This window comes from Microbulbifer hainanensis (genome assembly GCF_014904735.1).
GTDB classification, from domain to species: Bacteria; Pseudomonadota; Gammaproteobacteria; order Pseudomonadales; family Cellvibrionaceae; genus Microbulbifer; species Microbulbifer hainanensis.
In genome coordinates this window covers 1-55,998 of the sequence record NZ_JACZCR010000042.1, presented here as the reverse complement: position 1 = coordinate 55,998, position 55,998 = coordinate 1, and the positions used below count along the sequence as shown (strand labels likewise).

The window sequence follows — 55,998 nt, the reverse complement described above, 5'->3', positions numbered from 1 at the left end:
GGCCCGCTTCTAGCTTCTAAAAAACGAAGGTTGGCGCGATCAGTCTTCCTTTGCGCGTCCCAGGTATTCGCCAGTGCGGGTATCGACCTTGATTGTCTCGCCGATCTCCAGGAACAGCGGCACCTTGACCACGGCACCGGTGACCAGGGTGGCCGGCTTGGTACCGCCCTGGGCGGTGTCGCCGCGCAGGCCCGGATCGGTATCGGTGATTTCCAGAATCACGTGGTTGGGCGGGGTTACCGCCAGCGGTGCGCCGTTGTACAGGGTCACCACGCACACGTCCTGTTCCTTCAGCCACTTGGCCGCGTCGCCGACAGCATCGGCGCTGGCCTGGTGCTGCTCGAAGGTCTCCGGCTCCATAAAGTGGAAGAACTCGCCGTCGTTGTAGAGATATTCCATCTCGCGGTCCATGACGTCGGCCGACTCCAGGCTCTCGCCGGAGCGGAAGGTGCGCTCCCAGACGCGGCCGGTTTTCAGGTTGCGCAGCTTGACGCGGTTAAACGCCTGGCCTTTGCCGGGTTTGACGAACTCATTTTCCACAATGGAGCAGGGGTCGCCGTCCAGCATTACCTTGAGACCGCCCTTGAATTCGTTCGTGGAGTAACTAGCCATGGAATCCTCTGATAGACAAACTGGCGCAGCCCGATATTCTGCCGCGCCCCTTTCAATTTTTACGTAACTGCTTAAAATTTGCGCGCCCAGCGCACATCGAATAGCCGCCTATGATACAGCACGCCCCAGCCCCCAGTGAAATCGTCGCTCGAGAAACCGGCCCCGGCGCCGAAATACGCCGCTGGCAGGACGAGATGAACGACCTGGTGACCGACCCCCGCGAACTGTTCGAGCTTCTCGGTCTGGACGAGGCCCAGTTGCCGCAGGCCTTCACTGCCAGCGGCGAGTTCGCCCTGCGGGTGCCGCGGTCCTTCCTGCAGCGCATGCGCCGCGGTGATCCGCGCGACCCGCTGCTGCTGCAGGTCCTGCCCGGCGCGCCGGAGCTGGCATCGCAGCCCGGCTTCAGCGCGGATCCCCTCGAGGAGCGCGCAGCCAATCCGGTGCCCGGTGTCGTGCACAAATACCGCGGGCGCCTGCTGCTGATCGCGGCCGGCCAGTGCGCGGTCAACTGTCGCTACTGTTTCCGCCGCGCCTTTCCCTATGGCGACAACCACCTGAGCCGCGCCCAGTGGCAGGCGGCGCTGGATTATATCCGGGCGCGCAGTGAGCTGCGGGAGGTGATCCTCAGCGGCGGTGATCCGCTGGTGCTCGGGGATCGCCAGCTGCGCTGGCTGGCGGCAGGTCTGGCGGATATTCCGCACATCGACAAGCTGCGCGTACACAGCCGCCTGCCGATTGTCGCGCCCAGCCGCATTACCGATGACATGATCGACTGGTTCAGCGGATCGCGCCTGAAGCCGGTACTGGTGCTGCACTGCAACCACGCCAACGAGATCGACGACGACGTGCGTGCGGCACTGGCAAAATTGCGCAGTGCCGGCGTCACCCTGCTCAACCAGGCGGTGTTGTTGAAGGGCGTCAACGACCGTGCCGACGTGCTCGAAGCACTCAGCGAATCGCTGTTTGCGGCCGGCGTGCTGCCGTACTACCTGCACCAGCTGGATCGCGTGCAGGGCGCGGCGCATTTCGAAGTCAGCGACGCGAACGCACTGGCGCTGGTGGAAAAACTGCGCCTGCGGCTCCCCGGCTACCTGGTGCCCAAACTGGTGCGCGAGATCCCGGGCGAAGGATCAAAGTCACCGTTGTGAGGGGGGTTGGTTGTCATCATCGGGCAAAGTCGCCAAATTAGTGCTGATGTTCAAATGGGCATAGATCACAATTTTGTCGTCAAAATCAACCTGTACGGCTTGTTCGGCTGAAAACAGCTTACATATACTGCTGTGAAGTTACAGGACGTGAATCGCCATGCAGGAAGCTGTCACAGAAGCAGCCCAGACCGGGGCCGCCGCCTCAAAAAATCTTATCGCCACGCTCGAACTGCCGGCACTGGCCGTGCGGGAGCTCAGCTGTGGCTGCGCCAGCGAACGCCAGTTGTACCGATGGCTGGCCCATTACGATTTACAACCCTATCACCCGTCCGACCAGCAGCGCCTCGCCGGCCTGCTGCTGACACTGATCGATGAGGTAGCCCAGTGGCAGGCACCGGCGGAACGCCGCCTGCCGATGCTCGAGTTGCTGCGCGAATACACCCTGGCCTGCGTCGACGCAATGGCGATACAGCGCGGTGTGTTGGCCCGTGCCCAGACCCCGGAGCTGCGCGAGGCTGTGCTGTTGGCATCGCGCATGCTGCGGCAACTGGGCGCCGCCTACGCGAGTATCGCCGCACAGCTCGCCGGTGATGGCGGTGTCGCCCTGCTGGTGCGCGGTCGCCGCGCCTGCAGCCTGCATCGGGCGGTGGACAGCCAGCGTCGCCAGGTACGCATTGCCGCGCTTTTCGGTCTCGCCACTCCCAAGCATTGCTGGCGCGATATGCAGGTGCTGCTGCGCCTGGCGCAACTGCACCGCGTGGACGGCAAACGGGTGGCCGACTCCCTGCATCCGCGCGGGCGCGACTCCGCCGCACGCGCCTACCTACAGGCCGCGCTTTTCGCCAGTGCCAACCCGGTGCAGCTCAACGGCGAGGAACAGGAAAGACTCTGGGACCTCACCCACGACTGGGCGCGGGCGGCGAAAATCACCGGCAATTACACCGAGATGCGCGACGGCCTGCTCGCCTGCCTGAATCTCGACCAGCCGCCGGTGCCGGCCAATCGCCTCGGTAGCTGCAAAGTGGATCTGCGCCATTTCAGTGGCTCCCGCGGCTGGAAAGTCGACCTGACGGGGGTGCTGGCACTGCTCGACAAGCAGTTGCAGAAATACGCCGACCCGCTGTTCGAACGGGCCAGCAAGGGTTGGGCAGCCCACAGCGGCCGCACCGAGCGGCGCACGCCGCTGCAGCAGCACTGCGAGATTGCCATCGGTATCGGCGCCATCAGTTTTCATCTCGGCGGCAGTGGCGGACCGGCGTTGCCCGATGGGTTTTTCCCGCGGGGCGAAGCGGACCGCGCCCACCTGTGCCTCGACGTGGATTCGGTGGACTATGCCTCCGGCAAGACCATGAATGAGTACGATGTGTCGCTGCCCAGTGCGCCCAGCCTGCGCCGTGACGCCCGTGGCCGTGCCAGCAGTAGTGAACGCGGCGCCGAGCAGCGCTACCGGCCGGAACAGGCCAACGTGCTCAACAGCAGTGCCCATGGCCTCGGGCTGAGCCTGCCCCAGGCGGTCGGCGACAAGCTGCGCGTCGGTGAGCTGGTCGGTATCCGTCTGCAGGAGCAGTGGCAGGTGGCAGTGATCCGCTGGCAGTTCACAATGCCGGATCACAGTCGCGCCGGAATCGAGATCTTCGCCGCCGAGGCACTGCCGGTGAAGGTGCAGCGACATACGACGGCCGGCCATCTGTCGGCGCCGATTGCCGCGCTGTTGCTGAAGGCCGCGCAGGAGGAGACGCCGTCGCTGATCCTGCCGGTACCGCTGTTCAAGGTCTACGACACTGTGGAGTTGCTATCGGAGTCTCAGTCCTACCCGGTAACACTTCAAACGCAGCTAATGGGGACCGGAACCTTCGCCCGCTTTGAATATGTGTGATGCCGGTCGCCCGACTGGCCCACCTGCGCTCTTGTAAGTAACCGCTGCGGCAACCTAAACTTATGACCCTTCGCGCTACCGGGATTTTCCGGGGCGGAGCGGTCCCGCCGCAGTAGGTACCACGAGCAGAATAATGAGCAGCAACGACACAATCCGACTACTTCTGATACACGATACCCCTTCTGAAGCACAGCGCCTGGTCAGTATGCTGCACAATGCCGGGCGCTCGAACCGCGCCCAGCATGTGGCCAGCGAAGCCGCACTGACCAAGCTTCTGCAGGACAAGAGCTGGGACCTGCTGATCGCCGCCGAGAGCAGCAAGCAGGTTCCCCCCGCCGTGGCGCTGCGCACCATCAGCAAGATGCAGAAAGACATCCCGACAGTGCTCCTCAGTGAGCGCGCGGGCGCTCAACCGGTGGTTGAGGGCCTCAAGCTGGGTGCCCGCGATGTGGTCACCGTGGACGAAGACCAGCATCTGCTGCTGGTCATCCAGCGGGAAATGGTCGCCCTGGAAAACCGCCGCCGGGCGCGGCTGCACGACCGCCGTTACCACGCGACGCTACAGCGCGCCAAGGAGCTGCTGGACAGCTCCAAGGACGGCATTGCCTACGTCTCCGACGGCCTGATCGTCTATGCCAATGAGTCCTTCGCCGAGCGTTTTGGCTACCAGAGCAACGACGACATCGAATACCAGCCGCTGATCGACATGCTTACCGAGGGCGAGCAGGAAGATGCGCGGGACTTCCTCAAACAGTGTGCCATCGACAACAACGAGGTCGAGGCAAAGGAATGGAAGTTCACTGCCAAGACCGCCAGCGGCAGTCCGCTGCCGACCCGCGCGGAAGTGCTCTCCACGGTCTACGACGAGGAGCGCTGCCTGCAGGTGCGCATCGGCGCGCGCGGTGGCGATACCGAACAGCTGGAAGCCCAGCTCAGCGACATCAAGAGCCGCGATCCACTCACCGGGCTGTACAACCGCCAGCACTTCCTGCCGCTGCTCGACAAGGCGATCCAGTCCACCGCCGGATCCCAGCGCACGGGTGGCCTGATGTACATCGAGGTCGACCGCTTCGAGGAAACGGTGCAGAAAGTGGTGGGCGTCGCGGGTGCTGACGCGCTGCAAAAGAAGATGGCCCAACTGCTGCAGTCCAGTCTGCGCCGCGGCGATGTGCTGGCGCGCTACGGCGATGACAGCTTCTGCCTGCTGATGCCGGAGACGACACCGGACAGTGCCGAGCACCGGACCAAAACGCTGCTGAAAAGCATTGCCGATACCATCTTCGACGCCGCCGGCAAAACCCTGCATGTCACCGCTTCCGTGGGGATCTCGCTGCTTAGTGAGGCCTCCGGCGGCGCGCAGAAAGTACTCGACCAGGCGCTGCAGGCCCACGATCAGGCTCTGCAGAAAAGCGAAAACGGTAATGCTTTCGCGCTCTTTGAACCCGATACCGACCAGCAGGGCGATGCCGACACCTACCTGCGCGCGCGGGTGGTGCAGGCCCTGGAAGCCGGCAACATGAAGCTGCTATACCAGCCGATCCTCAGCCTGCAGGGCAGTGGCGAACAGCTCTACGAAGTGCTGGTGCGGCTGGTCGACGGCAAGGAGCAACTGGCGCCGGTGGCCTTCCTCGAGGCGCTCGGCGACGCGACACTGGCCACCAAAATGGATCGCTGGATCATCCTCAACGCGATCAAGGCCGCCGCTGCCGAACGTGCGGCCAACAAGAATGTGTCGCTGCTGCTACACATTACCGCCGGATCGCTGCTGGACAGCGGGCTGCCGGCCTGGCTGGGCGTTGCGTTCAAGGCCGCCAAGGTGCCGCCCAAGATGGTCACTTTCCAGATGCGCCAGGAAGATATCAACAGCAACCTGCACGCGGCGCGGGATTTCACCAAACAGGTGCAGGATCTCGGCTGCCGCGTTGCCGTGTGCCATTTCGGCACCGGCCTGAACCCGTTCAAGGCCCTGGAGCACGTCAAGGTGGATATCGCCAAGGTAGACCCGTCCTTCGTGCACGAAGTGCAGGACGAGGGCGAGAGTAGCGAGACCCTCGCCAACCTGGTCAAGCAGCTGGGCGAGGCCAATACCAAGGTCATCGTGCCGCATATCGAGCAGGCCAGCATGCTACCGACCCTCTGGCAGACCGGCACCGACTACATCCAGGGCTATTATGTCCAGGCCCCGGCCGAAGACATGAATTTTGATTTCAGCCTCGACTGAGATCGCCCCGCACCGGACAGGGAAGTCCGGTTCCATTCTCGCTCTGCCATCTCTCCGCCCGCCCGACATCGCGATCAATCTGCACTTATCCACAGGCCACCAGGTCCACGGCCCAGCGCCGCGCGGCTGATTTGTCCTCTGCGCTGCTGTATCCTGTGCCGCGTTGAGCAATCCCCGAAATCCTGCTTTAGCCCCGTCCGGGCCCGCAGTGATTCACTGATAAAAACAGAATATTTACTGGAGCCATCCCATGTTGCCCCGCTTACTCTGTACCAGCCTGATTGTCGGTGCGCTCGCACTGGCGGGCGGCTGTTCAAAATCCGAAGCGCCGTCGTCGGCACAAGGCACCGCGGCAAAAACTGCCAGTGCCACCGCAGACAAGTCCGGCGCCGACAAGAAGTCCGCCAAGGCAAAAACTGACAAGGGCGTTAAGCCCGGCAAGGACTACAACTCTTTCGCCAATACGGAAGATTACCGGGTCAAGCACCTGGACCTGGATCTGAACGTCGACTTTTCACGCAAAGTGCTCAGTGGCGAGGCGAAACTCCAGTTTAAACGCCTGAACGACAAGAACCGCCCGCTGGTGCTCGACACCCGCGGCCTGAAAATCGAGTCGGTGCAAGCCGGTCACGGCGAGACGATGGAGCCGGTCAAGTTCTCCATGGGCGAGACCGACCATGACATGGGCACGCCGCTGAAGATCAAGCTGCCGAAAAATGCCACCCAGGTGGCGATCCGCTACGAGACCTCGCCGGACGCTTCCGGTGTGCAGTGGCTGGAGCCGCAGCAGACCGCTGGCAAGAAGCACCCGTTCCTGTTCACCCAGGCGCAGGCGATCCACGCGCGCAGTTTTGTACCGCTGCAGGACACTCCGTCCGTACGCATCACCTATAACGCGACCATCCGCACGCCGAAAGAGCTGCGTGCGGTCATGAGTGCAAACAACGATCCGGACGCACCGAAGAACGGCGTCTACAAGTTCGAGATGCCGCAGCCGATCCCGTCTTACCTGCTGGCGCTGGCCGTTGGCGACCTGGACTTCAAGGCCATGGGCGAACGCACCGGTGTCTACGCCGAACCGTCCCTGCTGGACGCGGCCGCCAAGGAATTCGCGGACACCGAGTCCATGCTCGAGGTCAACGAGAAGGTGTACGGCCCTTACCGCTGGGACCGCTACGACTTGCTGATCCTGCCGCCCAGCTTCCCGTTCGGCGGTATGGAGAACCCGCGCCTGAGCTTCATCACCCCGACTGTCATCGCCGGTGACAAGAGCCTGGTCTCCCTGATCGCCCACGAACTGGCCCACTCCTGGTCCGGCAACCTGGTCACCAATGCCACCTGGCGTGACCTGTGGCTGAACGAGGGTTTCACCACTTACCTGACCAACCGCATCATGCAGAACGTCTACGGTGACGAGCGCTACAAGATGGAAATGGCGCTGGGCTACGCGGATCTGGAGGCGGACCTGGCAGATCGCCCGGATAAAGACGAGATCCTTGCAGTCGACATGCGCGGTCGCGACCCGGACGAAGTGTTTTCCAACATCCCCTATGAAAAGGGTTCCCTGTTCCTGTACGAGCTGGAGCAGAAAGTCGGCCGCGAGGCGTTCGACCAGTTCCTGCTGGATTACTTCAACCACTTCGCGTTCCAGAGCATCACCACGGAAGATTTCGTCAACTACCTGAACGAGACCCTGGTGAAGCAGTATCCGGACAAGCTGGATCCCAAACGTATCCACCAGTGGATCTACGAGCCGGGCCTGCCGGAGGGCGCGCCGCACCCGACTTCCGATGCCTTTACCAAGATCGACCCGATTCGCCAGCAGTGGCTCGACGGCAAGATTGCGGCCAAGGATATCGACACCAGCAAGTGGACCTTCCACGAGTGGAAGTACTTCCTCGACGGCATGCCGGAGAAACTGAGCGAAAAACAGCTGAAAGAGCTGGACGACACCTTCGGTCTGACCAAGTCGAAGAACAATGAAATCGCCTTCAGCTGGCTGATGATCGCCGTGCGCAATGACTACCAGCCGGCCTTCCCGCGCCTGGAAGAGTTCATGGTAAGCATCGGCCGCAACAAGTTCGTGCGCCCGCTGTACCGCGCTTTGGTTGAAAACGGCAAGCGCGATATGGCCGTGCGGATTTTCGAGAAAGCCAAGCCCGGCTACCACCCGCTGACCGTCAAGGTGAACAGCCAGATCGTCTACGGCGACGACGGCGAATAATCCTCCCTCTTGCATACCGGGCCCGTCGCCAGACGGGCCCGAATCCTGCATTCTTTCCTGAACTGTAAGCGTCCGGACTGCGTATACTCTGTCGCAGCCCGCGCGCGCTTTTGTGCCAGCCACTGCGCGGCAACTTCCCGATCAGCGAAAGACAATAAACACAATGAAGAAAAAAATTGGCCTGATGTGCCTGCTGCTTTTGTTGGGTGCCCGCGGCGTATGGGCGCAGGGTGGGGACAACCCCGTGGTAGTGCGCACCGCACTGGTGCAGGAAGAGGTCATCGCCGATCCGGTCGAGGCGCTGGGCACCGCGCGGGCGTGGGAATATGTCTCGGTGCGCGCCACTGAAACCGAGCGTATCGCGCGCATCGCCTTCGCCAGCGGCCAGTGGGTGAAAGCCGGTGATGTTCTGGTGGAGCTGGATCACGCAGAAGAGAGCGCCGAACTGGACGGCGCGCGCGCGAGCCTCGCCCGCTACCGACGCGACGCCGAGCGCCTGCGCGGGCTGGTCAGTAAAAAGCTCGCCACGGCGGAACAGCTGGACGCCGCCGAGACCCTGGTGGCGGAAACCCGCGCGCGCGCGGCGATGCTCGAGGCGCGTATCAACGATCGCATTATCCGCGCGCCCTTCGCCGGCCAGCTGGGGCTGCGCAATGTCAGTGTCGGCGGCTTGGTGTCCCCCAGCGAGGAAATCACCACCCTGCAGGATGTGTCGCGGCTGAAAGTGGATTTCACCGTGCCCGAGCGCCGACTGCCGCAACTGGCGCCGGGAATGGAAGTGCGCGCACACAGTCGCGCGCATCCCGGGCGGGATTTCCGCGGCGAGGTACTGCTGGTGGATCCGCGGGTGGATGCGCAGACACGCGCAGCCACCGTGCGCGCGCGCTTCGACAACCCCGAGGGCCTGCTGCGGCCGGGCATGCTGCTGGCGGTGGAAGTCGTCAGCAATCCACGCAGTGCGCTGACGATTCCCGAATCCGCCTTGCTGCCGGTGGCGGACCAGCAGTGGGTCTTCGTGCTGGAGTCCAGCGGCGATGGCTATGTAGCCCAGCGCCGCGCGGTACAGCTCGGGCGCCGCTATACGGGCAAGGTTGAAGTGCTGTCGGGTCTCAGTGCCGGGCAGCAGGTGGTGACCCGCGGCGGTCTCAAGATCCGCGACGGCCAGCCGGTGACGCCAGAAGTGGCCGAAGACGCGGCAGCGGCAGTGGGGCAGTCATGATCCTCAGCGATACCGCAGTCAGGCGACCGGTCCTCGCCCTGGTGATGTCCCTGCTGCTGGTGGTGTTCGGCCTGATCAGTTTCGAGCGCCTGCCGCTGCGGGAATACCCGGATATCGATCCGCCGATTGTGTCGGTGCGGACGGACTACCCCGGGGCCTCGGCGGACATCGTCGAAGCCCGTATCACCCGCCCGATCGAGGACCGCATCGCCGGGGTCGAGGGTATCAAGACGATTTCGTCCTCGAGCCAGGACGGGCGCTCCAACATCACCATCGAGTTCAAAATCAACCGGGATGTCGATGCCGCCGCCAACGATATCCGCGACCGCGTTTCCGGCGTGCTGGACAATCTGCCGGTGGAGGCGGATCCCCCGGAAATCGAAAAGGTCGACAGCAACGACGACGTGGTGCTGTGGCTGAACCTGACGTCGGAAAACATGACCGTCCCCGAACTGACGGACTACGCCAGGCGTTACTTGGTCGACCGTTTTTCCGTGCTCGACGGCGTCGCCCGCGTGCGGGTCGGCGGCAGCAAGGAATACGCGATGCGGATCTGGCTTGACCGCACCGCGATGGCTGCACACGGTGTGACCAGTGGCGATATCGAGCGCGCGCTGCGCGCCGAAAACCGCGAACTGCCGGCGGGCTACCTGGAATCCGGCGATCGCCAGTTCACGCTGCGCCTGCAGCGACAGTTTCGCAGTGCCGACGATTTCGCCCGGCTCGCCATTGCCACCGGTGCCAACGGCCACGTGGTGCGACTCGCCGATGTGGCGCGGGTCGAGCTGGGCTCGGTAGAGGAGCGCTCCACCTTCCGCGGCAACGGCGAATCGATGGTGGGGATCGGCATTACCCGCCAGTCCACCGGCAACATCATCGCCGTGGCGGATGCGGCCAAGACGGAGATGGTGAAGGTCAACGCGACACTGCCGCCGGGCATGACCCTGGCACAGAGTTACGATTCCTCGGTGTTCGTCAGCGAGGCCATTTCCGAGGTGTACAGCACGCTGATCATTGCCGTGATCCTGGTGGTGCTGGTGATCTACCTGTTCCTCGGCAACTGGCGCGCGACGCTGGTGCCGGCGATCACGGTGCCGGTCTCCCTCGTCGCCACGTCCATCCTGCTCTACGCCTTCGGATTCAGTATCAACCTGCTCACGCTGCTGGCGCTGGTGCTGGCGATCGGGCTGGTGGTGGACGATGCCATCGTGGTGCTGGAAAACATCTTCCGGCGCATGGACGAGTACGGCGAGCCGCCGCTGCTGGCCGCTTACCGCGGCGCCCGCGAGGTGGGTTTCGCCGTGGTCGCCACCACACTGGTGCTGGTGGCGGTATTCGTGCCGATCACGTTTCTCGAGGGGGATATCGGCCGGCTGTTCTCGGAATTTGCACTGACCATGTCGGCGGCGGTGATCTTTTCCTCGTTCACTGCGCTGACCCTGTCGCCGATGCTGGCGGCCCGGCTGATACGCCCGAATGACCAGGGCAATCGCCTGACGCGTCTGATGGACGCGCAGTTGGCGCGCCTGCAGCGGGGTTACCGCAGCGCGCTGGAGAGCCTGTTGCGCCGGCGCTGGCTCGCCGGGTTCGGTTTCGCCGCGGTGCTCGCGTTTGCGCTGCTGGCAGTGAAACTGATCCCCGGTGAGTATGCGCCGCGGGAGGATCGCGGGGCCTTCTTCCTGCTGGTGAACGGCCCGGAGGGCGCCAGCTACCAGTACATGCAGGAGTATATGGACGAGATCGAAAAGCGCCTGATGCCGCTGGTCGAGGCGGGCTATGTGCGCCGGCTGCTGGTGCGCTCGCCGCGTTCCTTTGGCAATTCCGCCACCTTCAATACCGGTATGGTGATCTTTACCCTAGCGCCCTTTGGCGAGCGGCCGTCGGGTTTTGAACTGATGAACACAGTGCGCGAGAAAGTCAGCGACCTCAGCGGTGTGCGGGCCTTTCCGGTGATGCGCCAGGGATTCGGCGGTGGCCTCGGCAAGCCGGTGCAGTTCGTGCTCGGCGGTGCCAGTTACGAGCAGCTGACCGCGTGGCGCGACAAGCTCAATGCGGCCATCGCCAGATCCAATCCGGGCCTGCTGGGGGTGGACTGGGACTACAAGGAGACCCAGCCGCAGATGCGCATCGATGTGGACTACGAGCGCGCCGCCGACCTGGGGGTGCAGGTCAGCGATGTCGGCTCCAGCCTGCAGACGATGTTCGGTTCACTGCGCGCCACCACCTTCATCAACGACGGCGAGGAGTACGATGTGATCCTCGAGGGTGAGCGCGCGCTACAGCGCACCCCGGCCAGCCTCGACAATATCTACGCGCGCTCCACCACCACCGGCAAGCTGATTCCGCTGCAGAGCCTGGTCAATGTGCGCGACTACGCCGACTCGCCCAACCTGCAGCGCTACAACCGCATCCGCTCGATCACGCTGGAGGCCAACCTGGCCGACGGCCTGGTGCTCGGCGATGCGATCGACTACCTGAATGGCCTCGCCGCCGCGGAGCTGGATGGCACCCCGGTGATCGACTACAAGGGGCAGTCGAAGAACTTCCAGGATTCCGGCAACACCATCCTGTTCGCGATCCTGCTCGGGGCGCTGGTGGTGTTCCTGGTGCTGGCGGCGCAGTTCGAGAGTTTCATTCACCCGCTGGTGATCATGGTCACGGTGCCGCTGGCGATGGCCGGTGCGCTGGCCGGCCTGCTGTTCAGCGGCCAGTCGCTGAACATCTACAGCCAGGTGGGGCTGATCATGCTGGTGGGGCTGGCGGCCAAGAACGGCATCCTGATCGTCGAGTTCGCCAACCAACTGCGCGACCGCGGCCTGGGCTTTGCCGAGGCCCTACGCCAGGCATCGGTCACCCGCCTGCGGCCGATTCTGATGACCGGCGTGACCACCGCCGCTGGATCCGTGCCGCTGCTGCTGTCGTCCGGGGCCGGTTCCGAGACGCGGGCGGTGATCGGCGTGGTGGTGTTGTACGGGGTGCTGGCGGCGACGGTGTTTACCGTGTCCATCGTGCCGGTGGCCTACGACCTGTTCGCGCGCCGCACCGGCTCGCCCGGCGACGTGGCGCGCGCCGTGGCCGAACTGGAAACACAGCACGCGGGCAAGGGCTAGCGGCGGGCCGCAGCTAGAAGCCCCAGGGATAGGTATCCGGCGGTGATACATCGCCGGCGGCCTCCACATGCAGCGGGTGCAGGGCGCGGGTTTCCTCGAGGTGCATGAAGGCGTTGTAGCGCTGTGCCAGTTCCGTGGGCACGTAATTGCCCTGTTCCCGCTCCGGGTTGTAGACCACGCCGATCGCGCGGTGGCCGCGCGGCTGGTGAAAGGTCGGGTAGGCCGCGCCGTCGTCGAGCAGTAGCAGGCTGTCGCCGCCCAGTGCGAGGTGCATCAGACCCTCCCAGCTGTGCGCCGGTGCTTCCGGCACCGCCATCTTCTGCCGCGCGCCGCCCCAGCTGCGGCCGGCAATGACGCTGCCGCGATGGCTGCCGAAACCTACCAGGCGGACCCGATCCGCGCCCCATTCCTCCCTGGCCAGCTGGCCGATATTGAACATACCCTGGTGGCGCATGTCGGTGGCGCGGGCGTCGCCGACATGGGTGTTGTGCGCCCAGACGATGCCGCGGCTGTCGGGGCCGTGGTACTGCATCAGGCGGTTGAGGGTTTCCATCATATGGGTGTCGCGCAGGTTCCAGGAGCCGGCGCCGGCGGTCATCATAGTGCGGTAATAGCGCTCCGCGTTGACCATCACGTGGGCATTCTGCTCGGCGTCGAATTCTCCCTCCGGATCCGAGTCGAAACGCGGGCGGCGGTGCACCAGCCGCAGCAGCAGTTCGATGACCTCGTCGGCACAATCCCGGTCCGTGCTCACCGCGTGGCGGGCGTACTGCTGTTCATCGCGACCGTAGGGCTGGAAGCAGTGAAAGACCCGTTCCGCCAGCGCCAGGGAGCGGGGATCGTCGCGCTGTACATGGCCGATAATGGCATCGAGGGATTCCCACAGGCTGTACATGTCCAGGCCGTAGAAGCCGGACTGGCGTGCCGGGCGCACATCGTTGTGCCGGCGCAGCCACTCGGCGAAGGCCACTGTCTCCCAGTTGGCCCACATCCACGTGGGCCAGCGGTCGAAGCCGTGCAGCACGCGCTCGGCGCGCTCGCCGGACTCGGGGTAGGCTTTTACGTAGCGGTTGATCCGGTAGCAGTCCGGCCAGTCCCCCTCCACCGCGACAAAATCGAAACCGTGCTCCTCGATCAGACGCCGGCTGATGGCAGCGCGCCAGATATAGAATTCAGAGGTGCCGTGAGAGGCCTCGCCGAGCATAACGAGGCGCGCGCCGGCGAGGCGCTCGAGCAGTGGATCCAGGTCGCCACCACTGCGCAGTGGTCGCCCGAGTGCGCGCAGGCTCTCGAGTAGCGGTGACTGTCCATCGCCGGATATCGCCATGTGTGCTCCCGGTTCGTCTCTTGGAATCAGGATAGTGTGAACAGGCCCTAGGCACTGGAATCGGCTTTGAGTAATCTTCGCCGACTGCAAAACAAAGGAACTGGCGGGGAAGAACTTATGTGGAAACGAACGGGATTGCTGTTGTTTGTGGCCGTGCTGGTCGCCAGCTGCAGTGGCGGGGTCTGTACAGAGCGCAACGGCAAGCCGCCGTCACTGCCGTTCGCCCACGCCAGAGCCTGATTTTTTCTGCCGCTGCCGCCCGGCCAAGGAAGGCCGGGCTGAAAAAACCAGGGAAGGGTTTTTCCGTAGACTATTAGAGCAGCGCGGCAATCTGACGGTCGTTCAGGCCAAACAGGTACAGGGCCGCATCCAGCCCGAAATGGGTGATCGCCTGGGGTGCTTCGAGGCGCACCTTGGGTTTGGGGTGAATCGCGATACCCAGCGCCCCCAGGTTCAGCATCGGGATATCGTTGGCGCCGTCGCCCACCGCGATGACCTGCTCCAGCCCCAGCGCCATTTCATCCGCCATCTCCTGCAGCAGCGCCTTCTTGCGCGCGCCGTCCACGATGGGTTCGATCACTTCGCCGGTCAGGGCGCCGCCGGCAAATTCCAGCTGGTTGGCGTGCACGAAATCCACCGGCAGGCGCTCCGCCTGCAGGTAGTTGGCAAAATAGGTGAAGCCACCGGAGAGAATGGCGGTCTTGCAACCGAGTGCGCGCAGCGCGCGCAGCAGCTCCGCGGCCCCTTCCTTGATCGGCAGCTGCGGTGCGATTTCCGCGAGTCGCGCCTCGGAGAAGCCTTTCAGCAGGGCCATGCGCTTCTTGAAGCTCTGGCGGAAATCGAGCTCACCGCGCATGGCCGCCGCAGTGATATCGGCCACCTGTTCGCCGATACCGGTAATTTTCGCCAGCTCATCGATCACTTCCGCCTCGATCAGGGTCGAGTCCATATCGAACCCGGCCAGCTTCGGCGGCCGCTGGGTGTCGCCGCGCTGCAGCACCAGATCCGCCCCCAGCTGTTCCGCCAGATGCAGGCAGGCGTGCCGCGCCGGGGTGAAGTCGAGGTCGCCGTCCAGCTGGAAGCGCAGCACGGTGCACTCGCGGCGGGAGGCCAGGGTGTCGACGGCGACGACCGTCCAGCCGTGCTCGGCAAAAAACGCCAGCAGCTGGCGCAACTGCCCCAGGCTCGCGTCCGGAGAGAGCAGGGTGGCGCACCAGGGGGCGGTAATCGCGGATGGGCTGTCGGCGGCCGCAAGCGTCGCGGCGGGCGCACCGATATGGCTCGGGGCGTCGCCACCGTGGTGTTCCAGGCCCAGTCGCGCGTCGCCGCCGCGGTATTCCAGCGAGCGCAGTGCGCAGTCGCTGCCGGTTTGCGGGATCTCCGCCAGAGGCAGGAGGTATTCGTGGTATTGCGGCGCTTCACCCATGGTGTTCTTCCCTGGTGGTGTCAGATTGCGGCCGCGCATTATATCCCCCGCGGCAATATTCGCTAAAATCCACCCCTTACGCCCCAGAACCAAAATCGATAACAACGATGCGCGGTCGCCCTATGTTCGCCGAACTGTTTTCCAAAACCCTGCCCGACCTGCTGGAACGGCTGACACAGCGCCAGCGCCAGCAGCTGCTGGCCGGTGGTATCTGGCTGGTGATCGCGGTGTTCTGCGCAAGCGCCCTGGGCCATTACTACGGCCAGCGCAAAGCCGCCGCGGTTGTCCGCGATCGCGCCGAGGCGCGCGCCGCGGCGACCTTCCTGGCCGCGCAGAGCCTGGAGCGGATCGTCGCCGGCGACCGCATCAGCCTGCAGCTGCTGACCCAGCAGGTGCTGGACCTGCCGGCAATCAGCGGGGTCACCGTGCAGGATGTGGAGTCCAATCCGCTGGCGCAGGTGGGCGATGCGGACCGGGGGGAGGCGGTTACGGCGCCGGTGGTGCTGCACGACAGCCTCGCCGGCAGCGTTACCATCAACCTGCTGCCGGGGCGCGATGTGCGCTATCCCTGGGGCAGCCTGCTGCTCAGTCTCGTATTTGCGCTGCCGTTCAGCGCCGCCGCGGCCCTGGCGTTCGGCAACCGCCGACCGGCGCGGCGCGCGATGCCGGTCATGCGCGCCCAGGCCGCTCCGCCCCAGCCGAAACCGGAGCCCGAGGTGCGGGTGGGGCTGTATGTCCGCCCGCTCAACTGGACACAGCTGGGCAACCAGCTCAGCCGCAGCGCGCTGGAAAACCTGCAGGCGGAACTGGAAGAGCGCCTGCAGCTGCTTCGCCGTATCTACGACGGGCAGCCGCTGAAACATGCCGGCCCGCAACAGGGGCTGGGGTTCTGCGGCGAGGACGCGGCCTTCCGCGCCGTCTGCTGCGGATTGCTGCTGCGCGAACTGCAGGCCGCCAGCCGCGCCACCGGCCTGCAGCTGGGGGTGGCCGTGGTGCCGGCACAGCCGCAGGCGTTCGACTTCAGCGGGGAGCAGCTGCTGGCACAGGCGCGTGGCCTGTCGCTCCACGGTGAGTTGCTGGATGATACTTCCCTGAACGGGCGCATCGAGAGTTACGGTGCGAGCTGGGGTGCCGAGGTGAGCGGCCTGACCCCGCCCTACCAGAAACTGCTCGACAACCAGCTGCGCCAGCTGCTGAACACTCAACCGGCGTAAGCCACCCAGCCCGCGTAAGCCGCCCAGCCGCGCCTCGGGTGCGGCATTCCCGCCCGTTTGCCCCAGACCAAATGACTGAAGTCCTCCCTGGGGTCGGTCGTGGCACGTTAGTTTACGTTTACGTTAACGTAAACCTTTGCTAGGCTTTCGCGCGTCCTGAGGAAGTCTTATGAAACCCGATCGTATTGCCGCCGAACCCGCCAGCTACAGCATTTCAGAGCTGGCGCGTGAATTCGATATCACCACCCGCACCATCCGCTTTTACGAGGACAAGGGCCTGCTGAGCCCGGCGCGCCGCGGTCAGACGCGCGTCTACAGTCCGGAGGACCGGGTGCGCCTGAAGTTGATTCTGCGCGGCAAGCGGCTGGGTTTCTCCCTCGACGAGAGCCGCGAAATCATCGACATGTACGATCCGGCCCACGGCAACGTGGAGCAGCTGCAGAGGCTGCTCGAACGCATTGAACAACAGCGCGCGCAACTGCAGCAGCAGTTGCGCGACATCCAGAGCCTGATGGGCGAACTGGACGATGCCGAGGCGCGCGCCCGCGCTTCCCTCGCGCGCAACACAGATTCCTGAACAAGAACACTGTATTTACGGAGTTACTATGAACACCGCTTACCGCACCCTCAACTTCGGTCTCGGCGAAGAGATCGATATGCTGCGCGACATGGTCTACAAGTTCTGCCAGGCGGAGCTGGCCCCGCGCGCGGCGCAGATCGATGAGGACAACCTGTTCCCGGCGGATATGTGGAAAAAATTTGGCGAGCTGGGCCTCCTCGGCATGACCGTGGAGGAGGAGTTCGGCGGTTCCAATATGGGTTACCTGGCCCACGCCGTGGCGATGGAGGAAATCTCCCGCGCGTCCGCATCCGTGGGCCTGTCCTACGGTGCCCACTCCAACCTGTGCGTCAACCAGATCCGCAAGAACGGTACCCAGGCGCAGAAGGAAAAATACCTGCCGAAACTGTGTTCCGGCGAGCACATCGGCGCGCTGGCAATGAGCGAACCCAACTCCGGCTCCGACGTGGTCAGCCTGCAGCTGCGCGCCGAGAAAAAGGGCGACCGCTTTATTCTGAACGGCAACAAGATGTGGATCACCAACGGCCCCGATGCCAACACTTACGTGATCTACGCGCGTACCGAGCCGGGCATCAGCTCCGGCGGCATCACCGCGTTTATCGTCGAGCGCGACTTCCCGGGCTTTTCCCAGGCGCAGAAGCTCGACAAGCTGGGCATGCGCGGTTCCAACACCTGCGAACTGGTGTTCCAGGACTGCGAAGTGCCGGAAGAAAATATCCTCGGTGAACTGAACGGCGGTGTGCGGGTACTGATGAGTGGCCTCGACTACGAGCGCACGATTCTCTCCGGCGGCCCGGTCGGTATCATGCAGGCGTGCATGGATGTGGTCGTACCCTACGTCCACGAGCGCAAGCAGTTCGGCAAAGCCATCGGCGAGTTCCAGCTGATGCAGGGCAAGCTGGCCGATATGTACGCGGACCTGAGTGCAAGCCGCTCGTTCCTCTACGCGGTGGCACAGGCGTGTGATCGCGGCGAGGATTCGCGCAAGGACGCCGCTGCGGTGATCCTGTTCACCGCTGAGCGCGCCACCCAGATGGCGCTGCAGGCAATCCAGACCCTCGGCGGTAACGGCTACATCAACGAGTACTCCACCGGCCGCCTGCTGCGCGACGCCAAGCTGTACGAAATCGGCGCGGGTACTTCCGAAGTGCGCCGCATGCTGATCGGTCGCGAGCTGTTCAACGAAACCCGCTGATCAATCCGGAATCGATAAATTCCTGCCGGAGTGGTTTCCCTCCGGCAGGCAGGCTCCTCTGAAAAAGTGAATCAGAGTTTATGAATCAACTGCAGAGCAAAATTAATACCCGCGATGCCGCCTTTGCGGAAAACCGCGAACAGATGGAAAAGCTGGTCGCCGATCTGCGGGAAAAAGTCCAGAAAATTTCCCTCGGCGGCAGCGAGCGTGCGCGGGAGAAGCATGTCGCCCGGGGCAAGCTACTGCCGCGGGACCGCATCGATACATTGCTGGATCCGGGCAGTCCCTTCCTGGAATTCTCCCAGCTGGCCGCCTACGACATGTACGGCGAGGACGTGCCGGCCGCCGGTATCATCACCGGTATCGGCACCGTCTCCGGCCAGCCCTGTGTGATCGTGGCCAACGACGCGACGGTGAAGGGCGGTACCTATTACCCGCTGACGGTGAAAAAACACCTGCGCGCCCAGGCGATAGCCGCGGAGAACAACCTGCCGTGTATCTACCTGGTGGACTCCGGTGGCGCCAACCTGCCGCGCCAGGACGATGTCTTCCCGGACCGGGAACACTTCGGCCGTATCTTCTTCAATCAGGCCAATCTGTCCGCGCAGAATATCCCGCAGATTGCCGTGGTCATGGGCAGCTGCACCGCCGGCGGCGCCTATGTGCCGGCGATGGCCGATGAATCCATCATGGTGAAAGAGCAGGCGACCATTTTCCTGGCCGGCCCGCCGCTGGTGAAAGCCGCTACCGGTGAAGAGGTGTCCGCCGAGGAACTCGGCGGTGCCGAAGTGCACTGTCGCACGTCCGGTGTCTCGGACCACTATGCGAACAACGATGTGCACGCACTGGAGCTGGCGCGCCGCTCGGTGAACCGCCTGAACCGGGTGAAGAACCCGGGGCTGGATATCGCCAAACCGATCGAGCCCATCTATCCGCCGGAAGAGATTTACGGCGTGGTGCCCAGCGATGCGCGCCAGCCCTACGACGTGCGCGAGATCATCGCGCGTACTGTCGACGGTTCTGAGTTCGATGAATTCAAAGCGCTCTACGGCACCACCCTGGTAACCGGCTTTGCGCGTATTCACGGCTACCCGGTAGGTATCGTGGCCAACAACGGCATCCTGTTCGCCGAGAGCGCACAGAAAGGCGCGCACTTTATCGAGCTGTGTGCACAGCGCAATATTCCGCTGGTATTCCTGCAGAACATCACCGGTTTCATGGTGGGCAAGCAGTACGAGGCCGGCGGTATCGCCAAGCACGGCGCCAAGATGGTGACCGCGGTGGCGACGGCCAAGGTGCCGAAGATCACCATCCTGATCGGCGGCTCCTTCGGCGCCGGCAACTATGGCATGTGCGGCCGCGCCTACGATCCGAATTTCCTGTTTATGTGGCCGAATGCACGCATTTCCGTGATGGGCGGCGAGCAGGCCGCAGGCGTGCTGGCGCAGGTCAAGCGCGACCAGATGGAAGCGCGCGGCGAGAGCTGGAGTGGAGAAGACGAGCAGGCGTTCAGAAAGCCGATCGTCGACGACTACGAGCACCAGGGGCACCCGTATTACGCCTCGGCGCGCCTGTGGGATGACGGCGTTATCGATCCGGCGGATACCCGCCGCGTACTCGGCCTGTGCCTGGCTGCGGCGACCCACAAAGAACCGGAAGAAACCAAGTTCGGTGTGTTCCGGATGTAATCCGGACAAAAATCGCTGTAGGGTGAGCCTGCCCGTCAGGCTTGCCAAACAACACCGAACCAGGAAACAAGGAACAGATTTATGAGCGACAAACTGCTGTGCGAAATCGACAGTGAAGGCGTGGCCACGGTTACCCTGAACCGCCCGGAAATACACAACGCCTTTGACGACGAGTTGATTCGCGAACTCGGCGAGACCTTCGATCGCCTGTCGCAGAACCCGGATGTGCGTGTGCTCGTGTTGTCCTCCAACGGCAAGAGTTTTTCTGCCGGCGCCGACCTGAACTGGATGAAGCGCATGGCGAATTACTCGGAAGAGGACAACCGCCGCGATGCCGCCGCACTGGCGGCGATGCTGCACAAGCTCGACACCTTTCCCACACCGACCATCGCGCGGGTGCAGGGTGCCGCCTTTGGCGGTGCCGTCGGCCTGGTCAGCTGTTGCGACATGGCGGTAGCAACCGAGCGCGCCAGCTTCTGCCTGTCCGAAGTGAAGATTGGCCTACTGCCGGCGACTATCAGCCCCTATGTGATCAACGCCATCGGCGCGCGTCACGCGCGGCGCTACTTTGTCACCGCGGAGCGTTTTTCCGCGGAGCGCGCGCGGGAGATCGGACTGGTTTCGGAAGTCTGCCCGGAGGCCGACCTGAACCTGCAGGTGCAGCAGCTGGTCAACGCGATCACCGACAACGGGCCGCGCGCTGTCGCCATGGCCAAGCAGCTGGCCATGTCTATGTCCAACCGGGTGATCAATGAAGAACTCCAGGGCCAGACCAGTGCACTGATCGCCGCCGTGCGCGTGTCGCCGGAAGGTCAGGAAGGACTGGGCGCATTTCTGGAAAAGCGCGCACCCAACTGGATGAGCAGCGGTAACGAATAATCTGTGCGAGGCACCGTAAAAGGTGTCCGCGATGATTGAGAAGAGTTAAACATGATTCGCAAACTGTTAATTGCCAACCGCGGTGAAATCGCCTGCCGCATTATCAAGACCGCTCGCCGCCTCGGCGTGGCGACTGTGGCTGTCTATTCCGATGCCGATGCCGATGCGCTACATGTGCAGCTCGCCGATGAGGCAGTACGCCTGGGGCCGGCACCGGCGAAGGAATCTTACCTGGTGATCGACAAGGTAATCGCCGCTGCGCAGCAGACCGGTGCCGATGCCATTCACCCGGGCTACGGTTTCCTGTCGGAAAATGCGGCGTTCTGCCGCGCCTGCGACAGCGCCGGCATTATTTTTGTCGGTCCGCCCGCCGGAGCCATTGAAGCGATGGGATCCAAATCCGCCGCCAAGCGGATCATGGAGGATGCCGGCGTGCCGCTGGTGCCCGGATACCACGGCAACAACCAGAATGCGGATATTCTCGAGGGCCACGCCCAGCGCATCGGTTACCCGATACTGCTGAAGGCCGCCGCCGGTGGCGGCGGCAAGGGCATGCGCCGCGTCGACAAAGCCGGTGAATTTCACGAGGCCCTGGAAGCGGCCAAGCGCGAGGCGATGAACGCCTTCGGCGACGACCTGATGTTGCTGGAGCGCTATGTGGTCAACCCGCGCCACGTGGAAATCCAGGTGTTCTGCGACAATCACGGCGGCGGCGTCTATCTGTTCGAGCGGGACTGTTCGGTACAGCGCCGCCACCAGAAAGTGGTCGAGGAAGCACCGGCGCCGGGGATGAGCGAAGAGCTGCGCGCGCGCATGGGCGAGGCGGCCCTGCGCGCGGCCCACGCGATCGGTTATGTCGGCGCGGGCACGGTGGAATTCCTGCTCGATGCCAGCGGTGCCTTCTATTTCATGGAAATGAACACCCGCCTGCAGGTGGAGCACCCGGTAACGGAAATGATCACCGGACAGGATCTGGTGTCCTGGCAGCTGGCGGTTGCCGCCGGCGATCCGCTGCCGCTACAGCAGGATGACCTGAGTATTCTCGGCCACGCCTTCGAAGTACGTATCTATGCCGAGGATCCGGATAACGATTTCCTGCCGGCCACCGGCACCCTGGTTCGCCACCAGCCGCCTCAGGAGACCGAGTCGGTGCGTGTCGACACCGGCGTGCAGAGCGGCGACGAAATCAGCGTGCACTACGATCCGATGATCGCCAAGCTGATCTGTCACGGCCGCACCCGCAAGGAAGCACTGGTAAAACTCGACCGCGCGCTGCAGCAATACCAGATTGCCGGCGTGCGCCACAATATCGAATTCCTGCGCCGCGTTATCAATCACAAGGCGTTTGTCAGCGGCCGTGTCTCGACCCACTTTATCGAGGACTACGAAGCGGATGTGCTGCGACCGGATCGGGAGCTGACACCGCTGAAGTGTGCCGCGATCGCCGGCTACCTGAGCGAGCGCGAAGCGCGCGACCTGCGCGGTGCCGCGCCGGCCGCGGATCCGCATTCCCCGTGGCACAGCGGCGGCAACTGGCGTTCCGGCCTGGCCGCCACGCGTCGCCACACCATCGAATACCACGGTCGCCACGCGGAGATCACATTTACCGCCGAGGGCGCGGCAGTGCGCTGGCAGTGCAACGACATGTCCGGTGAGATCCGCGTGCTGCCCGGGCATGAACTGGCACTGGTCGACGGCCGTAGGGTTGGTTTTATCGGTGTGGACACCGCCGAGGGCGGCACCGTGTTTATCGACGGCACCCAGGTAGAATTCAAGGTACTGCCGCCGGATATCGGCGAGAGCGGCGACCAGGCCCACGGCCTCGACGCACCGATGAACGGCACCATCGTGGCGCTGCTGGTGGAACCCGGCACCCAGGTGGAAAAAGACCAGCCGCTGCTGGTGATGGAGGCCATGAAAATGGAGCACACGCTGCGTGCCCCGGCGGCCGGTACCGTGGAGCAGTTTTTCTGCGCGGCGGGCGAACTGGTGGACGGCGGCAGCCTGCTGATTGACTTTGCTGTCAGCGACGGGGAGGCGTAATCGTGAGCAAATTACCCCAGCACGTAAAAATGGTTGAAGTGGGTCCGCGCGATGGCCTGCAGAACGAAAAGCAGGAGATCTCCGTGGCCACACGCGTGGCCCTGATCGACAAGCTCAGCGATGCCGGCTTGCCGGTGATCGAGGCCGGCAGCTTCGTGAGCCCCAAATGGGTACCGCAGATGGCGGCGAGTGAGGACGTGCTCGCCGGCATCGCGCGCAAGGCCGGAATCACCTACAGCGCGTTGACGCCCAACCTCAAAGGCTACGAGCGCGCGGTCGCGGCCAAAGCCGATGAAGTGGCGGTTTTCGGCGCGGCCTCCGAGGCGTTCACGCAGAAAAACATCAACTGCACCATCGCCGAGAGCCTCGAGCGGTTCCGCCCGCTGGTGGAGCAGGCACAAAGCGATGGCATCCCCGTGCGCGGCTATGTGTCCTGTGTGCTCGGCTGTCCCTATGAGGGCGACATCGATCCGGTCAAGGTGGCCGACGTCAGCGCGGCCCTGCTGGAAATGGGCTGCTACGAGATTTCTCTTGGCGATACCATCGGCGTGGGCACGCCGGAGGCGGCCAAGCGCATGATCGAGCAGGTCGCCGCCAGGGTGCCGCTGGAGAAACTCGCGGTGCACTTCCACGATACCTACGGCCAGGCGCTGGCCAATATCTATGCGGCACTGCAGATGGGTGTGGCCGTGGTGGATTCGGCGGTGGCCGGCCTCGGTGGCTGCCCCTATGCCAAGGGGGCCTCGGGCAATGTGGCCAGCGAGGACGTACTCTATCTGCTGAATGGCCTCGGAATCGAAACGGGGGTAGACCTGCAACTGCTGGCGGATGCCGGCAACTTCATCTCCCACGAGCTGGGCCGCGACAGTAACTCCCGCGTTGCCCGCGCACTGGCTGGCTGAGTCTGCTGTGCCGGCGGCGCGGCTTGAAAGCGCCGCCGCCGGTCCCCATCGTTAGTCGGGTCATCGTTTGTCGGACACAGGTTCCGCCCACTGAGCGGCGGAACCGCCGGCACAACATTCTCCCCCGTTGTTCGCCGGAGCCTACCGGCCGCAGCATCAGTACAGGAGTCGCCCCATGTCTCGTCATTTTTGAGCAGGCCCCCGGCCTGTCGGAAAGCGCAGATCCCGCCACTGAAGGCTATGTCTTCAATCAGACAATGCTGCGCATCAAGGACCCGGCGCGCAGCCTGGATTTCTATACCCGGGTAATGGGCATGCGCCTGGTGCGGAAACTGGATTTCCCGGAGATGCAATTCACGCTCTACTTCCTCGCTTACCTGGACGATCGCCAGGCGCAGGAAGTGCCGGCGGATGATGGCGGCTGCACCACCTATACCTTCGGCCGTGAGGCGATGCTGGAGTTGACCCACAATTGGGGCACCGAGAAAGACCCGGAGTTTTCCTATCACAACGGCAACGACGAGCCACAGGGGTTCGGGCATATCGGCATCGCCGTACCCGACGTCTACAAAGCGGCGGAGCGTTTCGAATCCCTGGGCGTGCCGTTCCAGAAGCGTCCGGACGACGGCAAGATGAAGGGACTCGCATTTATCCGCGATCCGGATGGCTACTGGATCGAGATACTGCAGCCGAACATGATGGAGCAGCAGCAAAAGGACAGTTCTGAGTGATCTGAGGTCACTAAGTTGGACGGCTGGTTACTAAAAAAATGGTCCGGGTATTTCAAAATATCCGGACCATTTTTTTAGACTGACAACCGGGTGCAGGTTTTCACTGGCCCTGCACCGGTTGCTCAATTTCCTTCTGCACAGTCTGTCAAAAAGCAAAACACGAACACCCAAAGGTTCCCCAGAATTCCCGGTAGTCGGAATCCGTGATCGGCAGTTGTGAACCGCGGGCGAACCGGTGGTTGTGACCGTGCACCGCGCAGGGGCCGCAGCAGCGGTGCAGGCTGTTGCGTGCGGCCATTGGCGGGTGCCAGTAGCCGGGCACCCGTGCCACCGGCGACCATTCCGGCAATACCGGAATCGGCGGCGGTGCCAGTTTGTCGAAGTCGCCGCGGCCGTAGACCACCTCGCCACCCACCACAGTGAGCACCGATTCCAGCCCACGGATTTCCTCTTCCGGTATCGAGAAGTAGTCTGCGCTGAGCGCTGTCAGGTCGGCCAGTTGGCCCACCTTGATCTGTCCTTTGTCACCCTGGTCGGAGGAGAACCAGGCGCTGCCGTGGGTGTAGAGTTCCAGCGCAGTCTCGCGAGATAGCCCCTCCGGGTAGAGCTGCAGGCCGCCGACGGTGCGGCCGCTCACCAGCCAGTACAGGGAGGTCCAGGGGTTGTAGCTGGATACGCGGGTGGCGTCGGTGCCGGCGCCCACCGGGATACCTTCGGACAGCATGCGCTGGATCGGCGGCGTCTGTTCTGCAGCGGCGCTGCCGTAGCGGTCGACGAAATACTCACCCTGGAAGGCCATACGATCCTGGATGGCGATACCGCCGCCCAGCGCCCGCACCCGCTCGATATTACGCGGGCAGATGGTCTCTGCGTGGTCGAAGAACCAGGGCAGGCCGTCGAAGGGGATCTCACGATTCACTTTCTCGAACACGTCGAGCATGCGCGAGATGGATTCGTCATAAGTGGCGTGCAGGCGGAAGGGCCAGCGATTTTCCGCCAATAGCCGGACGATGGGCTCCAGTTCGGACTCCATGGACTCGGGCAGGTCGGGGCGCGGTTGGAGGAAGTCCTCGAAATCCGCGGCGGAGAAGACCAGCATCTCGCCGGCGCCGTTGTGGCGGAAGAATTCATCCCCCTGGCGGTAGGTGACGCTGCCGGTCCAGTTTTTAAAGTCTGCCAGTTCCTCCTTGGGCCTCTGCGTAAACAGGTTGTAGGCGATGCGCACGGTCAATTGGTTATCGTCCGCCAGCTGCTGGATTACCCGGTAGTCCTCCGGGTAATTCTGGTATCCGCCGCCGGCATCGATGGCGCTGGTCACACCCAGGCTGTTGAGCTCGCGCATGAATTGGCGGGTCGAATTGACCTGGTATTCCAGCGGCAGCATCGGCCCTTTGGCTAGGGTGGCGTAGAGAATGATCGCATTGGGCTGCGCGATCAGCATGCCGGTGGGCTCGCCGTTTTTGTCCCGCTGGATCTCTCCCCCCGGAGGGTCGGGGGTGTCCTTGGTGTAGCCGACCGCACGCAGCGCGGCGCGGTTGAGCAGGGCGCGATCGTACAGGTGCAGCACGAACACCGGTGTGTCCGGTGCTATCCGGTTGAGGTCGTCGAGGGTGGGCATACGCCGTTCCGCAAACTGGAATTCGGTCCAGCCGCCGACCACGCGCACCCACTGTGGTGTCGGTGTACGCGCGACCTGTTCCTCCAACATGCGCAACGCATCCGCTAAGGAGGGCACGCCGTCCCAGCGCAACTCGAGGTTGTAGTTCAGGCCGCCGCGGATCAGGTGCAGGTGGGAGTCGTTGAGGCCGGGAATCACGGTTCTCCCGCGCAGATCGATCACCCGCGTGTGCGGGCCGCGCATTTGCATCACCTCGCTGTCATCGCCCACGGCGACAAAGCGACCGTCGCTTACGGCCACGGCACTGACTTCCGGAAGTTCCGGGTCTACGGTGTGAATACGTCCGTTGTGGAGTATGAGTTCAGTGTTCATGGTCTCTCCTCAAGCGCTTACGCGGCTACCGGGTTAGCCAGGCATCGAATCGCCTGGTGGCCCATGGCATCAGCAGGTAGACGACCAGCGTCACGATGCAAATAGTGATCAGCAGATTGCTCAGCACGAATCCGCCCAGCAGCGGCCAGTGGATAAAAGCCGGTCGCCACAGTAGGGGCAGAATCAGTGTCAGTGGATAAATGATGCAGAAGGTCAGCAGGGCCTGTTTCCAGCGCGGTGGCTGGTCGAGTCCCGGGGCGCCGGGGGTAAACCAGAATTCGGCCCCCGGCGCCACCTCGATCTGGTCGCCACTCCTGAGCAGAGGTGCTATTTCTTCAATCAGTTGTCGCCGCTCGGCGGAGTTGATCCAGTTGCTAAGAGATTCCTCGGTGGCAAAGTGCAGCACCGAGGTAAAGGTCAGGTCCCCGGCGTTCTGCTCGGGGCGAATGACACTGACGCCCCGGTGGCCGGGGAAGGTGCGGGCCTGGGAGACGATGCGCTGCAGCCACGCCTCGTAGCGGGGAGCATCGCCGGCCTGTACCCGGTGGTGCACGACAAAGGTCACGGCCTCGCCGGGCTGGCCAGTCGCCATGGAAGCATCCTCCCGAACCATATAGTTCTTATGATAGTGAGCCGGTGGTCATCTCCCACGGCCGCCGGCTGCGGGACTGGGTCATGGCGGATCTGCTAATATCCGGCAAACTGCATAACCAGCGCTATATCCATGAAGAAACTGTCCCTTTTCCTGTTGTCTGTCTCCGCCCTGGCACTGGCGGCCGCGTTAATCGCTCCGGGATTTGTCGGCCCCAAAGTCGAGGAAACCTGGAAACAGCAGCTGGGGCAGATTCAGGGCGGTCGCGTCCTCGACTACCAGCGCGGCTGGTTTGGTGCCGAGGCCAGTACCGAAGTGCTGTCGAGCGAGGGCAATACCGAGCTGCGCAGTAATATCCAGCACGGCCCGGTGCTGTTTACGGCCGGCGGGCCCCGCCTCGGGGCTGTCTACAGCGAGACGCGCCTGACAGTCGGGCAACTGGCGCCGTCGCTGCGGGTGCAGCTGGAGAAGTTCTACGGGCGCCTCGACCACAGCCCGCTGGTGTTGGAGACACTGGTGGGCACGGACAACCGTGTGCTCAATACGCTGCGCCTGGAGCCGTTCACTCGCAGCGATAGCGGCGGCGAGCTGAAGTTTGATGGCGCGCGGCTGCTGTTCGAAACCGACTATCGCGGTACCGCACTGGACGGCACCTTCGAGGTTGGTGCGGCGCAGCTGACCAAGGGCGGTGTGGAGAAGTTTCACTCGGAGCCGGCACAGGGCCGGTTCCACTACGCGGTGGCCGAGCGCCGCGGCGAGGCAAATCTCGCCCTGTCGATGCTGCGCGGTGAGTCCGAATCGGGTCCGCTGGAACTGCACGATGCCAGTCTGCAGCTCGACCTGGAGCAACTGGATTCCGGCCGGTTGAAGCTGGTCAGCGACCTGGTCCTGCCGCAAATCCAGTCGGCCACGCCCATCTCCTCGGTGAAGCAGCATTTGATATTGCCGCAGATCAGTGTCGCGGACCTGGCGCACTACCTGGGTGCGTTGATGTTGCCCGCCACCCAGCGCAATTGGCAGCGGGTGATGCAGCGGCCGTTGCAGCTGCAGCAGCAACTGGCGATTGAATCTGCCAATGGCCCGGTAATGATGGATGCAGATGTGGACTGGCGCGGTTTGCCGGTTTCTGCGCGCCCGGTCAAGCTGGCGCCGGGACAGTGGCTTGAGCCGATGACCGGCACTGCGACCTTTTCCGCGGCCGAGCAGGCACTGATGCAGTCGCCGCTGGTGGCCCAGGCAATGATGCTGCGCCAGTACGGACTGTTGCTGGAAAATGACGGGGAGCTGCAGATGCACCTGGAGGTAAACCGGGGGGATCTGCAGGTCAACGGACAGCAGCTGCCGCCGGACCTGTTTATGCTGGCGCTAACCGGCCAGTTCTAGGGCTCGATCGGCAGTGGCGGCCTGCCGCCGCTACTGCCGATGGGCGACGTTTTGCTATTCAGTAAGCGGGGCGGTTATCCGCCAATACCAGCCAGCCGCGAATCACGCGGTATACCACCCAGATCCAGCTGATTCCGAGAATCAGGAATCCCAGCCCGAAAATCCACACGGTGGCCCAGCCCACCACGATCCACAGGATGCTGAACCAGAAGGTGCGGATCTGCCAGCGGAAGTGGGATTCCGCCAGGGTGCCGCGCACATCACCGCGCTTGGCGTAGTTGATGATCACCCCAATAAAAAACGGTACCGCAGTGAACAGGCTGATGGCCTGAATCAGGTAGACCAGCGTGGCCAGGTCGCGCCCGCCCTGTTCGCGGGCCTCGGCGGATTTGGTGGGGAACTGCTCCGTCATGATGTTATCTCGCGAGAAAGTGACTTCAATATTGTGCGGGCGTGCGCCCACACTTCAAGTCCGCGCGACCACATTTGACCAAACATTCACTTCAGCGCCCACTCGGTGTGCACATTCTGTTCACGCCAGTTCTTCAGCTGCTCGATGGATGTGCGCATCAGGTTTAGCAGTTCGGTGCGCTGGTGGCGGCAGTACTCCCGCTCGCTGTCGATGGAGAGCCGCGCGGACAGCGCGCGCAGGCGTGCGGCGACAGCTTCGAGGCCGATCTCCTCGGCACTCGCTGCCAGTGTCTGCGCCATTTTCTCCGCATCCAGCCAGTGGCGGCCGGTCAGGGCGCTGGTCAGCGCAGTGGTTTTCTTGGGTAGCGTGGCCGAGCGATCGCTCAGCAGTTCCGCGAACGGCAGGTGCCCCAGCGTGTCGCGCTGCCGGCACAGGGTGTTGGTGTTGAGCAGGCGGGTGGGGCGCGGCTGCTTGCGGTCACCGGTGGCTTTGCGCGCGCGCCGTACACCCCAGTTCAGCAGCTGTTCCAGCTGGAATTCGGCGACCGGGTGGGCCAGTACGCCGGTGAGGCCGCGCGCCTGGTAGCGCTCCTTGTCGCCGCGCTGCAGTCCGGCAACCATGGCGAAGATGGGCAGCTCCTGCCCGGCGCCGCGGCGGATCCTCTGCGTCGCCTCGACGCCGTCCAGTAGTGGCAGGCGGGCATCGATCAATACCAGGTCGAACTTCTTCTGCAGAGCGGCATCGGCGCCGTCAACGCCGTTGCTCTCCCGTTGCACGCGGTGGCCGCGGATTTCCAGTGATGTATACAGGGAGTCGTGCTCGCCATTTTCCACCAGAAGTATCGCCAGGCTCGGATTCTGGCCGGGAGGGAGCTTGGCGGTTTCGGTCAATTCGACCGTTTCCAGGTCGCCGAGGCGCAAAATTTCCTCCAGCGATTGCAGGGCGCCGCGAAGCTGGCGTTGGGCAATGCCTGCCAGTTCACCGGCTTGCCCGTCGCCACTGCGGCTGAGCAGGTTGAGCGTGCTCTGCATCGCCTCCAGGGGCTGGCGCAGATGGTGGCCAAACACCGCGCGCATATCGGTCCTTTCCTGCTTTTGTTGTTCGATGGCTTCGCGGGACTCGGCCAGTTCCCGCTGGCGTGCGGCCAGCTCGCTACCGTAGGACTGCAGTTGCCGGTAGACCTTGTCGTTCTCCTCTTTCAGTGACGCGGCCCGCTGTTCGCCATCGTCGATGGCACGGCGCAGGCGCGCCTTGAGGGTGATGGTAAAGATGGTGAGGAGTATCAGTCCGGCCCCGAGAGCAGTGGGCCAATAAAGTGGCACCCGGGTCTCGATCAGGGAGATCTGCGACGGTGCCGCCAGTGCGGCCGCGGGAAAACAGGCGGCAAAAATGGGGGTTGCGAAACGTTTCAGGAGCGGCAGCGGGCCGAAGGCGGCGCGCAGGCCGCTGCGGGCTGCGCGCTGCACCCGCGGGCAAATGGTCTTGTTCATCCGTGTTACCACTTAGTTGTCGCAGGCCAATTCCAGCGGCCCGCGTGAATTTGAGAGTAAAAGAAAACCTCTTATGTTTTACGGCCAGTGTGATACTGCAAACCGTCGCCATACTCAAGCGAAATTTACCGGTTTGCGACAGTTGTGAGGTACGTGAGTACTAACTGCTGCGAAGCAGCTGCGGGATTACGCCGCCTGGGGCTGGCGCTGGCAGATCAGCTGAAGCATGCGCTCGGAAGGCAGGAACAGGCGAATGCCATCGCAGTATTCGAGTAGTTCCCGATAAAAATAGTCGAAATGCGTGCAGCCGAGGATCAAAATCTGCACGCCGCTCTTCACCAGTGCCGAGGCGAGTTCGTCCAGTGCGTGCTGCTGCACAATCAGGGCTGGCGCCACGCCGTCTTCGATGTCCTCGACGATCTGCAGGTTGCCGATACCGATCACCTTGGCGGTGCTGTTGCGCGCGAGAATCTCGCGCTCGATATTGGCACAACTCTGGCAGTTGGCGGCGAGCAGGCCGAAATTGCGGTAGCGATTGGTCAGCTCCGCGTAGACCTCCAGCGGAGAAATGACGTCGATCGGCGCGGCCGCCTTCACGGCTGCCATATCCACGGCCCCGGAGAGGGAGTTGCAGTAGATCATCGCCGCCTGCGCGCCGGCCGCGTGCAATTCGGCGATTGCGCCGATCAGCTGCGCGGTAAGGGCGTCGCGGCCGAGGGCCTGGAGTTGGGTCTGGGCCTGGGGGGAGGCGGACAGGGACTGGCCGATACCGCGGATGTCGCGTGCGGCGAGAAAGTCCAGGCCGAAACGGGTATCCGTTGCGGTGCCGGCGACCACGCCAATGGTCATAGCGCTGCTTTCGATGGCGTTGGTCAACACGGCAAAGTCCTCTGTGGTCGCGAATTCTCAGGCCGCCGGGCAGGAATCCCCCAGCGGGCGCCTATTTATCCATATTTGGCGCAGCCAGTCGAGGTAAATCCCATAGGGGCGGCCGAGGGCACCGGCAATCATCATGAAAGTGATGCTGGCGGTGACGATCTCATTCCAGCTGGCGCCGCCGAGCAGCATGTTGCCCAGGTACAGCGGGAACTGGAAGCTCAGGAATACAAAGGTGTCCACCAGGTAGGCACTCAGGCGGCTGCGCCCGCCGAAACGCCCAATCACCCAGTTGCGGTAAGCGCTGAAGGGGCGCGCGATCAGGGTGTTGAACAGGACCGCCATCAGGCGGACCTGCAGGTGCTCGCGCCAGCCCATACCGGCCAGCCCCAGCTCGATGGGAATGGCAATGGCCCAGGAAAAGCTGTTCATCGCGAAGATATCCAGCAACAGCTCACGGCGGCGCGACAGGGCGCCGCTCGTCGGTGGCAATGTGGCATCTGGTATCAGGGCGGGAGAGGACATGGACATCGGGACCTCGATAAAACAACAAACCGCCAGGCGGGCCGGCGGCAGAATAGGCTGGCGATTATATCTACAATTTCGGCTGCGTCTAGATTTACATATTAACCTTTGTGCATTAATGAAAATGTACATCCTATATATGTCACATTTATTACGATGTGTATCTCGATCTATCCGGTGGTCGCTGATAGCCAGACCGGCGGGTGGGCGGTTAACATGCTTATCTATGAAACTAGTTGCATAAGCTGATCGGAGTCCCCATGTCCCTGCGTTACGCCGTACTCACGTTGCTGGATATTGAACCGGGCAGCGGTTATGACCTGAAGCGGCGCTTTGAGCGCAGCGTGTCGCACTTCTGGAGTGCCAGTCACCAGCAGATGTATCGCGAACTGCACCGGTTGCACGCCGAGGGGCTGCTGGATTGCAGCGAGCAGCCCCAGGCGGGCAAGCCGGACAAGAAGGTTTACAGCCTGACCGATGCCGGCCGCGCCGCGCTGGCAGACTGGGTGCAGCAGCCGGCACCGGCGCAAAAAATCCGCGAGCCTTTCCTGATCCAGTTGTTTGCCGGCCACCACCTCAGCCGGCAGCAGGCGCACGATACGGTATCTCGGCAGCTGGAACAGCACCGGGCGCTGCTGCAGAGCTACCTCGAACAGAGCGAGCGGGTGGAGCAGAGCGACCCGGCCTTGCAGGAGCGCTATTGGCTGGCGGGGGAGACACTGGCGCTCGGAATCGAGGCGGAACGCACCTGGATCGCGTGGGCGGAGGGCATCCTGCGGAAACTGGAACAGGATTAAAAAGCCGGGCAGCGCCCGGCTTTTTCATTAGGGCGCGATCTTCTCCAGCACCAGGCTACCAATCGAGTAGCCGGCACCGAAGGAGCAGATCACTCCGCGGTCACCCGGTTGCAGGTCGTCACTGTGCAGGTTGAACGCGATAACCGAGCCGGCACAGCCGGTGTTGGCATAGCGATCCAGCACGATCGGTGCGCGCTCGGCGCTGGCGTCGTCCCCCATCAGCTTCTTTGCGATCAGGTTGTTCATGTTGATGTTGGCCTGGTGCAGCCAGTAGCGGTTCACTTCTTCAGGCTCGCTGCCTGTGGCGCGCACGTGTTCTTCGATATGCGCGGCGGCCATCGGGCAGACTTCCTTGAACACCTTGCGGCCGTTCTGGCGGAACAGCTTGCCGTCGCCGAACGGGTCCACATCCGCGGCGCGGGAGGTATAGCTGAAGTTGGAGCGGATATTGTTCGAGAACACGGTCTTCGCCTTGGTGCCGAGGATTTCCCAGGCGCTGTCGGCGCTACAGGTCTCGCGGCGCTCCACGACACTGGCCACGGCCACATCGCCGAAAATAAAGTGGCTGTCGCGGTCGGTGAAGTCGACCTGCGGCGACGCCAGTTCCGGGTTAATCACCAGCACCGCGCGGGCGGAGCCGGACGCCACGGCGTCCACGGCGCGCTGCAGCGAGAAGGTCGCCGACGAGCAGGCCACTTCCATATCGAAGGCGAAGCCGTCGATACCGAGCGCACCCTGGATTTCGATCGCAATAGCCGGATAGGAGCGCTGCAGGTAGGAGGCGCCGACGATGACCGCGTCGATGTCCTCTGGCTTCTTGTTCGCTTTTTCGAGTGCCAGCTTTGCAGCCTTAAGGCCCATCTCGGCCTGCAGGCACAGTTCGTCGTCGGCCCGCTCGGGGATATACGGGCGCATCCGCTGCGGGTCGAGGATGCCTTCGCGGGAAACCACATAGCGGCTCTTGATACCGGACGCCTTCTCGATAAATTCTGCCGACGAGAACGGCTTGGCGGTCAGTTCGCCGGCTTCGATCTCGGCCGCGTGTTCGCTGTTATAGCGCTCCGCATGGGCGTTGTAAGCCTCCACCAGCTCTTCGTTGCTGATGGCCTCCGGCGGCGTCCACAGACCGGTACCGCTGATCACGATACCGCGCGGTAACTTGTATTCACTCATCGCTGAATCCTCGGCTCGCGGTAAATCGTGGAACGGCGAGCGGCTGTTCTCTCATTAAACGTTAGCAGCGCTGCGCCCGCTCGAAACAGGCGCGCCAGGCCGCAAGGGGGCGCAATTGTGACGTTAATACCAATTTCGGTCTATCGGGGAGCGGGACGAATGGGACGAGTAATCAGGGGGTTCTGGCCAAGGTGGGTGGCCACCACTGGCGGGCCTACACCAATTTATGTCTGAACGATTGGTCAGCGACCCGGACCTGTGGCCTAAGGAAGGATTCCATGTCTGTTGGCACCGGCAGGTTGTCGCCACTGTGCCCAATTGGCTGGCCGTCTATGCCTAATGCTCGGATAAGGGGGCGGCAGGGAAACGAGACCGGGCTCAGCTCACCCTGCAAAGTGCAAAGGCACTGACTTCCACCGCTCCACTGTTCAGTAGTTCCTGGGCAGCCGCCTCCAGTGTGGCACCGGTGGTGATGACGTCGTCGATCAGGCCGATACGCAGACCGCGCACTTTTTTAGAGGCTATAAAGCTCTCGCGAAGGTTGCCCAGCCGTCGCCCGCGATTCAGTTGCTGCTGCGTGTTGGTGGCAGTGCGCTTTCTGAGCAGTCGTGGCATCACGGGTATCTGCCACTGATGACCGAAGACGGCGGCGATCAACTGGGCCTGGTTGAAGCCGCGGTGCCAGTAGCGCCGCCAGTGCAGCGGTATCGGCACCAGCAGGTCCGGGGGCTCCGCCACTGGCATCAGGCGCTCGGCGGCGAGTCGGGCCAGCGCGCGGCCGGCAACGCGATCGCCGCGGTATTTGAAGTTGTGGATCAGCTGGCCGACCGGAAAGGAGTAGTGCCAGGCCGCCCGCGCACGGGTAAACGCCGGCGGCCGCCGCAGGCAGTGCGGACAGCGGCTGGCGCCATCGGGGAGCGGCAGGGCGCAGAGGTCGCAGGCGTGGTGCAGTGCCGGCAGGTCCGCCTGGCAGGGGCCACAGATGCCGCTGGGGTGCGGGCATGCGGCACTGCACAGCAGACAGCGGGTCAAGTGGCGTGACAGAAAGCGCGAAAAGTGTCTGTAAACCATTCCCTGGTCTTCCGGTTGACAGCGGTTCGGCCGCCGCTACACTGGCGATTCTCGGGTCTATTGCACCCGCACCGAATCCGAAAAAGAGAGAGTAAGCGCCGTGACCGCTGCCCAGCAAATGCCCACCGCCAATGTTCGCCACGACTGGACCCGCCAGCAGGTCCTGGACCTGTTCGCGCTGCCGTTCAACGATCTGCTGTTCACTGCGCAGCAGGTACACCGCATGCACTTTGACGCCAACCGTGTACAGGTCAGCACCCTGTGTTCGATCAAGACCGGCGCCTGCCCCGAGGACTGTGCCTACTGCCCGCAGAGTGCGCGCTACGACACCGGCCTGGAGCGGGAAAAGCTGATGAAGGTGGAGAAGGTATTGGAAGAGGCCCGCGCGGCCAAGGCCGGCGGCGCCACCCGCTTCTGCATGGGCGCCGCCTGGCGCTCACCAAAGAAGAAAGACATGCCCTACGTTACGCAGATGGTGCGCGAGGTGAAGGCGCTGGGGCTGGAGACCTGCATGACCCTCGGCATGCTCGATGACGGTCAGGCGCAGGAGCTGGCCGATGCCGGTCTCGATTACTACAACCACAACCTGGACACCTCGCCGGAATACTACGGTGACATCATTACCACCCGTACCTACGAAGACCGGCTGCAGACCCTCGGTCGCGTGCGCGCGGCGGGTATGAAAGTCTGCGCCGGCGGCATCATCGGCATGGGCGAGGGTGAGAAAGACCGCGCCGGCCTGCTGATGCAGCTGGCCAACCTGCCGGAGCACCCGGAATCCGTGCCGATTAACATGCTGGTGAAAGTGGCGGGCACGCCACTGGAAAGCGAGAAAGACCTGGATCCGTTCGAGTTCATCCGCTGTATCGCGGTGGCGCGCATCATGATGCCGAAATCCCACGTGCGCCTGTCCGCTGGCCGCGAGGCCATGAGCGACGAAATGCAGTCGCTGGCATTCCTGGCCGGCGCCAACTCCATTTTTTACGGCGAGAAGCTGCTGACCACCGCCAACCCGGAAGCCAACAAGGACATGCAGCTGTTCGGCCGCCTCGGTATCCAGCCGGAGGAGTACCAGCAGTACGCCGACGAAACCGCGGTGGAGGCAGACCTGAACGCGCAGATCGCCGAACAGCACAACGATCCCTACTTCTACGACGCGGCAAAATGACCCTGTCTGACACCCTGCGCCAGCGCCTCGCGGACCGCCGCGAGCGCAACCTGTACCGGGAACTCAAGACCCTGGCCGCTGCGCCGGGGCCGGTGGCGCGGGTGGATGGGCGCGACCTGATCGCCTTCAGCAGTAACGATTACCTCGGCTTGGCCACACACCCGGACGTGATTGCCGCGCAACAGCGCGGCGCCGAGCTGGGTGCCGGTGCCACCGCCTCGCACCTGGTCAACGGCCACCTGCAGGCGCACGCACAGTTGCAGGACAAGATCGCCGAAGTCACCGGCCGCGAGGCCGCGCTGGTGTTTTCCAGTGGCTATATGGCCAATGTCGGCACCATCTGCGCGCTGGTCGCGCGCGGTGACAACATCATTTCCGACAAGCTCAACCACGCCTCACTGATCGACGGTGCGCGCCTGTGCGGCGCCGACAGCCGCCGTTTTGGTCACAGTGACCTGGGTGCGCTGGAGCAGCAGCTGCAGCGCGCGGCGCAAGCCGGCGGCAATATTCTGGTGGCCGTCGACGGCGTCTACAGCATGGATGGCGATTGTGCGCCATTGGCAGAAATCGCCGCACTGTGCCGTGCCCACGGCGCCTGGCTGATGGTGGACGAGGCCCACGGCTTCGGCGTGATGGGCAGTGATGCGCTGCCGTTGGCCGGCAGCGCTGCTGCCGCCGGGCTGGGCCAGGACGAGGCGCCGGTGGTCATGGGTACCCTCGGCAAAGCCGCCGGTAACGCCGGCGCCTTCGTGGCCGGTTCGCGGGAACTCATCGACTACCTGGTGCAGTTCGCCCGCCCGTATATCTACACCACCGGCATGCCGCCGGCGGTGGCGGCAGGTTGCCTGGCTGCGATCGAAACCATGCAGCGGGAGCCGCAGCTGCAGCATCGGCTCGAGCGCAATATCGCCCATTTCCGCACCCGCGCCGTCGAGCTGGGGCTGCCCCTGAGCGAATCCGCCAGTGCGATCCAGCCGCTGCTGCTCGGCAATGAAGTTGCGGTGATGCGCGTCGCCGACCAGTTGCGCCAGGGCGGGTTCCTCGTCGGCGCGATTCGCCCGCCGACTGTGCCAGCCGGCACCGCGCGCCTGCGTATCACACTGAGCGCGGCGCACAGTGAACAACAGATAGACGACCTGATCGCGGCCCTGGCGGCCGCGCTGCAGCGGGACGACAGCACAGCGGTGGCTTCGTGAAGCCGATAGATCACCTGGTATTGCTGCACGGCTGGGGCTGCGATCGCCGGCACTGGCAGCTACTGCTAGACGCGCTCGACGGTTGCCCGCCGATCACAGTGCTGGAACTCCCCGGCTTTGGCGACCGCACAGCCGAGTCCTGGCCGGACGATGAGGCACTGCTGCAACAGCTCTATGCACAGTTGCCGCGCAACTGCATGCTGGTGGGCCACTCGCTGGGTGGCATGCTCGCCGCGCGCCTGGCCGCACAGCCGGGGCAGAACAAAATCGCCGCCTTGCTGACCATCGCCGCCAACGCCAGTTTCGTGCAGCGGGATGATTGGCCAGGCATGGCCCCGCCGGTATTTGCCGATTTCTGCGCGTCGCTCACTCATGCGCCCGAGCCCACCTGGGAAAAATTCTGCGGCCTGCAGGCGCGCGGTGACAGCGCCCTGCACACACTGCTGAAACAATTGAAAAGCTGGCGCCCGCAGGCGATCGGCAACGCTTGGGCGCGCGCGCTGGAAACGCTGGGGCAGCTGGATAACCGCGGGGTAATGGCGGAAATAGCGGTGCCGGCGTTGCACCTGTTCGGCCAGCGCGACGCGCTGGTGCCAGCGGCTGCCGCAGAGAAACTGGCGGCGCAAAAACTGCCGGTGGAAGTGCTGGATGACTGTGGCCATGCGCTGCAGGTTTCCCACCCCGCGCTGGTCGCAGAAAAAATCCGTGAGTTGCTGTCCCGCGCCGATCCGGCGCACGGCGACTCCTCTCCTTTTGCCAAGCGCGACGTGGCCCGCTCCTTCGGCCGCGCCGCCGCCAGTTACGACGCGGCGGCACACCTGCAGCGCGCCGTGTGCCGCCAGCTGTTGAGCGGCGCCGGCGACAGCTGGGCGCCGAAGCGGATTGTCGACCTGGGCAGCGGTACCGGTTATGGCAGCGATCTGCTGCGCCGGCGCTTTCCCCAGGCGGAAATCATTGCCGTGGACCTGGCCGAGGGCATGCTGCGCTATGCGCGCGCCGAGCGTCCGGTCGCGGATGCCTATATCGCCGCGGACGCCGAGAGCCTGCCGCTGGCGGACGGCAGCGTGGATCTGGTGTTCTCCAGTCTCGCGCTGCAGTGGTGCTATCGACTGCCGCAGCTGTTCGGCGAATTGCAGCGCGTACTCGCCCCCGGCGGTCGCAGTCTGATCGCGACTCTGGGACCGGGGACGTTACGGGAATTGAGGCAGAGCTGGGCGCAGGTGGACGACGGCGTCCATGTAAACCGCTTTCTGCCGCGCACAGCGTGGCAGGATGCGGCCGGTGGCGCCGGCCTGGATGGCTCCGTGCGTGAAGAGATGCGTGTTCTGCACTTCGATCGCGTGCAGGAGCTGATGCGGGAACTGAAAAGTGTCGGCGCACACAACGTCAACCGCGCGGCCGGCCGAGGGCTGACGACCCGCGCAGTGTTGCGGCGCCTGGCTGAAGCCTATGAATCCACACGCAGCGAAGCCGGCCTGCCGGCCAGCTACGAAGTGTTCTATCTGGATTTACAGCGCCCGGAGGTAGGGAAGGCCGGGCGGGGCGCCGGCGTGGCCGGCGCGGGCAGGTTTCTGGATCAGGGGTAGATGTCGATCGGGGTCGGCGTCTTCACCAGGGCCCAGATCTCGTCCATCTCGCGGTTGTTCACCGCAATACAGCCGTCGGTCCAGTTCATGCGCGACAGGTATTTCTCCATCCCTTTCCACTCCGGCTTGATGCCGTGAATCATGATGTCGCCACCGGGATTCACACCGAGCCGGGCCGCACGGGCGCGGTCGCGCTTGTTCGGGTAGGACACGTGGATAGAGCGGTAGAAGCGGCTCTTGGGGTTCTTCCAGTCGAGGGTGTAGCGGCCCTCGGGGGTGCGCTCGTCGCCCTGGCGGACCTTGTGGCCCTTGGGGTTATCGCCGAACACGACCTTGTAACTTTTGACTACCCGGCCATCGCGCTTGAGTTGCATCAGGCCTTTGGATTTGTACACGACTACGTGGTCGACGGGTTTCACTGAGGCAAAGGAAAGTGCGGGCACCAGCATCAGCAGGGCAAGTGTCAGGTATCGCATGGTCTTGGCAAAAGCTCTCGTTGTCGGTTTTCCGGTATTTCGGTAGCTTCCGTGCTCTCGCAGTACCGCCCAGAGGAATATCGTGGCGCAATGCGTGACAGCGCTGTCCCTCGCTGACATCCCCGGACAGACCGGGAAATTTGTTAGGCAATTATCCTAATCCCGGGCAGCTCAATGCTTGAGGGTGATTAAAAATTGCACTAAGTGGGTAACTTATCATCAAGTAGACGACGTTTAAAGAGGCGTCAACTAAAAAACCCGGAGATTTTCGTGACCAGGACTTTTTTCGTCGCCGGCACCGACACCGAGGTCGGTAAGACTTATGTGACCGCGGGATTGCTGGCGAGTGCCGCTGCGCGCGGCTTGAAAACTGCCGCGGTCAAGCCGGTGGCTTCCGGCTGTACCGAAACCGAGGACGGGCTGCGCAATGAGGATGCCCTGCAGCTGCAGGAAGCCATGACCATGGATTTGCCCTACCAGCAGGTCAATCCCATCGCGCTGGAGCCGGCGATAGCGCCGCATATCGCCGCGCGCGAAGCGGGCAGGGTGCTCGATGTCGGCCGCATGGCCGGCGTCTGTCGCGGTGTCATGTCCGCCGGTGCCGATCTGGTCTTGATCGAGGGCGCCGGCGGCTGGCGCACGCCCCTCGGCCCGCGCAGTTTCCTGTCACAGCTGCCGCGGGAGCTGGATATACCGGTGATCCTGGTGGTGGGCATGCAGCTCGGTTGCATCAACCACGCGCTGTTGACCGCCGAGGCGGTCCGCCGCGATGGCCTGGCGCTGGCCGGCTGGGTCGCGAATTTTGTGCGCGACGACATGGCGCGCCCGCAGGAAAATCTCGCCACCCTGCAGTCACTGCTGCCGGCGCCGCTGCTCGGCATCGTGCCCCACGACCCCGGGGCGGATTTCCGCCGGGCCGCCGAACATCTCGATATCTCGCCGCTGCTTTCCCCATAACGCCTAGGGCGGGTTTGTGGACGCGATGTCCACAGCCCCGCCGGGGCCCCCTATAGCCGGATTCCTCTCCCCGTCATGCCGCATTGCAGTTGACAATCCTTCCCTGCGCGCCTAGATTCAAACAACTGTTTGAAACACTTGAATGAGGATCGGGAGCATGGCCGAGTACAAGGCACCATTGCGGGAGATGAACTTCCTGCTGCATGAAGTATTTGCTGCGGATCAACTCTGGGCGCGTCTGCCCGGGTTGGAAGGTGCTGTAGATCGCGAAACCGCAGACGCGATTCTGGAAGAGATGGCCAAGCTCGCCGCCAATACCCTGGATCCGATCAATCGCTCCGGTGACGAAGAGGGCTGCCAGTGGAACGACGGCGTCGTGACCACGCCCAAGGGATTCCCGGAAGCCTATGCGACCTTCTGCGAAGGTGGCTGGGGTTCGCTGCTGGGCAACCCGGAGTACGGCGGCATGGGGATGCCGAAGATGCTCGGCGCCCAGGTCGAGGAGATGATCAACGCAGCGAATATTTCCTTTGCGCTCTACCCGGTGCTCACCGCCGGCGCCTGCCTGGCTATCGATGCCCACGCCAGCGAGGAACTGAAACAGCAGTACCTGCCGAACATGTATGCCGGCACCTGGTCCGGCGCCATGGACCTGACCGAGCCCCACGCGGGCACCGATCTCGGCATTATCCGCACCAAGGCCGAGCCGCAGGACGACGGCAGCTACAGCATCACCGGCAGCAAGATCTTTATCACCGGCGGTGACCAGGATCTGTCCGAGAACATCATCCACCTGGTGCTGGCCAAGCTGCCTGACGCGCCCAAGGGCCCGAAGGGGATTTCCCTGTTCCTGGTTCCGAAATTCCTGGTCAATGAAGACGGCAGCATCGGCGAGCGCAACCACGTCAACTGCGGTTCCATCGAGCACAAGATGGGGATCAAGGCCTCCGCAACCTGCGCGATGAATTTCGACGGCGCCAAGGGCTGGCTGGTCGGCGAGTTGAACAAAGGCCTTGCGGCCATGTTCACCATGATGAATTACGAGCGCCTGGGTGTGGGTATCCAGGGGCTGGGAGCCTCCGAGCGCTCCTACCAGAATGCGCTGGAATACGCCCGCGATCGCGTGCAGAGCCGCTCGCCGGCGGGCCCACAGCAGCCGGAAAAAACGGCTGACCCGATCATCGTGCACCCGGACGTGCGCCGCATGCTGCTGACCCAGAAGGCACTGATCGGCGGCGGTCGTGCCCTGTCCACCTACGTGGCGCAGTGGCTGGATATCGCCAAGTTCGGCGAGGGCGAAGAGAAGAAGCGCGCGGAAGCAATGGTCGCGCTGCTCACACCGGTGGCCAAGGCCTTCTTCACCGACAAGGGCCTGGATTGCACCATCATCGGCCAGCAGGTATTCGGCGGACACGGCTATATCCGCGAGTGGGGCCAGGAGCAGCTGGTGCGCGATGTGCGCATTACCCAGATTTACGAGGGCACCAACGGCATCCAGGCGCTCGACCTGGCCGGCCGCAAGACTGTCGCCAATGGCGGCGCCTTCTTCGAGTTGTTTGCCTCGGATGTACAGCAGTTTATCGACGAGCAGGCGGACCGCGAGGAAATGGCGGAATTCGTCCAGCCGCTGGCAGCGGAACTGCAGCGCCTGAAAGACGCTACCGCCAAGATGCTGGCGGCGGCCAAAGACGACCCGCACGCGCCGGGCGCCGCGTCAGTGGAATACCTGCACCTGTTCGGCTTCGTGGCCTACGCCTTTATGTGGGCCAAAGTGGTCGCGGTGGCACTGCCGAAAAGCGGTGAGGACGACTTCTACAAGGGGCAGGTGAAGACTGCGCGTTTCTACTTCGCGCGCCTGCTGCCGCAGGCCCAGGCCCTGGCCGCCAGCATCAATGCCGGCAGCCACACGCTGATGGATCTCGAGGAAGACCTGTTTTAATCGGCCTTAGCAGTCGGTGCGTCCCGTGCCGGCTGCACTCCATCCCTGTTATTGATCTGCCGATCGCGCCCCGCAATAGCGGGGCTTTTTTGTACCGGCTGTTTCTTCTAGACTCGAACGACAACAATAAATCGAGCGCTAGAGCCAATGTCTGAACCCTCCGAGTCTGAAATCTCCGGCAACGCCCGCAAGAAGCTCTCCGCGGAAGACCAGGCCAAGGTCGACAAGTATCTGCGCAGTGGCGTCAATCGCGTCGAGCGCAGACCATTTCGCCCACTGCTGCTGCTGTTTGTGATCGTTGCAGTGCTGACCCTGCTGTCCCTGCTGAGCCTGTTTATCGCGCGTACCAAGGGCGTAGTTTAAGGAGTTGCCGTGAGCGAAGCCGAAACTTTCCTGCCACTGCAATTCGAGCGCCTCGACGACGATACAATGTGCCGTCGCGCGCTGGCCTTCTATACGCAGATGCGCAGCCGCCGCACGGTGCGGGATTTTTGCAGTGCGCCGGTGCCGCGCCAGGTGATCGAGGATGCGTTGCGCACTGCGGGCAGTGCACCCAGCGGCGCCAATATGCAGCCGTGGCATTTTGTGGTGGTGGAGAGTGCCAGGATCAAGCGCCAGATACGCGAGGCCGCGGAAGCCGAGGAGCGCGAATTCTACCAGCGCCGCGCATCGGCGGAATGGCTGAACGCCCTGGCGCCACTGGGTACCGATGCCGATAAGCCCTTCCTGGAAACCGCGCCCTACCTGATCGTGATTTTCCTGAAGAAGTTCAGTGGTGGCGACGGCGGTGAGCGGCTGAAGAACTACTACACATCCGAGAGCGTGGGTATTGCCACCGGCATGCTGATCGCGGCGCTGCACAATGCCGGTGTCGCCACCCTGACCCATACGCCCAGCCCGATGAAGTTCCTAAATGAAGTCCTCGGTCGCCCGGCGACGGAGAAACCCTACATGATTCTGGTGGCGGGGCTGCCGGCGGAGGGAGCCAGGGTCCCGGCGATCGACAAGAAGCCGCTGGACGAAATCGCGGATTTCATGTGAGCGGCGACCTCACATTTCGCCCAGCTCGACCAGGGTCTTCCACTCGCGCGCCGTGACCGGCTGAATCGACAGGCGCCCCTGCTTGACCAGCACCATTTCGGCCAGTGCCGGGTTCTGCTTGATCTCCGCCAGCGGTACCGGCCGCGCGAAGCGGCTGGCGAAGCGGATATCCACACAGTACCAGCGCGGCTTGTCGCCGCTGGCCTTGGGGTCGAAGTACTTGCATTCGGGATCGAACTGCGCGGGATCCGCATAGGCGGCGCGCACCACCTCGGCAGTCCCCACCACCGCCGGCACCTTGCAGGCGCTGTGGTAGTAGAGGACCGCGTCGCCCTCCTCGACCGCATCCCTGAGAAAGTTACGCGCCTGGTAGTTGCGGATACCGTCCCAGCGGCCCACCTGACCGCGCTCCGCTGCCAGGTCGTCAATGCTGTATTCGTCCGGTTCCGACTTGAAAAGCCAGTATTTCACGGGGGCTCCTGCGGCAGTCTGTCTGGATGTTGCGCCGGTTGGTATTTCGCCGGCGAATAACGCCATTTAGTATGAACCTCAACATTAGTGTCAAATCGGCGCGAGTATTGGGCGCCGCGGCAACAGGAATTTATGGGTCATAACGCATTTGAGTGGCTGTCGGATAAGCTGTCCTCGCACCACTGGCAGTACTGGGCGCTGCAGCTGGCGGGGTGGGGCGGCTATACGCTGCTGACATTCGTCGGCAGCTTCTTCTGGGTCGAGAATCACTGGCTGCACTCCGGCTATATTACCGTCGCCACCGCGTCCGGCGTGGCGCTGTCGGAAGTGATGCGCCGCGGTTTCCGGCGGCTGTGGGACAAACCGCCGGCGGTGCGCCTGTTCGGATCCCTGGCCGTGGTGATACTGGCGGCGGTGCTGTGGGCCGCGATCAAGTTCGGCGGCTCCCTGTGGCTGTACGGCAAGCAGGGTGACGACGAGCACCCGCTGGTGCTGGCGGTCTACTGGTTCTCCTACTCGTTCATGCTGCTGATGACCTGGACCGCCCTCTACTACGGCATCAAGTATTACCAGGCATCGCTGACCCAGCAGGAAAAGGCCCTGCGCGCGGAATCCATGGCGCACCAGGCCAAGCTGAAGATGCTGCGCTACCAGCTCAATCCGCATTTCCTGTTCAATACGCTGAACGCGATCTCGACCCTGATTCTCGACAATGAGGCCCGCACCGCCAACGATATGGTGACGCGGCTGTCGCAGTTCCTGCGCCACTCGCTGGACAACGACCCGATGCAGAAGGTCACGCTGGCCAAAGAGGTCGAGGCGCTGATGCTGTATCTGGATATCGAGAAGGTTCGCTTCGCCGACCGCCTGGGGGTGAATCTGGATCTCGAGGGGGATTCGCCGCGCGCGCTGGTACCCAGCCTGCTGTTACAGCCCCTGGTGGAAAATGCGATCAAATACGGTATCTCCCAGCGGGAGTGGGGCGGCGAGATCACGATCAAGGCGCGGGTCTTTGCCGGAGAGCTGCTGCTGGAAGTGAGCGATAACGGTCCGGGCATGCCGGAGGAGGCACTGGCCTCACTGGCCACACTGAATTCGGGTTACGGTGTGGGCATTCGCAATACCTGCGAGCGCCTGCGTTCCCTTTACGGCGATGAGCAGAAGGTGCGCTTCTGCAACCGGCCGGAGGGCGGCCTGGCCGTCCATATAAGAATTCCCTACGAACAGGAATAAGCGCATGACTGGTGTACAGGAAAAACTGCGGTCCATTGTCGTCGATGACGAACCACTGGCGCGGCGCGGACTGCGCCTGCGGCTGGATGCGATACCGGATATCGAGGTCATTGCCGAGTGCGGCAACGGCCGCGAAGCGCTCGGGCGGATCCAGGAACTGAAGCCCGACGTGGTGTTTGTTGATATCCAGATGCCGGGTATCAACGGACTGCAATTAGTGCAGCAACTGCCGGTGGAAGAGCTGCCGCAGATTGTCTTCGTCACCGCCTACGATCAGTACGCCGTGGAGGCCTTTGAAGTCAGCGCGGTGGACTATGTGCTCAAACCCATCGAGGAGCAGCGCCTGGCGCTCGCCATCGAGCGGGTGCGGGATAAGCTCGCCCGGGCCGATATCGCCAGCCAGCGCGAACAGCTGCTGGAGGCCGTTGCGGACCTGACCCACGAATCCCCCGAGGCGCTGGAGCAGAAGCTGGCGGCCGGCGACTTCCAGAGCGAGCTGGGCGGCAGCCAGTACCCGGAAAAAATTGCCATCAAGGACTCCGGCAAGATCACCCTGGTGCCCGCGCAGGAGATCGATTGGATCGACGCCGCCGGCGATTACATGTGCGTGCACGCCAATGGGGAAACCCATGTAATGCGCATCACCATGAAAGAGCTGGAGCAGCAGCTGGACCCGAAAGTCTTCCAGCGCATCCACCGCTCCACCATCGTCAACCTGAGCCGTGTGCGCGAGATCTGCGCGCATATCAATGGCGAATACCACCTGGTGCTGAACAACGGTGAACGCCTGAAAATGAGCCGCAGCTACAAGACCAAAGTACAGCACTTCCTCTGAGTACAGGACACTGTCCCCGCCCGGGTTGGAGGTGTCGACCGCGGGCGAGTACACTGGTCGGCGCTTCCTTTTACCGTGTGAGGGCGCCCACACATGCGCATGCTCGTTGCCATCTCTACGGTCTGCCTGACGCTTGTTGCCGGAAGCGTCTGGGCCGACGACACCGTGAAAAACCTGCCCTATGGCACCGAGGAAGTTCAGGTGCAGGGGCGGACCTATTATTACGCCGGCGGCTATTTCTACCGCGCAGTGGATGACGGCTACCTGCGCGTCGAGGCCCCCCTCGGCGCCACGGTCGCGCTGTTGCCGTCTGGCAGCAGCGGCTTCACGATCGGCGCAGAACGCTATTTCGTCGCCGGCAATGGTATTTTCTTCCGCTACAGCGTTGGGAACAGCCAGTTCACCGTGGTGACGCCGCCTTACAACTGGCGCAATTATTACCGCAATCCCAACAGCTTCCGGGTGCAAGGCGTTCCGCGCGCCCATCCACACAACCGCGACGACTACGGCGAAGGGCGCCAGGATTCTTACCCGGTTTACTACGCCCCCTATCCTACCTACGGCACCGCACCCTCTGTCGACGGGGGCCAAGACGCGCGCGCTCTGCGCGAGGCTACCTGTCGCCAGATTGCCTCGGATCTGTCCCGCCGCAACAGCGCCACCGGCCGGGTGGATAGCCGCAAGCTGCGCATCTATCGCGACGAGTACCAGAACTGCCTGAAGCGCGGCTCTCACCACTGAGTCGGCGGGGCCGGCGACCTAATCATCTACACTGATACGGAGATCCCTGCCGGGATCTCATGGTTTTTCGCGCCGGTGGTACTACGGATAGATGTGGGCTATGGGAAATTGTGATCCCTCATTGGTCGCTTCACAGCAGTGCAGCCGGCGCCCCGCATTTCCCTCGGCTCTTCTTTGCCTGTTGCTGTCCCTGTCCTTATCCCTGTTGCTGTGCGCTGCTGCAGCGCCGGCCAGTGCCCAGCTGCCCGGCCAGCCGAAACCCGAGGAGGAATTTGAACCCGTCATTCCCAACTTCAGCGCGCCCAGTGCCGACTGGTGGACCGGCTGGCCCGATGCCTCGCCGGAGCAGCGGCAGCAGTGGTTGGAGGCCCTGCAAAAGGCATGGGCAGATTGGCAGGCCAAACTCCCGGACAATAAAGATCTGCAGGCGCGCGCAAAGGCGGTGACGGAATCCCTCAAGGGAATCGAAAACACCAGAAAGAAGTTTGGTGAATACCGGAAAATGCCGGTACTGCCGGAGGTGAAATTCCCCGAACAGCCGAATGTGCTGAATTGGGCCGACGCGGACGCGGCGATAGCGCGGGGATTGCAGCGACAGCTGAGCCTGCAACTGGAGCTGCGGCAGCTGAGCGACACCATGAACCAGTCCATTAACCGGCTGCGCCAGCAGGTGGTGGTGCTGCGTGAGGCGGGTGATGACCAGCTCAAGCGCGAGGCGGCGGCCCTGGCACTGCTGCAGGCCCAGCTCAGGCACCTGATTATCGTCGAGCGGCGCGATGCGCTGGAAAAGCAGCAGAGCGCCTGGAAGGAGCAGATTGGCCTGGCGCAGAGCCAGCTCGCCCGGATGTTGAAGAATCTGCAATACAGCGACGAGGTTGGTAAAAAGCTCGACGCGGTTATCAAGGCGCGCGCCAATGTCATCGATAAACTCACGGTCCAGCGTTCGGATTTGCAGGCCGACCAGCTGACTTCCGCCAATCCGGAAGTCGATATGGCGCGTGAACTGAAACTGATGCAGCTTGAAACCGAAATACTCGAAGCCCACCTGAAGAAGCGCAAGGCGGAGCTCCTGCAGTCCATCAATGACGTATTGAAGGAGGACGGCGGTGAACACGAACTGATCGTGAGCCGCGAGCTGTTGGACACGGCGCACACCATGAGCGACAGCATCTCCCGTGACCTGGCGGTACGCCAGCGTCAGTTGGTGGCCTGGACCGGCGAGGAACGGGCGGGCATGCAGAAATGGTGGTTGCTGTTCGAGAAAATCAACAGTGGTCTCGGCAGCGTCGATGACCTGATCAACGACGTGCAGCGCTATGAGGCGGTGCAGCTGCAATTATTCAAAAAGCACCAGGGCTGGTGGCCGACAGTCCGTGAGCGCACCGGCCATTTTCTCAGTGTTGCCTACAGACATTGGCGTGAACTGGCTGACTACAAGCTGTTCACCATCAGCGAAAACCCGATCACCCTGCGCGACATCGCCAAAATCATCTTTGTACTGGTGGTCGCCTGGCTGATTTCCAGTTTTACCCGCCGTTTCCTGCAGCGGCTGGTGCGCAAGAACCACGCCAGCGAATCGTCCATGTACAACCTGGGGCGGGTACTGCACTACAGCATCATCGCCATCGCCCTGATCGTGGTGCTGAGCATGCTGGGGCTGGATACCTCCAAGCTCGCGCTGGTAGCCGGTGCCCTGTCGGTGGGTATCGGTTTCGGCATGCAGGCGATTTTTTCCAACTTCATTTCCGGCCTGATCCTGTTGTTCGAGCAGCCGCTGCGGGTCGGCGACCTGGTGGAACTGGAATCCGGAGTCTTCGGGCGCATCCGCGATATCAATGTGCGCTCCACACGCATTACCACCCGCGACAATGTGGATATCCTCGTTCCCAATACCGAATTCGTCGCCGGCCGGGTGATCAACCATACGCTGGACGATCCGGTGCGCCGCATCCACGTGCCCTTTGGCGTGGCCTACGGTTCCGACCCGGACAACGTGCGCGAGGCGGCGATGGCGGCGGCGGAGCGGGTCGCCATTACCCACACCGACTGGCAGCGCAAAACCGAAGTCTGGCTGATGGAGTTCGGCGACAGCTCGCTCAATTTCAAACTGGTGGTGTGGATCAACAGCAACATGGTGTCGCCGCTCGGCGACCCCTATGCCCTGTTCAACCTGGAGCTGTTGCGCGAACTGAATGAGCGGGAAATCGAGGTGCCTTTCCCCCAGCGTGACCTGCACGTGCGCAGCTGGGAGCCCCCGCTACCGGTTGCGCGGTACCAGCGCAGGTCGGCGGACTAGACCATGGCGATACCGCGTCCCATTCCCAACGTACTTCTGCAGCAGGTTGCCAGCGATGCCCGCAGCCATGTCGACTGTGACCACCTGGACGGCGATATTCCCGCTTTCGCTGGTCGGTCAAAAAACGGGCAAAGTGTTTGTTCTCCGCCCGTGCTGGCGGTATTCTGGGAGGCTATTTGCCCCACAGAGACAGGCCCGCGCCGGTGTTGATCATCCCCATCCAGAACAAGCCCGACTGGCGCCGCCCGCCGCTGATGTGCTTTGCACTGATCGCACTCAATGTGCTCGTGTTCCTGTTCTACCAGGGCGGCGATGAGGAACGCTGGCAGAAGGCCGAGGACTACTACTTCTCCCACGACCTGTCCGAACACGAAGAGGCGCGCTTCCTGATCTATATCGATGAAGTGCATCCGGAGTGGCGCGTGCAGGTGGACGCCCAGGGCGAGGATTTCGTCTACCGGGAACTGCTGTGGAACAAGGAGTTCCACCAGTGGCTGCTGCCGCAGCTGCGGCAGGAAGGGAAAACCGAGTGGCTGGCGGAGCGCGAGCACTTTGCCGAGTTGCGCGACCGCCTGAGCACCATCGCCTACGGACTCACCCCGGCAGAACCGAGCATTGCCGGCCTGTTTGGCCATATGTTCCTGCACGGCAGCTGGGATCACCTGATCGGTAATATGATCTTCCTGCTGCTGTTCGGCCTGTCGGTGGAGCTGGCTCTCGGCGGGCTCTGGTTTGCCGGGCTGTACATCATCAGCGGTCTCGCTGCCGCGGGCCTGCACATCGCCATGGAGGCCGGCAGCCCGATGCCGATGGTCGGCGCATCCGGCGCCGTATCGGCGGTCATGGGCATGTTTGTGGCCATCTACGGCGTGCGCCGGATGCGCTTTTTCTACACCTTGGGTTTCCTGTTTGGCGAGTTCACCGCGCCGGCGTTGCTGGTCCTGCCACTGTGGCTGGGCAAGGAGCTGTTCGGCTATTTCTATGGCGATGCCGGCATCGCCTACTGGGCGCACTTCGGCGGCCTGCTCGCCGGGTTTGTCTGTGCCCTGGTGTTGCTCAGCCGCCGCCCGCCACTGGAGACCATGCCGGTGGAAGACACCGGGCCGACACCGCAGCAGCGGGCACTCCAGCGCATCGAGCGCTTCCAGCACGAGGGCAAGCTGCTGGAGGCGGCCGAGGCCGCCACTGCCGCCGTGCGCCAGTATCCCCAGTCGATGGCACTGATCGAGCGCAATATCGAACTGACCGCTGCCGCGCCGGACAGCGACGCTTACCACCGCGCCAACCTGGCCCTGTTCGCGCTGGCCAGCGACGGCAACAGTGACGAGCAGGAAATTGCCGCCGGCTACCGCCGCTACCTGAATACCGCCACGCAACCGCGCGCCCTGACCGCAAAGGTCTGCCTGCTGCTGGCGCGCCGCGCCGCACAGGCGAAGGACTGGGGCTGGCTGGAAGAACTACTGCGGCGCCTGCACCGGCAGGAAGCCAGCCACCCGCTGCTGCAGACACTCGGCACCGCACTGGTCAATCACTATCGCCGCGTTGGCGAAGAGCAGCGGGCGCTGGAAGCGCAGCTGATGCTGCAAGACGGCGAAGTGTCCACGCCCCAGTAATCGAAAAAAACCACTCCCCTCTGCGCCTTCGGGCGAGCTCCCGCCTTGCAGCGCCCGACATCTCGCCCCATCAGGCATTCGGCCTGGCTTGGGTCGCTGGCGCCAAATCGAACCCGTCGGTAATATCCTGTCAGCCCCGCGGCTGCATCAAAAAAAATAAAAAGCCCGCAATCGAAATTTCTATAAGGATAAATCGATGTATAGAAACCGAATTTCTATCGTCCTGTGCCTGTTGGCCGCCACGCTGCTGAGCGGATTTGCGCAGGCGGCGGAAGACGCCGAAAAGAAAAAAGCGGACGAGCGGGCTGCGTATATTCGCTCCCACTACGCCAAGTACGAATACCAGATACCGATGCGCGACGGCGCCAAGCTGTTTACCTCCGTCTACATCCCCTACGACCGCAAGGATAAATATCCGATCCTGATGCAGCGCACTCCCTACCGGGTGGCACCTTATGGTGTGGGGCAGTACAAAACCAAGCTTGGGCCAAGCGAGATCTTCGAGAAAGAAGGCTATATTTTTGTCTTCCAGGATGTGCGCGGCAAATTCATGTCCGAGGGCAAGTTTGTCAACATGCGTCCGCAGGATGCGTTTGACAAGGGCGGCAAGGCCGTCGACGACGCTACCGATGCCTACGACACCATCGACTGGCTGGTAAAAAACGTACCAAATAATAACGGTCGCGTGGGGATGTGGGGAACATCCTATCCCGGCTATTACACTGCAGTGTCCGCAATTCACAGCCACCCCGCGCTGAAAGCGATTTCGCCGCAGGCGCCTATCGCCGACTGGTTCTTTGACGATTTCCACCGCAACGGTGCTTTCGTGGCGCCGATGGCGTTTCTGTTTTTCGACACTTTTGACAAGCAGCGCGACGGACTGATGGCGGCCTGGCCTGAGGGCATGAAGGCGAGAACGCCGGATGGCTACCAGTTTTTCCGCGAGCTGGGCCCACTCAGCAACGTCAACAAAAAATACTTCAAGGGTACCCGGCCTTTCTGGAACGAGTTGACCGAGCACCCGAATTACGATGACTACTGGAAAGCGCGTAATGTCCTGCAACACTTTGACAACGTCAAACCGCAGGTGCTGATCGTCGGTGGCTGGTACGATACTGAAGACCTCTACGGCCCGCTGGCCACTTATCGGACCATGTCCGAGAACAACGACAAGGACAATGTCCACCTGGTGATGGGGCCCTGGTACCACGGCCAGTGGAATCGCGGCGAAGGCGACCATATGGGTGAGGCCCAGTTCGGCTTCGATACCAGCGCATGGTTTCAGCAGCAGGTGCTGCTGCCTTTCTTCAACAAAAACCTGAAGGGCGCCGATGCGCCGGATCCAGAACGTGTGACGGTCTTTGAGACAGGCGCCAATCGCTGGCGCAGCTTCGCAAACTGGCCGCCGAAAAAGGGTGACGCCGTGACCCTGTATCTGGGTGCTGATGCGAATCTGCTGAAGCAGCGCGAGGCCAAGGGTGGCTATAGCGACTATGTCAGTGATCCGAACAAGCCGGTGCCGCACTCCGCCCACATCAGCCGCGGCTGGGACCGGCCCTATATGGCAGAGGATCAGCGCTTCAGCGCCCGTCGTCCCGACGTGCTGGTATTCGATACCCCGCCGGCGGAGCAGGACCAGACCATTGCCGGTCCGGTCGATGTGGACCTGTGGGTGTCCACCAGCCAGAGCGCGGCGGATTTTGTCGTCAAATTGGTGGATGTATTCCCCGGCAAGGATGTGAATACCGACGAAGTGGATGCCGAGACCGGCAATCGCCATGAGCTGGTCCGCTGGGGTGTCATGCGCGGCCGTTTCCGCAACAGCATGAGCAATCCGGAACCCTTTGAACCGAATAAGCCCACGCGGGTGAAGTTCCAGCTGCTCGACGTGCTGCACACCATCAAGCGCGGTCACCGCCTGGAAATCCAGGTGCAGAGCAGCATGTTCCCGTTCCTGGATCTGAACCCGCAGAAGTATGTGGACAATATCTTCCAGGCCAAGCCGGAAGATTTCGTCAGGGCGGAACACCGGGTATACCACAGCGAGCAGTATCCCAGTGCCATTCACTATCAGGTCGTGGGGAACTGATATTCAACAAACCCCGCCCTTGTGGCGGGGCCCTTCTCACTCCTGGCTGTCAGTCTAATTATCATCGCAGTGTCGGCGACGAACGCCATGAAACAGCTCTAGGGCGGTTTGCTGTAGGCTGCCTGGTATCAATAAGCTCGTGCTGGAGTGGATTGTAAAAGCTATTTTATATCGGTGCTGAATCCGACCAGTTTCCAGCCAAGCCCCTCGTAGATGTATTTTTGTTCAAAATAAACTTTATTGGGTTTTGTGGGGTAGCTGCCCGCAAGAATTAGTATGCCGTCTTCAGTTATCTGTGAATCTTTGGAAAATTGTGGTTCATAAGATTTCAGTACGGTTAGGTCTACGGCTCCAAAAAATGGCTCGAAAGCTTTGTCCAGGGACTCCACTGATACCTGCTTTTGCCAGAATTCAGAAATGAAATCATGAAAAGAAGCCATGCTTTTGTTGTTAACGGAATTTGCAAACTCCTGCATGGCGCGATCAACTAAGACAACCTGTTCTTTTTGTGTTGGAAGCTCGCCGTTTTCCGATTCTATTTGAATGCCTGAAGATGGCTTCTGAATGGAGTAGACCTTCCAGGATCCGTTTCCTTTGACGAGATTCAGCGTTAAGGGAATAACACCCCCTGACACTGTAGTAATAGAACCCTTTAACGTTCCCCGATTTCCGTTCCTTGATCTGGACTCCCAGCTTGAGCTTTCATACTTGTCCAAAGCGCTGGTCTTAATAAACGATGAGAACTCTTCAAAAGAAGTTCCGGCCCTGAAATCCTCCGACAAATAGGCGTACGCCGCTTTGCTGTCATTCCTGGCAAGTGCAAGGAATTCATCAGCGGTCTTGGTCATGTCGGAAGTGAAAAAGAAAACCGCCGCTATAGCTAATACAATGACCCCGAAAATCCCTATGACTATTTTTATTAATGTTTTCATTCTTACTCTCTTATTTAGGTTTGACGTTATTGGCCGAGGTGCGCTTCAGTGTTTTCGCGAGCGGGATGCCCAGAACCGCTTACTGAACTCCTTTAGGGGCAGTCATCGAATGCTGCCGGAGGAATACCGATAGATCGGTAGTTGGTGGGGCGACATTGAGACTATAAAGAATGTCGGCCGCATGACCACGATGGTAGGTGGTGTGATTCACGACATGCACAAGGATATCGCGACGAGACATGCACCCCTCACCGCCGCCTATGAATTCAAACTCCACGGTTCCTTCCAGTTTGTCCTCTGTGATTGAGTTGGCGTAGTCAACATACCACTGGTCCACGTTGCGTTGGCTTGCTGCCAGCGCTTCGATTGTGGGCCAATCCTCTGGGTTGCGCGTCGTCATGCCATGAGGTTCGCCAAGCAGGTGACACTGCCAGACATAATCCATCGTATAGCAGTGATTTAGCGTGCGAATTAGGCTGCCAAAGACAATTGGCCGTGGCGCTGTGAGCTCCTCTATGGGAATTGAAGAAACCGCAGACAAAAACAGGTCGTCGGCCCAAGCCTTGTAGCGTGTAAGAGTTTGAGTGTACGTCACTGCGTTTCCATTGTTTTCCCGGTGCACTCGGAGGTTCGTCTGGCTGTGACAAATTGCCAGGGTTTTCTACTTCATCTCCGCTGACCTAATTATTTTCAAGCGGCCAGACAATAAATAAAATGATGAAGATGGCGATCGGGAAGAAAATAATTCCGTAAACCATACGTCTTTGATTGCTTCGCGTGCGCACGGGCTTGCGGCGCAAAGCGTTGCAGGACCTGTGTGGCGCACCTTGTTATACCCTTAGAAATTATTTTTTACTGTCATTGTTTATATCATTTACTATCTTTTTGGTGTTTTTGCCTATTGCTTTTGCTGTGTCGCGAGAAGCATGGCCAATTGCTTTGGCAACATCTCTTGTGCCATGGCCAATTGATTTTCCAGTATCTTTAAACTCAGCACATCCTGATATAACACTAAGGCCTAATATGCATATTGCTGTGTTAAAAACTTTATTCTTCATAATGTACCTATACAATTTTCGAAATGTTCAATGATTTTAGGATGTGACGCCCGCAGCATGGGGCGGCTGAAGCGTAGCGCAAGCCGTTCCACCCAGGTCCCCAAAGGGGTTGGGTTGTCTGCCTGCAGTTGTTAACCATTATCGCGTGGCGACCTCTGTCCCTGGGTCGTATTTAGAGTGATCGACCAGAACGACCATAATATCATCAAATACGGCTGTACCATTTGAATCGATATTCATACTTACTCCATTCACCGTTACATTCTGGTAGGAGACAGTGCTTGATGACTGGGAATCTACTTTCTTTATAGATAGGTCTATAGGTTTTCCCTTTTCTGTATCCAAAGAAGTCCTGAAATTAGAGTTGGTAGTGATCGTTTTAGGCTCCATCAGTTCTTCAGCTACACGATACACCACCACTGTCATATCCGCTGGCGCGTCTTCCTTTCCGCCAAACTGTGGCATGACCGTGAAAGAAACGGTCACTACAATCCCGACACTTAGAGCAAGGAAGTGTGTAATAATTTTTTTAATCACTGAGCGTTCTCCTTGTAATGGTTAGCGGCCGCAGCGTTGGGCGTCCCACGGAGGCCCCGGCAGGGGCCAGAATAAACTGCCTGCGTTTGTTAGCATAGCTTCGACCACGCACTATTTTTCCCTCCTCTCAGGAGTAAGAAAAACAGAATGGCGACTCCTATTAGCCCGCTAATAGCAGCCTTTAAACCCATAGAGTGGAAATTAATTACGAACGCGATAATTACTACTACGCATACACCCCAAACACCCCACCTTTTATTTTTAAGTAGTGCCCACAAAGAAATGGCGCTCAAAACGGAGGCTGACATTAATATGTAAACGATTTTCATCGTTATTTTTGGTGATTATTTAATAATTGCATCAGACATGAAATATGAAATAGGGATATTGATGACTGTTGTAATCAACATAAACCATAGCCACCCCGTTAACCATTTAGAACGTTTCCAAGGTTCCTCTGTTCTCATAAGATCACTATTCGGTGCACTATATGGATTGCTCATTTACGTCCTCTTAATGCTAACGCCTTGCTCATCTGAGCGCACTGTGGAGAGCGGTTTTTGTGATAATGGAGCGCAACGACACACGCAAAAGGAGCCTAGCAGTGTGTGTCAGGTGCAGAAATTTGTTAGACGTGGTTTCACTTTCTTGGATCAGCGGGCGTTGATCTTGTTGTACTTTGCCAATCAACTAAAGGCTTCCCATTGCTAGAGAGTATGCGGAATTCCGGTATACCCTTACTTTCCAACCTAAAACATATATTTATAGGAACACCTTCCTGCCCGCCTTCAAGTTGACTTGAGGCGTAAGCTATACCGACGATTAAAGCTACTTCCTCTTTTGTAATTGGCAAACCTAATTCTTTCGTATAATCAGAAACCAGTTCGATTTTTTTTTAAGTGGTCGTTTCCAAACTGATTACCTGATCCAACAAGCACACAAGAGGTTCGATCCTCACAGCCCATTAGTAATCCACCTAAAATAATTAAAATATATATATTGCGCACAGATTAAATTTCCACCTCGAACACCCGTTGGTCTTACCCACAAAAAGTAGACGCTCTAACTATGCGCATTTGCGCTCATACTCATCTGGGCTTATGTAACCCAGTGTAGAGTGCCTACG

47 protein-coding genes are annotated in these 55,998 nt (G+C 61.9%); 30 read left to right on the top strand and 17 right to left on the bottom strand.

The genetic code is table 11. The features are described from left to right. Positions 1-39 precede the first annotated feature (39 nt). A complete protein-coding gene (efp, locus tag IG168_RS16520) occupies positions 40-612 on the bottom strand; it encodes an elongation factor P (protein WP_193165643.1) in 573 nt (190 codons plus the stop codon). A gap of 110 nt (positions 613-722) precedes the next feature. Here efp and epmB point away from each other — a divergent pair, with 110 nt between their 5' ends. The 6 genes from epmB to IG168_RS16490 all read left to right on the top strand — a co-directional run bounded on the left by epmB (position 723) and on the right by IG168_RS16490 (position 12,410). After that, entirely contained in the window at positions 723-1,760 is a 1,038-nt protein-coding gene (gene epmB, locus IG168_RS16515; protein ID WP_193165642.1) for an EF-P beta-lysylation protein EpmB, read from the top strand. 157 nt (positions 1,761-1,917) lie between these two features. Next, the gene (locus IG168_RS16510; protein ID WP_193165641.1) at positions 1,918-3,636 is read left to right on the top strand and encodes a hypothetical protein; all 1,719 of its coding nucleotides are present in this window, start codon (positions 1,918-1,920) and stop codon (positions 3,634-3,636) included. A 133-nt stretch (positions 3,637-3,769) separates the two neighbouring features. Continuing rightward, complete coding sequence (locus tag IG168_RS16505; RefSeq protein WP_193165639.1) at positions 3,770-5,857, top strand: GGDEF/EAL domain-containing response regulator; 2,088 nt, start codon at positions 3,770-3,772, stop codon at positions 5,855-5,857. Between the two features lie 250 nt (positions 5,858-6,107). Continuing rightward, on the top strand, positions 6,108-8,081 hold the full coding sequence (locus IG168_RS16500; protein WP_193165637.1) for a M1 family metallopeptidase: 1,974 nt from the start codon (positions 6,108-6,110) through the stop codon (positions 8,079-8,081). A gap of 163 nt (positions 8,082-8,244) precedes the next feature. Then, complete coding sequence (locus IG168_RS16495; protein WP_193165634.1) at positions 8,245-9,300, top strand: efflux RND transporter periplasmic adaptor subunit; 1,056 nt, start codon at positions 8,245-8,247, stop codon at positions 9,298-9,300. Beyond that, complete coding sequence (locus IG168_RS16490; protein ID WP_193165632.1) at positions 9,297-12,410, top strand: efflux RND transporter permease subunit; 3,114 nt, start codon at positions 9,297-9,299, stop codon at positions 12,408-12,410. Before IG168_RS16495 ends, IG168_RS16490 begins: the two co-directional genes overlap by 4 nt. A 13-nt stretch (positions 12,411-12,423) precedes the next feature. Here IG168_RS16490 and IG168_RS16485 read toward each other — a convergent pair whose 3' ends face one another. Next, complete coding sequence (locus IG168_RS16485; protein ID WP_193165630.1) at positions 12,424-13,737, bottom strand: erythromycin esterase family protein; 1,314 nt, start codon at positions 13,735-13,737, stop codon at positions 12,424-12,426. Positions 13,738-13,854: 117 nt separating this feature from the next. On the opposite strand from IG168_RS16485, the gene IG168_RS20860 reads away from it, so the two are divergent. Then, positions 13,855-13,977 (top strand): hypothetical protein, encoded by a 123-nt coding sequence (locus tag IG168_RS20860; protein ID WP_264300124.1) that lies wholly within the window; start codon positions 13,855-13,857, stop codon positions 13,975-13,977. Between the two features lie 73 nt (positions 13,978-14,050). Here the strand turns inward: IG168_RS20860 and serB are convergent, their stop codons facing one another. Further along, entirely contained in the window at positions 14,051-15,202 is a 1,152-nt protein-coding gene (gene serB / locus IG168_RS16480) for a phosphoserine phosphatase SerB (RefSeq protein WP_226877068.1), read from the bottom strand. Between the two features lie 83 nt (positions 15,203-15,285). Between serB and IG168_RS16475 the strand changes: the two genes are divergently transcribed. The 8 genes from IG168_RS16475 (at position 15,286) to gloA (ending at position 24,395) form a co-directional block, all read left to right on the top strand. Then, positions 15,286-16,377 (top strand): hypothetical protein, encoded by a 1,092-nt coding sequence (locus IG168_RS16475; RefSeq protein WP_226877067.1) that lies wholly within the window; start codon positions 15,286-15,288, stop codon positions 16,375-16,377. A gap of 169 nt (positions 16,378-16,546) precedes the next feature. Continuing rightward, entirely contained in the window at positions 16,547-16,954 is a 408-nt protein-coding gene (locus IG168_RS16470) for a MerR family transcriptional regulator (RefSeq protein WP_193165626.1), read from the top strand. Positions 16,955-16,982: 28 nt separating this feature from the next. After that, the gene (locus tag IG168_RS16465; protein WP_193165624.1) at positions 16,983-18,152 is read left to right on the top strand and encodes an isovaleryl-CoA dehydrogenase; all 1,170 of its coding nucleotides are present in this window, start codon (positions 16,983-16,985) and stop codon (positions 18,150-18,152) included. An 80-nt stretch (positions 18,153-18,232) separates the two neighbouring features. Next, on the top strand, positions 18,233-19,840 hold the full coding sequence (locus tag IG168_RS16460) for a carboxyl transferase domain-containing protein (RefSeq protein WP_193165622.1): 1,608 nt from the start codon (positions 18,233-18,235) through the stop codon (positions 19,838-19,840). An 81-nt stretch (positions 19,841-19,921) separates the two neighbouring features. After that, complete coding sequence (locus IG168_RS16455; protein WP_193165620.1) at positions 19,922-20,719, top strand: enoyl-CoA hydratase/isomerase family protein; 798 nt, start codon at positions 19,922-19,924, stop codon at positions 20,717-20,719. 51 nt (positions 20,720-20,770) lie between these two features. Continuing rightward, a complete protein-coding gene (locus IG168_RS16450; protein ID WP_193165618.1) occupies positions 20,771-22,762 on the top strand; it encodes an acetyl/propionyl/methylcrotonyl-CoA carboxylase subunit alpha in 1,992 nt (663 codons plus the stop codon). Beyond that, complete coding sequence (locus tag IG168_RS16445; RefSeq protein WP_193165653.1) at positions 22,762-23,664, top strand: hydroxymethylglutaryl-CoA lyase; 903 nt, start codon at positions 22,762-22,764, stop codon at positions 23,662-23,664. The genes IG168_RS16450 and IG168_RS16445 overlap by 1 nt, the downstream gene beginning before the upstream one ends. A gap of 257 nt (positions 23,665-23,921) precedes the next feature. Beyond that, entirely contained in the window at positions 23,922-24,395 is a 474-nt protein-coding gene (gloA, locus tag IG168_RS16440) for a lactoylglutathione lyase (RefSeq protein ID WP_226877066.1), read from the top strand. A 145-nt stretch (positions 24,396-24,540) separates the two neighbouring features. On the opposite strand, the gene IG168_RS16435 is transcribed toward gloA, so the two are convergent. Then, on the bottom strand, positions 24,541-26,385 hold the full coding sequence (locus tag IG168_RS16435) for an amidohydrolase (protein ID WP_193165616.1): 1,845 nt from the start codon (positions 26,383-26,385) through the stop codon (positions 24,541-24,543). A 25-nt stretch (positions 26,386-26,410) separates the two neighbouring features. Beyond that, positions 26,411-26,977, bottom strand: coding sequence for an antibiotic biosynthesis monooxygenase (locus tag IG168_RS16430; protein ID WP_226877065.1), 567 nt, complete (start codon positions 26,975-26,977; stop codon positions 26,411-26,413). Positions 26,978-27,109: 132 nt separating this feature from the next. Here IG168_RS16430 and IG168_RS16425 point away from each other — a divergent pair, with 132 nt between their 5' ends. After that, entirely contained in the window at positions 27,110-28,360 is a 1,251-nt protein-coding gene (locus IG168_RS16425; protein ID WP_193165612.1) for a DUF945 family protein, read from the top strand. A gap of 58 nt (positions 28,361-28,418) precedes the next feature. On the opposite strand, the gene IG168_RS16420 is transcribed toward IG168_RS16425, so the two are convergent. From IG168_RS16420 to alaE, 4 genes are all read right to left on the bottom strand, one after another. Then, positions 28,419-28,772: a DUF4870 family protein gene (locus IG168_RS16420; protein ID WP_193165610.1), complete on the bottom strand. Its 354-nt coding sequence runs from the start codon at positions 28,770-28,772 to the stop codon at positions 28,419-28,421. Positions 28,773-28,858: 86 nt separating this feature from the next. Continuing rightward, positions 28,859-30,262, bottom strand: coding sequence for a response regulator (locus IG168_RS16415; protein WP_193165608.1), 1,404 nt, complete (start codon positions 30,260-30,262; stop codon positions 28,859-28,861). A gap of 186 nt (positions 30,263-30,448) precedes the next feature. Beyond that, positions 30,449-31,141 (bottom strand): aspartate/glutamate racemase family protein, encoded by a 693-nt coding sequence (locus IG168_RS16410; RefSeq protein WP_193165606.1) that lies wholly within the window; start codon positions 31,139-31,141, stop codon positions 30,449-30,451. A gap of 27 nt (positions 31,142-31,168) precedes the next feature. After that, positions 31,169-31,669, bottom strand: a complete 501-nt coding sequence (alaE, locus tag IG168_RS16405; protein ID WP_193165604.1) for an L-alanine exporter AlaE — start codon at positions 31,667-31,669, stop codon at positions 31,169-31,171. A gap of 254 nt (positions 31,670-31,923) precedes the next feature. On the opposite strand from alaE, the gene IG168_RS16400 reads away from it, so the two are divergent. After that, positions 31,924-32,460 carry a PadR family transcriptional regulator gene (locus tag IG168_RS16400; RefSeq protein ID WP_193165602.1) on the top strand — a complete coding sequence of 179 codons (537 nt, stop codon included), beginning with the start codon at positions 31,924-31,926 and terminating at the stop codon, positions 32,458-32,460. Between the two features lie 27 nt (positions 32,461-32,487). Here IG168_RS16400 and IG168_RS16395 read toward each other — a convergent pair whose 3' ends face one another. Further along, positions 32,488-33,633 carry a beta-ketoacyl-ACP synthase III gene (locus IG168_RS16395; protein ID WP_193165600.1) on the bottom strand — a complete coding sequence of 382 codons (1,146 nt, stop codon included), beginning with the start codon at positions 33,631-33,633 and terminating at the stop codon, positions 32,488-32,490. Positions 33,634-34,011: 378 nt separating this feature from the next. Continuing rightward, on the bottom strand, positions 34,012-34,704 hold the full coding sequence (locus tag IG168_RS16390; RefSeq protein ID WP_193165597.1) for a ComF family protein: 693 nt from the start codon (positions 34,702-34,704) through the stop codon (positions 34,012-34,014). Positions 34,705-34,822: 118 nt separating this feature from the next. On the opposite strand from IG168_RS16390, the gene bioB reads away from it, so the two are divergent. The 3 genes from bioB to bioC are packed head-to-tail and all read left to right on the top strand — an operon-like array spanning position 34,823 to position 38,654. Then, entirely contained in the window at positions 34,823-35,872 is a 1,050-nt protein-coding gene (gene bioB, locus IG168_RS16385) for a biotin synthase BioB (RefSeq protein ID WP_193165649.1), read from the top strand. Next, a complete protein-coding gene (gene bioF / locus IG168_RS16380; RefSeq protein WP_193165595.1) occupies positions 35,869-37,068 on the top strand; it encodes an 8-amino-7-oxononanoate synthase in 1,200 nt (399 codons plus the stop codon). Before bioB ends, bioF begins: the two co-directional genes overlap by 4 nt. Then, positions 37,065-38,654 (top strand): malonyl-ACP O-methyltransferase BioC, encoded by a 1,590-nt coding sequence (gene bioC / locus IG168_RS16375; protein WP_193165593.1) that lies wholly within the window; start codon positions 37,065-37,067, stop codon positions 38,652-38,654. Before bioF ends, bioC begins: the two co-directional genes overlap by 4 nt. Here bioC and IG168_RS16370 read toward each other — a convergent pair. Next, positions 38,645-39,130 carry a L,D-transpeptidase family protein gene (locus tag IG168_RS16370; RefSeq protein ID WP_193165592.1) on the bottom strand — a complete coding sequence of 162 codons (486 nt, stop codon included), beginning with the start codon at positions 39,128-39,130 and terminating at the stop codon, positions 38,645-38,647. The two genes, bioC and IG168_RS16370, sit on opposite strands and share 10 nt — an antisense overlap. Positions 39,131-39,400: 270 nt before the next feature. Between IG168_RS16370 and bioD the strand changes: the two genes are divergently transcribed. The 4 genes from bioD to IG168_RS16350 all read left to right on the top strand — a co-directional run bounded on the left by bioD (position 39,401) and on the right by IG168_RS16350 (position 43,067). Further along, positions 39,401-40,087: a dethiobiotin synthase gene (gene bioD, locus IG168_RS16365; RefSeq protein ID WP_193165590.1), complete on the top strand. Its 687-nt coding sequence runs from the start codon at positions 39,401-39,403 to the stop codon at positions 40,085-40,087. A gap of 157 nt (positions 40,088-40,244) precedes the next feature. Further along, positions 40,245-42,026, top strand: a complete 1,782-nt coding sequence (locus IG168_RS16360; RefSeq protein ID WP_193165588.1) for an acyl-CoA dehydrogenase C-terminal domain-containing protein — start codon at positions 40,245-40,247, stop codon at positions 42,024-42,026. Between the two features lie 147 nt (positions 42,027-42,173). Beyond that, the gene (locus IG168_RS16355; protein ID WP_193165586.1) at positions 42,174-42,389 is read left to right on the top strand and encodes a DUF3094 family protein; all 216 of its coding nucleotides are present in this window, start codon (positions 42,174-42,176) and stop codon (positions 42,387-42,389) included. Positions 42,390-42,398: 9 nt separating this feature from the next. Beyond that, positions 42,399-43,067: a nitroreductase family protein gene (locus IG168_RS16350; RefSeq protein ID WP_319024741.1), complete on the top strand. Its 669-nt coding sequence runs from the start codon at positions 42,399-42,401 to the stop codon at positions 43,065-43,067. Positions 43,068-43,076: 9 nt separating this feature from the next. On the opposite strand, the gene IG168_RS16345 is transcribed toward IG168_RS16350, so the two are convergent. Beyond that, on the bottom strand, positions 43,077-43,538 hold the full coding sequence (locus IG168_RS16345; protein WP_193165584.1) for an EVE domain-containing protein: 462 nt from the start codon (positions 43,536-43,538) through the stop codon (positions 43,077-43,079). A 132-nt stretch (positions 43,539-43,670) separates the two neighbouring features. Here IG168_RS16345 and IG168_RS16340 point away from each other — a divergent pair, with 132 nt between their 5' ends. The 6 genes from IG168_RS16340 to IG168_RS16315 all read left to right on the top strand — a co-directional run bounded on the left by IG168_RS16340 (position 43,671) and on the right by IG168_RS16315 (position 52,345). After that, positions 43,671-44,771, top strand: a complete 1,101-nt coding sequence (locus tag IG168_RS16340) for a sensor histidine kinase (protein WP_193165582.1) — start codon at positions 43,671-43,673, stop codon at positions 44,769-44,771. Between the two features lie 4 nt (positions 44,772-44,775). Beyond that, on the top strand, positions 44,776-45,606 hold the full coding sequence (locus IG168_RS16335) for a LytR/AlgR family response regulator transcription factor (protein ID WP_193165580.1): 831 nt from the start codon (positions 44,776-44,778) through the stop codon (positions 45,604-45,606). Between the two features lie 93 nt (positions 45,607-45,699). Continuing rightward, positions 45,700-46,347 (top strand): DUF6515 family protein, encoded by a 648-nt coding sequence (locus tag IG168_RS16330; RefSeq protein WP_193165578.1) that lies wholly within the window; start codon positions 45,700-45,702, stop codon positions 46,345-46,347. Positions 46,348-46,447: 100 nt separating this feature from the next. Then, entirely contained in the window at positions 46,448-48,643 is a 2,196-nt protein-coding gene (locus IG168_RS16325) for a mechanosensitive ion channel domain-containing protein (RefSeq protein WP_193165576.1), read from the top strand. A 176-nt stretch (positions 48,644-48,819) separates the two neighbouring features. Continuing rightward, the gene (locus IG168_RS16320; protein WP_226877064.1) at positions 48,820-50,256 is read left to right on the top strand and encodes a rhomboid family intramembrane serine protease; all 1,437 of its coding nucleotides are present in this window, start codon (positions 48,820-48,822) and stop codon (positions 50,254-50,256) included. Positions 50,257-50,452: 196 nt separating this feature from the next. Then, positions 50,453-52,345, top strand: coding sequence for a CocE/NonD family hydrolase (locus IG168_RS16315; RefSeq protein WP_193165575.1), 1,893 nt, complete (start codon positions 50,453-50,455; stop codon positions 52,343-52,345). Between the two features lie 161 nt (positions 52,346-52,506). On the opposite strand, the gene IG168_RS16310 is transcribed toward IG168_RS16315, so the two are convergent. The 4 genes from IG168_RS16310 to IG168_RS16295 all read right to left on the bottom strand — a co-directional run bounded on the left by IG168_RS16310 (position 52,507) and on the right by IG168_RS16295 (position 54,872). Beyond that, positions 52,507-53,277: a hypothetical protein gene (locus IG168_RS16310; RefSeq protein ID WP_193165574.1), complete on the bottom strand. Its 771-nt coding sequence runs from the start codon at positions 53,275-53,277 to the stop codon at positions 52,507-52,509. 79 nt (positions 53,278-53,356) lie between these two features. Next, positions 53,357-53,872 (bottom strand): DinB family protein, encoded by a 516-nt coding sequence (locus tag IG168_RS16305; protein ID WP_193165573.1) that lies wholly within the window; start codon positions 53,870-53,872, stop codon positions 53,357-53,359. A 250-nt stretch (positions 53,873-54,122) separates the two neighbouring features. Beyond that, complete coding sequence (locus tag IG168_RS16300; protein ID WP_193165571.1) at positions 54,123-54,335, bottom strand: hypothetical protein; 213 nt, start codon at positions 54,333-54,335, stop codon at positions 54,123-54,125. Between the two features lie 138 nt (positions 54,336-54,473). Then, a complete protein-coding gene (locus tag IG168_RS16295) occupies positions 54,474-54,872 on the bottom strand; it encodes a hypothetical protein (RefSeq protein ID WP_193165569.1) in 399 nt (132 codons plus the stop codon). Between the last annotated feature and the right edge of the window lie 1,126 nt (positions 54,873-55,998).

Bases quoted from the DNA above. Each gene is read 5' to 3' on its own strand.
- efp (WP_193165643.1), bottom strand. From the start codon at position 612: ATGGCTAGTTACTCCACGAACGAATTCAAGGGCGGTCTCAAGGTAATG.
- epmB (WP_193165642.1), top strand. From the start codon at position 723: ATGATACAGCACGCCCCAGCCCCCAGTGAAATCGTCGCTCGAGAAACC.
- IG168_RS16510 (WP_193165641.1), top strand. From the start codon at position 1,918: ATGCAGGAAGCTGTCACAGAAGCAGCCCAGACCGGGGCCGCCGCCTCA.
- IG168_RS16505 (WP_193165639.1), top strand. From the start codon at position 3,770: ATGAGCAGCAACGACACAATCCGACTACTTCTGATACACGATACCCCT.
- IG168_RS16500 (WP_193165637.1), top strand. From the start codon at position 6,108: ATGTTGCCCCGCTTACTCTGTACCAGCCTGATTGTCGGTGCGCTCGCA.
- IG168_RS16495 (WP_193165634.1), top strand. From the start codon at position 8,245: ATGAAGAAAAAAATTGGCCTGATGTGCCTGCTGCTTTTGTTGGGTGCC.
- IG168_RS16490 (WP_193165632.1), top strand. From the start codon at position 9,297: ATGATCCTCAGCGATACCGCAGTCAGGCGACCGGTCCTCGCCCTGGTG.
- IG168_RS16485 (WP_193165630.1), bottom strand. From the start codon at position 13,737: ATGGCGATATCCGGCGATGGACAGTCACCGCTACTCGAGAGCCTGCGC.
- IG168_RS20860 (WP_264300124.1), top strand. From the start codon at position 13,855: ATGTGGAAACGAACGGGATTGCTGTTGTTTGTGGCCGTGCTGGTCGCC.
- serB (WP_226877068.1), bottom strand. From the start codon at position 15,202: ATGCGCGGCCGCAATCTGACACCACCAGGGAAGAACACCATGGGTGAA.
- IG168_RS16475 (WP_226877067.1), top strand. From the start codon at position 15,286: ATGTTCGCCGAACTGTTTTCCAAAACCCTGCCCGACCTGCTGGAACGG.
- IG168_RS16470 (WP_193165626.1), top strand. From the start codon at position 16,547: ATGAAACCCGATCGTATTGCCGCCGAACCCGCCAGCTACAGCATTTCA.
- IG168_RS16465 (WP_193165624.1), top strand. From the start codon at position 16,983: ATGAACACCGCTTACCGCACCCTCAACTTCGGTCTCGGCGAAGAGATC.
- IG168_RS16460 (WP_193165622.1), top strand. From the start codon at position 18,233: ATGAATCAACTGCAGAGCAAAATTAATACCCGCGATGCCGCCTTTGCG.
- IG168_RS16455 (WP_193165620.1), top strand. From the start codon at position 19,922: ATGAGCGACAAACTGCTGTGCGAAATCGACAGTGAAGGCGTGGCCACG.
- IG168_RS16450 (WP_193165618.1), top strand. From the start codon at position 20,771: ATGATTCGCAAACTGTTAATTGCCAACCGCGGTGAAATCGCCTGCCGC.
- gloA (WP_226877066.1), top strand. From the start codon at position 23,922: ATGCTGCGCATCAAGGACCCGGCGCGCAGCCTGGATTTCTATACCCGG.
- IG168_RS16435 (WP_193165616.1), bottom strand. From the start codon at position 26,385: ATGAACACTGAACTCATACTCCACAACGGACGTATTCACACCGTAGAC.
- IG168_RS16430 (WP_226877065.1), bottom strand. From the start codon at position 26,977: ATGGCGACTGGCCAGCCCGGCGAGGCCGTGACCTTTGTCGTGCACCAC.
- IG168_RS16425 (WP_193165612.1), top strand. From the start codon at position 27,110: ATGAAGAAACTGTCCCTTTTCCTGTTGTCTGTCTCCGCCCTGGCACTG.
- IG168_RS16420 (WP_193165610.1), bottom strand. From the start codon at position 28,772: ATGACGGAGCAGTTCCCCACCAAATCCGCCGAGGCCCGCGAACAGGGC.
- IG168_RS16415 (WP_193165608.1), bottom strand. From the start codon at position 30,262: ATGAACAAGACCATTTGCCCGCGGGTGCAGCGCGCAGCCCGCAGCGGC.
- alaE (WP_193165604.1), bottom strand. From the start codon at position 31,669: ATGTCCATGTCCTCTCCCGCCCTGATACCAGATGCCACATTGCCACCG.
- IG168_RS16400 (WP_193165602.1), top strand. From the start codon at position 31,924: ATGTCCCTGCGTTACGCCGTACTCACGTTGCTGGATATTGAACCGGGC.
- IG168_RS16395 (WP_193165600.1), bottom strand. From the start codon at position 33,633: ATGAGTGAATACAAGTTACCGCGCGGTATCGTGATCAGCGGTACCGGT.
- IG168_RS16390 (WP_193165597.1), bottom strand. From the start codon at position 34,704: ATGGTTTACAGACACTTTTCGCGCTTTCTGTCACGCCACTTGACCCGC.
- bioB (WP_193165649.1), top strand. From the start codon at position 34,823: ATGCCCACCGCCAATGTTCGCCACGACTGGACCCGCCAGCAGGTCCTG.
- bioF (WP_193165595.1), top strand. From the start codon at position 35,869: ATGACCCTGTCTGACACCCTGCGCCAGCGCCTCGCGGACCGCCGCGAG.
- IG168_RS16370 (WP_193165592.1), bottom strand. From the start codon at position 39,130: ATGCGATACCTGACACTTGCCCTGCTGATGCTGGTGCCCGCACTTTCC.
- IG168_RS16360 (WP_193165588.1), top strand. From the start codon at position 40,245: ATGGCCGAGTACAAGGCACCATTGCGGGAGATGAACTTCCTGCTGCAT.
- IG168_RS16355 (WP_193165586.1), top strand. From the start codon at position 42,174: ATGTCTGAACCCTCCGAGTCTGAAATCTCCGGCAACGCCCGCAAGAAG.
- IG168_RS16340 (WP_193165582.1), top strand. From the start codon at position 43,671: ATGGGTCATAACGCATTTGAGTGGCTGTCGGATAAGCTGTCCTCGCAC.
- IG168_RS16335 (WP_193165580.1), top strand. From the start codon at position 44,776: ATGACTGGTGTACAGGAAAAACTGCGGTCCATTGTCGTCGATGACGAA.
- IG168_RS16330 (WP_193165578.1), top strand. From the start codon at position 45,700: ATGCGCATGCTCGTTGCCATCTCTACGGTCTGCCTGACGCTTGTTGCC.
- IG168_RS16325 (WP_193165576.1), top strand. From the start codon at position 46,448: ATGGGAAATTGTGATCCCTCATTGGTCGCTTCACAGCAGTGCAGCCGG.
- IG168_RS16315 (WP_193165575.1), top strand. From the start codon at position 50,453: ATGTATAGAAACCGAATTTCTATCGTCCTGTGCCTGTTGGCCGCCACG.
- IG168_RS16310 (WP_193165574.1), bottom strand. From the start codon at position 53,277: ATGAAAACATTAATAAAAATAGTCATAGGGATTTTCGGGGTCATTGTA.
- IG168_RS16300 (WP_193165571.1), bottom strand. From the start codon at position 54,335: ATGAAGAATAAAGTTTTTAACACAGCAATATGCATATTAGGCCTTAGT.